Genomic DNA, 57671 nt, shown 5'->3' with positions numbered 1-57671 from the left:
CAAGACCATGTTTTAGTGATTGCAACAGTCATGGTTTTGTTGTCAACGATTTCTACGATTTATCAACCGGTTGTTAATACGTGTGTTCCACTGATTGTCAGCCGAGACCATTTAGTAAGAGCCAATGCCATTATTCAGCAAGTCGCTTCGTTAAGCCAATTTTTAGGTCCTATTTTGGCAGGTCTTTTATACGGCTTTTTTGGGATTACGGGTGTTGTCATCATTAATTTAGTTAGCTTTTTATTCTCTGCGCTCTTAGAGTTATTTTTGGAAATTCCGCATCAACGCCGGGAGGGACAACAATCATTTAAAGCGGCGTTTATGACCGATATGAAGGAAAGTTATCATTATTTGAGACATGAGAATTTAATTGTCTGTCGCATGCTCTTATTTTCTGGATTTTATAACTTATTTTTAGTTCCGGTCTTTAGTGTGGCAACCCCTTACTTGATTAAGGTGACGTTTGCTTTATCGTCTGAGGTTTATGGATGGGCTGAAGGGATGATTGCTCTTGGAATGATTGTCGGAGGATTCATCATTACTTATAGGCCAAACCATTTTCATATTAAACGAGTTTATCAACTTCTATATTTGACCTCTGTTTCGATGATGCTAATGGGTGGAGTTGTTTACCTTTTTCATTTCGGCTTTATTGATGCAGCGACAAGTGTTGTGCTTTTCACCGTTTGTGGAATGATTATTATGGGGGTGCTTGGAATTGCCAACGTGCTAAGCGCGGCTTATTTATATCAGGCTGTTGATGGAGCAATCCTCGGAAAAATTTTAGCCTTTGGTTCGGCGTTTGCGACGTTGTGTATTCCACTTGGACAAATATTATTTGGTGGTCTTTTAGAGGTTTTATCTCAAAAACTTTATTTGTTAATCCTTATGGCCGCGTTCTTTGTTTTTTTAGTGACCTTACTGGTCAGATGGAATGTTCGATTAATTAAAGAAGATGAAAAATCCCAGTCTATTTAAATGGACTGGGATTTATTGTTTATTTTTGTATTGGAGAGGCGTACAGTTAAAGGCTTTTTTAAAGGTTTTAATAAAGTTACTCGGATAAGGGTAGCCGACGTGCTTGGCGATATCAGCAATACTCATCTCCGTGGTGCAAAGAAGGTTGGTTGCAATGGAGAGGCGATGAGTCGTAATAAATTCTCCAATGGTCATGTGGTAATAGTGTTGAAACCCGGCCTTTAATTTTTGGGGATGAAGCATAACAAGTTCGCTTAGTTTTTCAATCGTAGGAGGGGTGGCAAAGTTTTCAATCAGTAAATCATGTGCTCGTTGGATACTCTTTATATCGGTAACTGTTAATTTAAGATAGCGATTCCCGACTTTTACTTTCCCATAATCAATTTGATGGGTAAACGTATTTTCAGGGGAATGTTCAATATTTGTGAAAATAAGCGAAATACATTCGAGAATGGAACTTTCTAGTCTTAGAGGATCAAGTTTGTTTTTTTGCGAAAGGGTCTGCATGTGTTGAATCACGTTCATCACCTCCAGCGGCAGGTAATGATACGTGTAGTTTTCAATAAAAGAGTCGAAGCTAATGGTTGTTTGTAATAGGGGAGCGATGACTTCATTAAAATAAGCTTCGTAAATCGTAATTTCAGCGCCATGAAAATGTTGCCCTTGTTGCCATGTTTGTGTCCCAATTAAGTTTTTTTCGACGACGAAGAAAGAGGACGGTGTGAAGGAGGAGACCGGTTTATTTTCTAATTGAAATTGGGTCGTTCCTTTATAGACGGTTCCAAATCTCATCAGGCGTTGGGGGTTATTAAAGTGAATGGAAAAGGCGTGGGGAATCGTATAATCCGCGATAGCGAAATAATAGTATCCAGGACGTTCATAAATGAAAAGATGTCCTTGGTCTTTCGTGTTTGGATGGTGATAGAGTGAACAGTAACGTTCATTTTTTTTTATAAAATTCAGTTGTTGTAGGAGTGTATGACGGAATTGTTCCGCATTTTGTACGTTAAAATTCATGTTATATCCTCGTATTCGTTCTTCAATTTGTTGGATTTATTATATAATGTTAAGAAACAAAAATCGAGTTTTAATGACATTTTTTTGTTGGAGCAAGCGACGAATTCTTTCGTTTCATCAACGAAATAGTGGCCTTTAAAGATTAGAAAAGGAATTTAGGTTAAAAGTTTGAAATACAAAATAAATATTGTTATAATAGAGGAAAGTACTTTTTTGTGAGGTGAAGTTATGAAAAAGAAAAATGTCATTATTGGATCTGGGATTGCGGCAACGGCAGCGGCGACCGTTGTAGGTGCGGCGACTTGGATTATTGGTGGGATGGTTTATGATGGAACGGTCGGTAAAAAGCCATCCGTAAAGGCGGAAGATATGCCAACTTTTTATGCCGAGCGTGAGGATAAGGTTTTAGACACGCTTAATCGTTATCAGCATGAGACGGTTTTTGTCAAAAGTGAAGTCAATGATTATGACGTAGAAACGCTTCATATCAAATCTAATCAGGAGACATCTGACGCGATGATTGTTGTTCATGGAATTGGGAGTAACTATCATGAAGTGTTGAACGTCGCGTTCAACTATTTAGAAAATGGCTATAATGTGGTCGTTTATCATCAACGAAATACCGGATTAACGGGTGGTGATAATTATACGTTTGGATTATATGAGCGTTTTGACTTAGAGGCGGTTGCGGATTACACGCGCTCACTGTATCAAGATGGGACCATCGGCGTTCATGGATTTTCAATGGGGGCTGCCACGTCAACGATGCAAACTGAATTAAATGAAGAGAGCAAAAATGTTGATTTTTATATTTTAGATGCCCCTTACCATACGATGGAAAGTGCCGTTGAGCTTGGAATTATTGCCGAGGATATTCCGCTTTTACCTGTTGGCTTTGCGAAATGGGCCGGAAATGTCGTGTTAAAGGCAAAAGAAGATTTAACGTATGACGATATCCAACCTGTGAATGCTGTAAAAAATATTACGGTTCCTGTTCTATTGATCCATGGGACGGAAGATAAAGTGACGCCCCCAGAAAGTAGTCAATATATTTACGATGCTATTCCGCATGAGAATAAAGAGTTGTGGTATATTGAAGGACTCGGACACTGTGAGGCAGATAGTAAGATGGAGTCAGAATACTTCCAACATATCTATCAATTTATTGATACTCATGTAAAAAATACGAATGAATAAAAAAAGGCGTTGCGCCTTTTTTTATTTTTTTAAAAATGATTTGAATAAAGTTTGATTTTTTTTCTATAACATAAGGGTGACCGTTACAGAAGGCGAACTAGAATGAAGATGTCTGCGTCAGTTGAGACTATTTTTCGATGCTAGCTAGTTGAACGGCGTGATGACAACGGTCAAGATGGGAGGAAGTTTTAAATAAATGGGTTGAATCTATTTGAGGAACATCCGTGATTTAAAGCCGGAAAAAATTTAAGAAGTAAAACGTCGATGTCAATGAAGGTCTGATGGATAAAACGGAAGGTCATCGAGCGACGTTGTTGAGTGAAAGGTAGAAAACGTTCTATTTCTATCTCATTGAAATTGAGCAAAGGGATGGAGCACCACCGTAGATGACGATTATTTATGTTTTAGGGAGGCTATGCATGAAAGCAATTTTAGAAGTTTTAGAAGTTGTGGTTCAAGTTGTTATTTTTGGTTATCAACTAGAAGATTAATTCATCTTTATGACGATGAGGAAGATATAAGCGATTAAAAGGACACCATTTTATAAATGAGTGTCCTTTTTAAGATGGTTGATTATTTAACTGACGTTTAAGTTCGTTAATTTGTGCCTGTAAGGCATCGATATCGTCATAGAGTGTATCAAAGTCATTTTGTTCGGCCTCATTACGTTCGCGATTGAAAATTTCACTTTTTCTCGCTTGTTGGAAGAGTTGTTGTTCAACCATATTCCCGAGTGTAACCCCGATATCAACGAGTGCTCCCCCTAAAATTTGGAGTTCAAAGACGTTAAATTCAACGCCAACAATAATAGCAATAACAGTAATGACCAAAATATATTCAACGGGATCAAGTGATCCGATAAAAGCGAAAAATTCATTGTTCGTAAAACCATAATTATAGGATTTCGTTTCTTTAGGAGCATATTGAAAGGAAGTTCGTCGGGCAATGGCCGCCGCACTTTGTCCGCTATTTGAGGCAGCATCATTTTGAATGACTATACGACTACTTGAACCGGTTAAAGTTTCTGCATCTGGTGTTTGAAATCGCATGTCAGTCGGATCAAAATCATCTAAAAAGTCCGAATCCGTCTCCTCTGGTTCTGTTAAATGAATAGGCGTATCCTTAATGATAGTCTGAACTTCATCGATTTTCTCAGATAAAAGTTCAATAAATTGGTGGGTGAGTTGTTGTGGAGGCGCCTTTTGTTTAGGAGAGGGAGTGGTCCTATTTTTAGTTTGTTGTTTGTTTTTCATAACAATCTCCTTTTGATGAGTCATGTCACGGTGTCTTAAAAGACAGGGGGCTTCAATGGCAGGCAAGTCATCGGATAAGTGAAGGCGTGTTGTTTTTAAAAGGATAAGTGTCTTTCGAGCCCATCTAAAACTGTGAGATAGTTTTAAACGATGTGAGGTTAGTCACTATCTAATCTAGTATATGTCAAGGGGGGAAAGTTGGGGATAAAAATAGACAACTTTGTTATTTTATGTCGCATTTATACAGAAGAGATTGAATGTTGTTATTAAAAGACCTATAATAGAATAGAGTGTAGTAAAATAAGGTAATTAGGATAATTGTAGTATATGGTTTCCTAAATTAGGGGAAACTTTTATTAGTTACTTTAGAGAAAGTGGGGTACCTGTTTTTTAACAGAATAAAAGATATGAGAGTTGTAGAGATAAATAAATTAACATTTAGTTCTGAATTAGAGTTAGAAGTAGGGGCAACAAATTGGTATTTACAGTTACTTCATTTAGCTTGCGGCTTTTTTGAATACCGCGTGAGTGAACAAATTTGGTATGTGAGTGAAGTCGTTGAGCAATTGTTAGATTTTGATGAAGATTCGAAAGAGAGTCAAAGTTTATATAATAATGAATCGATTAATGAAATTGTTGAAAATTTCTTATTGGATCCGAGTGTGGAGTTAACGCAAGATGTGATGATTCGTCATAAACATAAACCGTGGGAGACGTTGACGATTAAGTGCGAAAAGATTATTCAATCAGAGGGTTCGGTGATTGTCCGCGGATTATTAATCGATTCTTCTGCCAAGAAAAAACACGATTTAATCGATGGCCAACTTCAAAAATTACAGGCGCTTGGGCAGTTAACGAGCGGGGTGAGTCACGATTTTAATAACCAGTTAAATGGAATTTTGGGTTATGTGGCTTTGATGAAGACGATGACAACGGATGAAACGTTATTGCGTTATATGGATGGGATTGAGCGCTCGGTGCGTCATTCAACGGAATTAACGCGTCAGCTGCTTAACTTTTCGCATAAGCCTGAAAATAAACGTATGAATCTTGATTTGGTTCAAATTGTGAAAGATACAGTGAATATGTTAAAGCATACGATTGACCGTCGAATTCGTATCGAATTAAATGTAGAGCCGGAAGATTATTATGTTCTCGGTGATGAATCACAATTAAACAATGCTATTTTAAACTTATGTATTAACGCGCGTGATGCAATTGCTGGACAGGGAGAAATTCGTTTATCTTTAACCCATGATCAGTTGGAAGAGATACCGGGCAATTTGTTAAATACGACGATTACGCCGAATCATTATGCCATTTTAAAAGTTTCGGACACAGGTTCTGGGATTGAAGAAAGCTTACTCCCTAAAATCTTTAAACCGTTCTTTACGACAAAGGATGTCGGTAAAGGAACCGGAATGGGATTAGCGAGTGTTGTTGAAACGTTACGTAATCATAATGGGGCCCTTGAAGTGGATTCCGTGGTCGGTAAGGGGACAACATTTACGTTATATTTACCGATTAACCACGGAATCGAGGAGTTAGTGACTGAAGAATCGGTGTTACATGGAGCTGGAAAGATTTTATTAATTGATGATGAACCATCAAATTTAGAAATTACGGCGGCGCTCCTTGAAGGATTCGGTTATAGTGTGACGGCTTTTTCAAACCCAAAACAGGCGCTTAAACATTACGCCAAGGCCGAAAATACCTATGATTGTATTTTATTAGATGTGATTATGCCAGGAATGAGTGGAACGGAGGCCTTTAAAGCCATTAAGTTAATTAATAGTGAGGCGAAAGTGATTTTATTAACAGGTGTTAGCCAGCGTCAAGAGCTTGATTTCATTTTAAGGCATGGGGTGGATGGATACGTTCCTAAACCTGTTGATCACTATACACTTTCAAATGGAGTTTACCGCGTTTTACAAGCTAAATCGACAGATGTTAAACCAGTAAAACCTGAACAGTTGATTGAGATGTCTACGATGTTAAATATTTCTTATGCCCTTGAGCGAGTCGCAGGAAATACGAGATTATATTTACGCATCGCGCACAATTTTAGAAAGCATTTCTATATGGTGACTGAACAGTTACCTCAGCTCATTGATTCTAATCGAGAAGAGGCTATTCGTATGGTCCATACGATTAAAGGATTAGCGGGTCAAATTGGAGCAGATGAACTGTACGAATATAGTCGTGAATTAGAAATGGAACTGAAAGAGGATGGGGCCTACGAGGAAATTTTAAGTATTTTCATGGAAGAATTTATCGAGGTCATGGATGAGCTTGCTCGTTTAGAATGCCGAAAATAATATTAAAAATGACGATTTGATGTAGAAAAAAGGTAGAAATAACTCGTAAAAATAGAAAATAATAGTGTTCATCTTTTGTTCATAAATGTCATGTGATATAATAACATCAAATTTTAACCGTGAGGTGCCATCATGATTTACTTATTAGCAATTAGTTTATGCTTTCTTATCGCATGCTTTATTACACCGTATGTGATGAAGTTAGCGTATTTTACAGATGCTGTGGACCAACCTAATAAACGGAAGGTTCATAGTCGGGTGATGCCACGAATGGGTGGTCTTGCCATTTATATCGCCTTTTTAGTAGGCTATATGATCTTTAGGGTAAAAGGGTACGCCATCGATCAAGATGAGATTGCCTTTATAGATGCCTATTTTATCGCTTCCTTTTTAATTGTTGTGACGGGAATGTTAGACGATATGTTCGAATTACCAGCTAAACCAAAGGCGTTGGCTCAATTAGTAGCAGCGTTAATCATGGTTTTTTACGGGAATTTTATGATTGATAAAATTTATTTACCGTTTTTACCTGTGATTGATTTAGGCTGGTTCGGGGGAATTATTACTGTTATTTGGATTGTCGGGATTACGAATTCAATTAATTTAATTGACGGGTTAGACGGACTGTCTTCGGGGATATCAGCGATTTCATTTGGAACAATGGCGATTCTTGCTGGATATCAGGGGGAATTATTTGTTGCGATGATGGCCTGCTTACTATTCGGATCGACGCTGGGATTTTTAGTTCATAACTTTCATCCAGCAAAAATCTTTATGGGAGATACCGGATCGTTATTTTTAGGATTTTCGGTTTCGGTTTTATCGCTATTAGGTTACAAAAATGCAGCCTTTGTGTCGTTTATTATCCCAATTATTATGCTATCGGTTCCAATCTTCGATACGATTTGGGCTATTATTCGTCGTATACTAAATGGGCAGTCTCCTTTTGAACCCGATCGTGGTCACGTCCATCACCAATTACTAGATCGAAATCTTGGGCATGTGAAAAGTGTACTCGTTTTATATGGAATTGCTGCTTTGTTTTCATTTACAGCGATTTTATATACCATGGTGTCTAAGTTTTACGGACTAGTTCTATTGGTTATCTCGATGGTTTTAATCGAGTTAATCTTTAATACGACGGGGCTCTTTAGGTTGAAAAAAACAAAGGAGAAACAAGTTCCGGTTAAGGAACAAAAAGAGGATGTTTCAGTAGGGGAAGCGTCTGAGAAGTAAGAGAGGATGAGTGTAAAGTAATGAGAAAACCAATTATTGCAGGAAACTGGAAAATGAATAAAACACGAGATGAATCGTTGCAATTTATTTACGCGGTCAAAGATCGTGTAGCTTCAGCAGATACAGTAGAATCTGTGATTTGTGCACCATTTCCATATTTAAGATGTTTAGTTAAGCGTCAGGGCGCTTCTTTACGTATTGGGGCACAAAATATGCATTTCGAATCAGAAGGTGCTTATACGGGTGAAATCGCGCCACAGATGTTAAGTTCAATTGGTGTTTCTTATGTTGTATTGGGACATAGTGAGCGACGTGAAATGTTTAATGAAACAGATGAGGCAATTAATAAAAAAGTACATGTTTCTTTTTCAAATGGTTTAATTCCAATTATTTGTGTAGGGGAATCATTAGAAGATCGTGAAGCAGGGCAAACAAATCAAATTGTAGAGGCACAAACGGTTAAAGCATTAGAAGGTTTAACAAAAGAGCAAGCTAAACAAGTTGTTATTGCTTATGAACCTATTTGGGCGATTGGAACGGGGCGTACAGCAACGGCAGAACAGGCTAATGAAACGATTGGTTATATCCGTTCAGTGATTGAACGTTTATTTGGATCAGAAGTTTCTGAAGCGGTTCGTATCCAATATGGTGGTTCTGTTAACCCTAACAATATTAAAGAGTTAATGGCACAAGAACATATTGATGGAGCGCTCGTTGGTGGTGCCTCATTAGATCCACAATCATTTTTAGCTTTAGTTAATTATCAATAAAAAAGGGATTCCAACCTTTCGTTGGAATCCTTTTTTTATGATATTTTTTTTGTTTCGATGACATTTGCCTCTTTATTTAATTTTATGATAGCCGTAGTGGAATAGAGTAATCCGCTGTAGGCGATAATAGCATAAATAATCGTTGAAATCCAAGCGACTGGGAATCCATGTTTATCGACAACTATTCCGAAAAGGGTAGATCCTAGACCAAATCCAATCGCGAAAAATATTTGAACCACGCTCAGGATGGTACCAAACTCTCGGTTACCGAATAAAGCACCTGTCATATAGGATGGGCCGATGATATATGAAAACATAGAAATTCCTAAACAAATGGAAAATATAATTCCAAGAAAATTAAAGGTTGGAACAAAAATTAATGAAAGGCCACACGTGACAACAAGGATTCCTGCCAGTATTAGCGATTTTTTAATCCCTAGTTTATCAAATAGGTAACCTCCAGATAAATTACCGAAGATGGAGAAAAATCCAAATAACGAGGCAACTAGGGCTGATCCTAGCGTGAAGGCACCTGTTTTTTCTAATGTTTGAAGGTAAGGAATAAATTCAATGGACATCCCTCCAACGTATAGGCCGATAAAGGTAAAGGAAAGAGCGAATACCCAAAATGATTTTATTTTTTGAACGTCACTGAAGGAGTATCCCCAGTTAGCGTCGTGTATGAGCTGTTTTTTAGGATGAATAAGTGGCGTGTGTTGCAGTTCCTTCTTAGAGCGAGGGAGCCGCATAACAAATAGGGCGATTGGCAACGAAATGATGAGTGCCATGAACCCAAATCGTAGGAAGGCGCCCTTATAACCGATGCTTGGATTAGAAAGCCATTTACTTGCTAACTGCTGGAGAATCATGTTTCCAAGTCCTCCCCCGCAAAATGCAATTCCCATGGCGGTTCCTTTATTTTCGACGAACCAACTATTAATTAGCATTGGGACCCCAATGGCGGAGACGATGGAAACCCCAATTTGAAGGAGGATAGAGAGTGCGTAGTAGACAATAATATTTTTTCCAGCTAGGGACATAGCAGCAAATCCAATCCCAACAAGAAGGCAACCTACTGTATAAAGTCGTTTAATATTAGGATTAGGGCGTGAGTAGAGTTTACCGATAAAGGGGGAGCAGAGTGCTGAGACGAAAGTTCCGAGTGTAAATAAAAACGCAAATTCGGTATAAGTAAACCCTTCTCCAGAGATAACGAAATTCGTAAACGTAGGTAAAATATTAGCTACGAGGGAATAAGGAACGGCTTGGATTAAAAGACACGCTAAAACGATAATCCAGCCATAGAAAAATGTTTTTTTTCTCATAAATCGTACATTCTTTCTTTATAGATTTAGAAAGGTTAGTTAGGTCGTCATTAAATTTGTTAGGGGGAAAATTAATGACGACCTTATTATTCGTTTGTTTTTCACATGAATCAAATAACAATAGTGATTGACTGGTACGTGAATTTTTCGTTTTATCGATAGAGAAGATCAATCTCACCTTTCTATATGACTTAGTATTTTCATATCGTAGAAAATTATATTTTATAATAAGACGGCAATTAAAAGGATGGCAGTTAATATTTGGATTAATCCGATAAATAAACCATATAATGAGACGGCTTTTCCTTGTTTAATTAAATCTTTTACATTAACACGAAGACCAATTGCTGCTAAAGCGATAATTTCAAATTTATTACTTATTTCCTTACACATAACTGAGATATCATCGCTAATAATGTGAGCAGAGAATAAAGCACATGTAATGAAGAAACCAATAACATACCAAGGAATTTTTATTTTCCCTTTTTCAATTTCTTCGACTTCTTCTTCGAGAATCTCTTTATTTGACTTATGTTTTAAATGTCCAAGTCCAAATACGACAACGACTAAAAAGATGATACGAACAATTTTGAAAATTGTAGATAAATCTTTAACGTGCTCATTGACCATTGCTCCACTTGCAACGACTTGACCTACAGATTGTAAGATTCCTCCAATCATTGCAGATGTTTGAGTTGTTTCGTTATTATATAAAATTTGGGAAATTAAAGGAAGTAAGAACATAAGAACAATCCCAGTTACATTGACAATTGTAATGGAAATTCCTTTTTCTTTATCATTGGCTCCGATGACAGGAGCTGTTGCTGCAATGGCTGATGAACCGCATACGGCGTTTCCACTGGCCATCATATATCTAAAATTATCTGAAAACCCTAGTTTTTTTCCAATAAATAAAGCACCTATAACAGTAATCGCCATTTGAAGAACGATAAATAGAACACCTGAAAATCCAATTTCAGAAATGGTAGAAATACTTAAGGTTGCTCCTAATAATACGATTGAATAAGAGAGTAAATCTGTTTCAGAAAACTTATATCCCTTTTGAAATACTTTTTGATTCAGGAATACATTTCCCACAAACATTCCGAGGAAGATAGCGATTGATGCGGCTCCTAACTTTGGAATGAATGTAGCAATAAACATACTAATGAGCGCAACGATGAGGGAAACTAAAAATCCGGGAATAATGTCAATTATATTTTGGATAAATTTTGATTTGTTTTTTTTCATAAAGAGACTCCTTTCGTTTAATCCAGTATAATTGTAACTACCTATTTATTAATTGTTAAATACAAAATTTTTATGAAAAATATAAGAATTAATTATACATACTGTCTTATAGGTATTTCGTTATAAGAACTATATCATTTATGTATTTAACAAATCTGAGAAAAAATTTTATAATAAAAATGTTAAATTTTTGAGAAAATGATGATGAAGAGGATATGACTTTAGAAAGCCATTATCTGACTCATTAGAAACATCTCATAAAGTTGTCTAATTATTGGATTCATTTAAATGTATAAGAATCAGATTAATCACACTTAATCTATAAAAAAACTCATGAATCAAACATGGATGCCTGATCATTATTTTTTAAAATAAAATCTATTATAGTATTGATTTTTATCTTTTTTTCTATGAGAATTTTTTAATAAAATCTCTAATTTTTTACGAATAGAGAAATCATAGATAGGATTGAGAGGGTAGGCCAATAAGTTACTTATTTTTATATCCTTGATAAACAATGAAGAGACGATGAGTATTTTTTAGACGATAAAAAATGTTCTTCTTGAATATTTTTGTCGGTTTTTGTGATTATATTATTAGACACTTTATAGATAAATGTGTCATTAAGTATTTGTTTTCTATTCTATATTTTCATTTGATATAGGAATGATTGAGAAAACTATCTGTTCAAATCATTTTACTTAGTGAATGACTTATTTATAAACAGTACGAGGAGTGAAATAAATGAGAAAATTGTATTTTAACGGAACTATTATCACGGTGAATGAAAATCAGCCGACTGTAGAGGCCGTTTTAATTGAAAATGGAAAAATTATAAAAGTAGGTTCTAAAGACGAAGTGTTTGAGTTAAAGGATAGTGAGACAGAGCTTGTTGATTTAGAAGGAAAAACGATGTTGCCTGGATTTATTGATTCGCATAGTCATATCACGGCAGTCGCTCAAACGTTAATGATTGTTAATTTAAGCGAAGCAAATTCTAAGGAAGAATTTATTTCAATGTTAAAAGAATACGTCAAAAATAATTCCCCTAAAGCTGGTGAATGGGTGATTGGATTCGGTTATGATAATACGAAGTTTGAAAATGAGGAGCACCCTACTAAATTTGATTTAGATACGGTTACAACTGAGGTTCCAATCTTCGTTAGTCATGCTTCAGGTCATATTTCTACAACGAATTCCAAAGCGCTTGAAGCATTGGGGTATGTTGGAACAGACTATGAGGTACCTGAAGGTGGGGTTGTTCGAACAGTCGAAGGATCAAATGAGCCGAATGGAGTCTTAGAAGAAAATGCGTGCTTAGCCCCTGAAAAAAGAAAAATTATTCCTGCCCCATCGATTGAGACGTTATTAAAATGTATTAAAAAAGCACAAGAAATCTATTCTTCGTATGGATTAACGACTGCTCAAGATGCCGGGGTTGATGAAAATCTTCATCAATTATTAAGTTTAGCAGCTCAAAAAAATGAGTTAATAATGGATGTTGTCGGACAAGCAGTTCAGCACGTGACATTAAAATTATTGAAAAATGAGGGAACACCAAAAAGAGAGTATGTTAACCATTATAAATTATTAGGCGGTAAAACATGGTTAGATGGATCGCCACAAGGTAAAACAGCGTGGTTAACTAAACCGTATTATGAAGTTCCTGAAGGAGAATCAAAAGACTATTGTGGTTATGGAACACAAGAAGATAAAGAGGTTACTGATTATTTTAAATCATTAATTGAAAATAATATTCAAGTTAACGTTCACTGTAATGGGGACGCGGCGGCAGATCAATTTATTAGATGTTATAAAAAAGCGTTAGAAGAAACGGGAAGTCAAACGGATTTAAGACCTGTTATGGTTCATGCGCAAACTGTTCGTGAAGATCAGTTGGATGCGATGAAGGAATTAGGAATTATACCAACGTTTTTCTTAGATCATATCTGGTTCTGGGGAGATTATCATTATGATTCTGTCTTCGGTCCGGAGCGAGCTAATCGATTAAGTCCAGCGAAATCGGCTTTAAGAAGAAATATGAACTTTACTTTACATCAAGACTCCCCTGTTAAAATGCCAAATCAAATCTTAGCGATTCATAATGCGGTTAATAGACAAACACAGAGTGGTCGTATCCTAGGAGAAGATCAACGCTTAACGGTGATGGAAGCCATTAAAGCTTTAACCTTAAACGCTGCCTACCAATATTTTGAGGAAGAGACAAAGGGATCGATTGAAGAAGGAAAATTAGCTGACTTTGTCATCTTAGATCGTAATCCATTAGAAGTAGAGTCATCAAAAATCAAAGAAATTAATGTGTTAGAAACGATTAAAGAGGGTAACACAATCTATAAAAAATAATTATTGTGTAACGAGGTGATTACTTATTTTCACCTCGTTTTGTTTCGTTTAGTCGTTAAGGAGAGATAAGAATGAATATTAGAAAATTACATATTTTTTATAAAACAGCGACGTGCTTAAATATGAGCCAAGTGGCCAAAGAAATGTATATTAGTCAACCTTCGATTAGTCAATGCATATCAGAATTAGAGTCAGAAATGGGTATACGATTATTTGATCGAATAGGAAAAAAGCTCTATTTGACTAATGAGGGAAAGATTTTTTATGAATATACGAGACGGTTATTGAATATTTACGAGGAGGCGGTAGATGCAGTTCAATATTCGAAGACGCATCAAGGTAAAATAGTCATCGGGGCCAGTACAACGATAGGGGCCTATATTATGCCGTATGTGATTCACGAATTTAATAAGCGAGAAAAAGACATTAAAATATCGATGATTATTGATAATAAGCATCATATTGAGGAGCTACTTTTAACGAATAAGGTTGATCTCGCCTTTATTGAAGGGAGCATTGGTGCAAAAGAGATTATTTCGAAAGATATCTGGACGGATGAGCTTGTCTTCATTAGTTCAACTGAGCATAATTGGCGCGAAAAGGAGTATTTAGAGGTCGCAGATTTACAGGATAATGTCTTTATTATTCGAGAAAGTGGGAGTGGGACACGAGAGCGGTTTGAGGAATTTTTAGAAAGCCAAGGGATTACTGTCAATTCGACAATTGAATTAAGCCATTTAGAGGCAATCTTAAATTATGTTAAACTGAATATGGGTGTTAGTTGTGTACCTTATATGTCAGTGATTCGAGAGGAACGACTTCACTCGCTAAAAGTGTATAGGCTCAAAGGCCATGAACTTAATCGTTCGTTATTTTGTGCGATTCATCGAGATAAGTATATTTCGGTGCCGATTAAATGCTTCATGGATTTCTGCGAAGAATTTGATATGTTTAACTCTAAATCATGAGTCATTCAAGGCGATATGCCTTTGAAGAGGTGGAAAAATGATTTGTTTTCATAAGACAGATTGTAATATTAAGTGCGACAAATAAAAAAAGCTCATAAATAGAATTCTTTGTTATAGAATGAAGTTACCACACCAAATTCTTAACAAGGAGATCTATTTATGAGTTATAAACATCTTAACACATTTGAGCGTACACGTATAGAAGTTCTTTCAAAACTGGGTTATTCAACGAGACAAATTGCGGGGCAATTAAATCGTCATCATTCAACCATTGCTCGTGAACTAAAACGAAATACTCAAAAGACGTATCAAGCAGAGCTAGCAGATGAATTAGCCGAGCAACGTCGCTTAGTTTGTCATCGTCCAGAGACCAAATCTGAAGAAGTTATTCAAACCATCCAACATTATTTAAAGTTAACCTGGTCGCCTGAACAAATTTCTAATACGGTTTTAAAGGGTGTTATTTCATTCAAAACTATTTATCGTTGGATTTATGACGGAACGATTTTGTTAGGGGATTTAAGCTGTTTAAGGCAAAAGGGAAAACGCCGAAAACCACGAGAAACACGCGGACGATTTAACATTGGGACATCAATTCATCAACGTCCGAAAGAGGTAAAAAAACGTCAGGCATTTGGTCATTGGGAACTTGATACAGTTGTTTCAAGCCGTGGTAAAAGTAAAGGATGTTTAGCTACATTTATTGAACGTCAAACACGATTTTATGTCGCCGTTAAAATCGAAAATCGCTCAGCATCTGAAATGTACCGAGCGATTAGTGAGTTATATGAACATTTTCCTAAAGACACCTTTAAAACTTATACCGTTGATCGAGGAAAAGAGTTTGCTTGTTATTCCAAAGTAGAAGCAGATTTAAAGGTTCCTGTTTACTTCGCTGACGCCTATTCCTCTTGGCAAAGAGGAAGTAATGAAAATGCCAATGGTCTTCTTCGAGAATTCTTTCCGAAGAAGACGGACTTAGCACGAGTTAGTGAGAAAGAGATTGATGAAGCCCTCCTCCTCATTAATCATCGACCACGAAAATGCTTAGGTTGGAAAACTTCATTCGAGCTATTTCATGAGAAACTGTCGCATTTGTATTGACAATTCTTCATAAAAAAAAGACAGCGATTCTTATTGTTTGAATCGTTGTCTTTTTTATAATCGATAAGGGGTCACGAGGTTCTATTTAATGAGAACCACCATTACGAATGACGTTCACGTCACATGTTGCATGTTTAACAATATCAAGAGAGACGCTTCCTAATAAGAAACGGTCTAGTCCAGATTTATTGCTTGCACCGCATACAATTAAATCGACATCGTAACCGGGTGCAATGACTTCAGCAATCGCAAGTCCTGGCGATGAGCTATAAGTCTGAACCACTTCTATTTCTTTAATTCCCTCTTTCGTTGCATCTTCTTTAAATTTATCTAAGACACCATCCATATAATCTGAGAAATCTTGTTTAAAAATATAGGTCGTTGCGAGCATTCCCGTTGGATCGATTGGGGTATAAATAATTGTATTTTTTTTAATATGACAGATTGTTAATTTGGCATTGAACGCACGTGCAGTTTCAACGGCTGATCTAAAAGCGGTTTTTGATTTTTCACTATCATCAACAGCGACTAAAATATTTCGGTACATCATAGATTCCTCCTCATGATCATTCATTTCAATTCAATAATTAATCTCTCACACTAATTACCTTTATATGGTTATGTATTTATTATATGAAAAAACTAGATATTTTATGCTTATTCGTATCGTATTTCCTTTACCTTGAGGCGTTTAGTCTCATTTAATAATAGGCACTAGAGGTGATTAGGGTGGGCATAGACGCTTTATTAAGAGAAATGAGGTTTAGGGCTGCGAAAAAGGGGAGATAAATAGGGGGATCCGGTAGTTAGCATTCTTTTTAGAGGGACGGGGAATAAAAAAATCAGCGTACAGAACGCTGATTTTTTTTGTCTTATAATTTAATGATTTTAACTTCCCCTGGTTGTAAGTGAAGACGTAAATTATGGTTATTGTCAAATTCATGAACTTCACGTTGCCATTCATGAGTTGAGAATAATAATGATCCTGTACACCATGTGTTTCCTGAATTTTTACGTAAATCTTCAATGTGTACTGTTACGTCAATTGGACGATACATATCTGTACTTGCTACAATAATGAAAGTGTTATTGTTGAAGTGACCACGTTTTCCTTCTTCAATGTATCCAAATCCAATGGCAGGATCACCTAAGTTATCAAATCCAAGTGGAACGAAGTTACTTAAGTTTCTAAACGTTGATAAATGGTTTTTACGAATTTGTGAAACAGCTTCTAATGTATCAGGTAATTCCCAACGCATATGATTTAAGTAGTGAATTGCAAATTTATCAAATAACGCTAATTTTCCGAAGTAACGATCGTTGTGCGGTAAAATATATTGTTCATAATCACGGCAATCAAGTCCTGTATTCATTGGCTGAATTTCATAAACCTCTTGCCCTGAGTTAATGAAAGGAACCCCGTTAGGCATAAACATATTCATCACTGTTAACATTTTTGATAGCGTGCGTCCACCTTCGCGAGCAGCTAAACGAGGAGTATCGTGTGTTTCCCCTCCAGCAAATACTGGACATGGTAAGTGTCGTGACTCATACATGAATTTGTGTGTGCGGTGTTCAAATGTACGAGGTTGTTGGTAGAATCCGTATCCGATGATCATGTTATATCCATTATCGCGTGATACTTTTGCATTTTCATCTTGTAATTCTTCAGCGATGAAGCAGAAGTCTGGATCGTTTGTACGCGCATTTTCAATAATGCGATGGATTAATTCAGATGGAAGGGCGTGTCCCATATCGATACGAGCCCCATCGATTCCATAATTTTGTTGATAGAATGGAATAATATTTGATAAAGTTGCCCATAATCCTTCGTTGATAATATTACCTTTATATAAATTTGATTTAATTGTATCGAATAAGATATAAGGAGGAAGATCTTGGCCACCTAAATATTTTTGGCTCTCAACTGGATGATCCATGTACATACGGAAGAAAGTAACATCTGTCCAAGGTGGTTGAACGTCGTTAATATGGTCTGAGAAGGCAGGTGCAACAGTTAAACCAAATTCGCGACTAACGATATCTAAAATAGAAGCTCCTGGTGTTTGACGGTATTCTTCAACGACACGTTCCCATTTTTGAGGATCGATGATGTTTGGTGCGTATGAGAATTTACGAATGTGATTCCATACAGATTGTGATGAATAGACTTGTGGTAAGTATTCAGGTTTTGGCGCAAGTGTATTACCAAGTCCAGGTACATGTGGTGGGTAATATTCATGGAACGTATCGGTATATACCCAGTAGAACCAATCTGGATGTTCTAAAATTAAGTCACTTTCAACCGAATTCGTTCTAGGAATGATGTCAATCATGACTTTCATATCTAAAATATGACATGCTTCAACGAATGCCTGGAATTCTTCTTCTACAGTTAAGTCTGAACCTGTCATATTATCTTTTAAACTTGGGTCGATTTCAAAGAAATTACAAACTCCGTAAGGAGATCCTAATTCACCTTTTTTATCTTTTAATGAAAATTTTGAAATAGGTAACATATAAACCGTATCCACACCCATTTTTTTAAGTAACGGAAGTAAGACTAATGATTTAACAAATGTTCCCGTTTCGTTTAAATCGTATAAGTTATGATTTTCTAAATCACCGCTGCGGTCATGATCCCATGACGTCGATGTACGTACCATCATTGAATAAACAACTGAATCTTTGATCCAGTCTCCCCCTAAATAGCCAGGTTTAGCCTCATATGCTTGATTGATTTGACTAATTGACTGATTATAATTCACGTTTTCCTTTGCTTTTGGTAAGATGTAAGACTCGATTACTTCACTGTAGAAGTTGTATGGATTGACGATAAGCTCTCCCCAACTCGTGCGCACCATTTCTTCCCCTTGATAGTTCCAAGCATTCCATAAATCTGGAACCACGTAATTATAAACGTCATTTTTTTGGTCATGCTTTCTTAATGTATGTAATAATTTTTGTAATTTACTCTCCCTCACTATTTATTCCTCCGTTTCCATAAATGCACATTTATTATATCATCTTTAAGGGGAAAAAAATAGAAAACTCGCATGAAAGAGGCGAGGTTGTAATCGGTTACTGATAGGGAGAGTAATATTTTTTGTTAAAATGAGGAATATTTTTATAAAATGTTGTTTGAATATTAAAGAGGTAGCCTAAACTATAGGAAGTAGCATGAAGAGGTGATAAGATGTTTTATCCGGCTCTAATGATGAATTTTTATCGATTCTATCAGCCTAAAACGAAAGCTTGCTTAATTTTTTATGAAAAGCAAGCGACTCAAATAACAGATCCTAAATTAAAAAAAGAAGCATTAGCCAGTCTCAAACAAAAGGCATTTCATTGTTATGGGGCATCTTTTTATGCCTCCTTAGTCCCACAAAGTAAACAGTCTGATTATTTATGTTTTATGACTGCCTATCAAAGTATTTGCGATTATCTTGATAATCTAGTGGATCAGACTCCTATTATAAACGAAACAAATTTTAGACGATTGCATCAATCGTTATTAGATGTTTTTAAATTGACGCCGCCAAGTCAACATTATTATCAGTATCAAACCCAACAACTCGATTCGGGGTATTTGAATTTACTCGTACGAATTTGTCAAAGATGTTTAAGAACGATTGATAATTATAAAAGATACCAACCTTATTTTTCACGTTTAGCACGACTTTACGTGGATTTACAAGTGTATAAACATTTAAAAGTGAGCGAACGTGAAGAGCGTCTGAAGCAATTAAAAGTTGAAAATGAAAAGTTAGCTGAAGGACTTACTTGGTTTGAATTTGGTGCGGCGTGTGGTTCAACGCTTGGAATTTTTACGATGGTTGCCTATGCGATGAATCAAGAAAAGTATCAGGTGACTCCAGACCGTATTTTTCAGTCCATGTTTCCCGGTGTTCAGCAACTACATATCATGTTAGATTATGTAATTGATTTACCAGAGGATTTAGCGGATGGCGAGCTAAACTTTTTTTCTTATTATAAGAATGACGATGAAGGAATCGATCAAATCCTTGAATTATATCGGCGAGTTCAACGCGAGGTGGAGCATTTACCGGAGAAAGTGTTTCACCAAACGATTAATGATGGATTGTTTGCTCTATATTTAGCAGAAGGGTTGAGGAAAAATCCAATGCTAAGAACATTCGAAAAAAAAATCATGAAAAATTTAGGGTTAAGGGCACGCTTTTTACTTCATCATACAAAGAAATTCGTCCGATCTTAAAAATAGGGGGAGAGGAGCTTTGTCGTCTCTCCCCCCCTGAAACTTGGGCAACGAGAAAACAGTCTCGCGATGAAATAATGTTTTAGTATAGTTACTTGTTTAAGTGGAGCTTTTCTAAAAAATGAAATTGGCAATCGAATGTTTTGGACGATTAGCGGTTTAGATAGGACATAAAAAGGCTCTAGATTCATTATTAATATATAAGGATAAAAAAAAGTTACCTTTCGGTAACCTTTTTTAATGGAGTTTTTCAATGGCAATAATAAACGGGGCCGTTTTTCGATTGGTGAATTGATAGGTGAGCACTTGATACATTTTTGAATCTAATTCATGAAGACGTGACTCCAGATGATTTCGTTCGATTTTTCCTTCTAGGTGCCCGTGGTAAATGACAAGGATGATAATCCCGTTTTTTTTGAGCAATGAGAGGAGATCAGTGACTGCTTTCCATGTCGTTTCCCCGTGGGTAGTGATGGCTTGGTCACTTCCAGGAAGATAACCTAAATTAAAGATTGCAGCACTCACTGGTTGGGTCACATAATTAGACAGGTTTTCATGTCCATCATGAATGAGACTCACTTGAGTGAGGTTGGCAGCCTCTAATTTATGTTGTGTATTGATAATCGCCTCTTTTTGAACATCAAAACTGTAAACATGACCTGTTTCCCCTACAAGTTCCGCTAGGAATAAGGTGTCGTGTCCATTTCCTGCTGTTCCATCAATCGCAACATCACCGGGAGATAGAGCCCGTTCGAGTAAGTGTTTTGAGAAGGGAAGGATACGTTCTAGTGTCTGAGCCATGTTACTTTTCCTCCTTTTTGTAAAGGCGACCTTGGTAAGTATTTCTTTCCTTTAATCGATCGTCGATGGCGTTTAACACTTCCCATTTTTTGAGGCTCCACATCGGACCAATGAGTTCCTCACGAACGGCGTCACCTGTTAGTCGGTGGATAACCATATGAGGAGGAAGAATTTCGAGTTGATCAACGACTAAGTCTACATATTCGTCTTTTTCCATGAGTTTTAGTTTGCCTTTTGTTAGCATTTTGTGCATCGGTGTTCCGTCGATAACATGAAGAAGGTGTATTTTAACCCCTTGTACATCGAGTTGGGCAACTGCTTTGGCAGTTTCGAGCATCATGTCATGTGTTTCATTTGGTAAGCCATTAATGATATGGATGATGACATCAATATTTTTTGCTCGTAGTTTTTGAACTCCTTCAACTAGTGTTTGGTAGTCATGTCCGCGATTAATGAGTTTTCCTGTTTGGTCGTGCATCGTTTGAAGCCCCAGTTCTACCCATAGGTCAACTTTTTTATTCAGCTCTCCTAAATATTCAACGACATCATCTGGGAGGCAGTCTGGGCGTGTTCCGATGGAAAGGGCGACGATGTTATCATCGCATTCTAATACAGCTTCATATTTTTTTCGTAAAACTTCAAGCGGGGCATGAGTATTCGTAAAGGCTTGAAAATAGGCGATATATCCCGCTTCGGGCCATTTTTGATGCATCATTTCTTTTACTTGGTTAAATTGAGTTTTTAAATTGTCTTCCGGATTTCCGGCAAAGTCTCCACTTCCTTTTGTACTACAGAATGTGCATCCTCCATATTTAACTGTTCCATCAATGTTTGGGCATGTAAATCCTGCATTGATCATGACTTTAAATATTTTTTGATGGTATTTTTCACGTAAATGATAATTTAAGGTGTGGTATCGTTTATCAGAGTAACTATATGGAAAGGGATTATTCATCGTTTTTTCCTCCTTTAAATGCTTCGTTTATTTAGTATCTTGTCGATGATATCAAAGATAACAGGTATGCTGAACGATTCAAGCTCTCCGGATCAAGGCGGTCAGTCATTCGTTCTTGAACCGCTTGAATCTCATAAGCGCCGCTTGTTTGAAGCGGGATCTGTTCTCTAAGATTTTGGGTACTTTTCTTTTTAGTTTGGCGTTCCTTCTAATTTTTTAAGCGATTCAAAACTTATTTAGACGTCTATATTTTATCATAGAAAGGGAGGGGCAGGCACGTGATATTGTCTAAGGACGTTTTTTCCAACGGTTTTTTGTAAAAAATCTTGTTTTTTGGGTAATGTTTGATATAATTTTTTCTATAATAACCTTATAGATAGATAGAAACGATGAAAAGGATTAGTAGTAAGACGAGGCTATTAAAGAGAGCGAATGGTTGGTGGAAATTCGTATAGAGTCCCTTATGAACTCACCTTGGAGTTGCAGTTGTGAAAAGAAGTAAGAGCTGCCGCCTGTTTGGCGTTAAAACAATGAAGGGGTAAAAGCTTTTTAAGGTTAGCTTTTGCAACTAAGGTGGTACCGCGTCGATGACGTCCTTAGCTCGTTTTAAGGTACTTTTTTTTATGCTTAAAAAGGGTAACTCGCTTCATCGCTTTGTGTGTAAAAGGACTGCCGATTAAAAAGTGACAGGAATACCCTTAAATGGGTATATAGGAGGTAATGTTATGGCATTCGATCATCAACAGATTGAAAAAAAGTGGCAAAAATATTGGTTAGAAAATAAGACGTTTAAGACATCTGATGATTCTTCAAAACCAAAATATTATGCATTAGATATGTTCCCATACCCATCAGGAGCTGGACTTCATGTCGGGCATCCAGAAGGTTATACGGCAACAGATATTGTTTCACGTATGAAACGTATGCAAGGATATCGTGTCTTACACCCAATGGGATGGGATGCGTTTGGATTACCGGCTGAACAATATGCATTAAATACAGGAAATGACCCACGTGAATTTACGGATATTAATATTAATACGTTCCGTCAACAAATTCAATCGTTAGGATTCTCTTACGATTGGGATAAAGAGTTAAATACGACGGATCCAAAATATTATAAATGGACACAATGGATTTTCACACAACTTTACAACATGGGACTTGCTGAAATTAAGGACATTGAAGTAAACTGGTGTGAAGGATTAGGAACAGTTCTTGCCAATGAGGAAGTTTTAAACGTGAATGGAAAAATGGTTTCAGAGCGTGGAGAACATCCTGTTATTAAAAAACCGATGAAGCAATGGGTGCTTAAAATTACTCACTATGCTGAACGTTTATTAGAAGATTTAGAAGGTCTAGATTGGACGGAAAGCATTAAAGATATGCAACGTAACTGGATTGGAAAAAGTGAAGGGGCATTAATTAATTTCAAGGTAGATGGAACGGATGCTTCATTTGATGTTTTTACAACACGTCCAGATACTGTTTTTGGAATCACTTATGTCGTTTTAGCGCCAGAACATCCACTTGTAAGTGAAATTACAACCCCAGAATATCAAGAAGCTGTTCATGCTTATCAAGAATCATCGAAGGCAAAATCAGATCTTGAACGTACGGAATTAAATAAAGAGAAATCGGGAGTTCCAACAGGTGCCTTTGCGATTCATCCAATAACAGGTGAAAAAGTTCCTGTTTGGATTGGAGATTATGTCCTTGCAAGCTATGGAACAGGTGCGGTAATGGCAGTTCCTGCACATGATGAGCGCGACTATGAATTCGCAAACAAATATGATTTACCAATCAAGCAAGTTATTGAAGGAGACTTATCAGAAGGTGCTTTCACAGGTGATGGAGCTCACATTGAATCTGACTTTATTAATGGGATGAATAATACTGAGGCGAAGACGGCCGTGATTGATTGGTTAGAAGCTCACGACTGTGGATCACGCAAAGTTAACTACAAATTACGTGATTGGTTATTCTCACGTCAACGTTATTGGGGAGAGCCATTCCCAGTTATTTTATGGGAAGACGGAACAATGTCTGTACTCGAGGCGGACCAATTACCACTTGAATTACCAGTAATGGATAATATTAAGCCATCTGGAACAGGGGAATCACCACTTGCTAATGCAACAGAATGGTTAGAAGTTGTTCGTGAAGATGGAGTTAAAGGGCGTCGTGAAACAAATACGATGCCACAATGGGCCGGAAGTTGCTGGTACTACATTGGATATATTTTAAAACAAGGTAACGATTATGTTGGATTAAATACAGAAGAAGCAAAACAATTATTAAAAGAGTGGTTACCAGTTGACCTTTATATCGGTGGGGCAGAACATGCGGTATTACACTTATTATACGCTCGCTTCTGGCACAAAGTTTTATTTGATTTAGGAATCGTTGAGACGAAAGAACCATTCCAACGTTTATTTAACCAAGGAATGATCTTAGGGGAAAACAACGAGAAAATGTCTAAATCAAAAGGAAACGTTGTAAATCCAGACGATATCGTTGAATCACATGGCGCAGACACACTGCGTTTATATGAGATGTTTATGGGACCTCTTGATGCAGCAATCGCTTGGTCAACAGAGGGTCTTGATGGAAGCCGTCGTTTCTTAGATCGCGTATGGCGTTTATTTGTCACACCAGAGCACACATTAACAGAAAAAATCACGGTTGATAACGATGGAAAATTAGATAAAGTTTACCATGAAACGGTTAAAAAAGTGACAGAAGACTATGAAAAATTAAGCTTTAACACGGCGATTGCACAAATGATGATTTTTGTGAATGAGGCGTATAAAGCAACAAGTATTCCACGTGAGTATGTAGAAGGATTTGTTAAATTATTAAATCCAATTGCTCCTCATATGACGGAGGAAATTTGGTCTGTTCTTGGTCATGAAAATACAGTGACTTACGAAGCATGGCCAACTTATGATGAAGCGAAGTTAGTATCTGATACAATCACAATTATCGCTCAAGTTAATGGTAAATTACGTGCACGTATCGATGTTGCGGCGAATATTTCAAAAGAAGAAATGTTAGAATTAGCAATGGCTCATGAAAATGTTCAAAATTTCGTAGCGGGTAAAGAAATTGTTAAAACAATTGCTGTTCCTAAAAAATTAGTGAATATTGTTGTAAAATAAGAAGAAAAGCTCATGGATTTTATCCATGAGCTTTTTTTTACTTCTGCGTTAAGATATATTCGTGAATATAGTGGGCAACTCCACTCTCTTTATTAGATTTTGTGGTCGCATTTGCGACTTCTTTTAGCTTATCAATCGCATTATCCATCGCGACACCTGTTCCAGCATACGTCAGCATCTCAATGTCATTATCACCATCTCCAAAAGCAATAATATCTTTTTGTTCGATGTTGAAATGTTTTGCTAGTTGCTCAATCGCTGTTGCTTTGTTCGTATCTGATTTAAATACTTCAATAATGTTGGCATTATCGCCATCCCAGTTTCGGCAGGTTACGATGTCACCGTAGTTTTCACGAAGGAAAGACATGACCTTCTCGGTACATCCTTCTTTAGCTTCTAATATAAATCCATTTGGATGTTCGTCTAATGTTTCTTTAAATGGACCATATTTAACAGATGTGCATGATTCGATATGGAACCAATCGCGAACACTATCCCCTTGATTTAACACATAGAGATGATCTTTGTATTCGCAGTAGGCATTAACGATAAGATCTTTCAGTTCTGAGTCAAAGAGCGTGATGATGACTTCTGTTGGAATTTGGGCAACGATGTCGGAAAAGTTCTCATTTTCTGGATGATGTATATATGCCCCATTAAAGTTAATAATAGGGGTATCAAGTCCTAATTCTTTATAGAAGTGGACTGACGCACGTGCTGGGCGTCCTGTTGCAATGACGACAATATGTCCCTCTTCTTTAGCTTTCATTAAAGCTTCTTTGGTTTTTGGGTCGAGTGTTTCCCAGTTCTGCAAAGCTGTACCATCTAAGTCTGTGACAATTAATTTTCTAGTTTCCATTGAAACACCTCCATTTAATTATCATATCATAGTTGGTTATGAAGTTAAATAAAGTTATTGAGAGGCTATTAAATCTATTAGTTATGGAGATAATTGTTAGTTTATAAATAAAAACGCTATTATTAAAAATTATTAGCACTCTTATTGACTGAGTGCTAAAACAGGCGTATAATAAAAGTATCATCAGAAATGATGAAGGATTGGAGTGATGATTATGAATATTAATAAAATGACTGAAAAGTTGCAACAGGGGTTAGTTGGTGCACAGTCTCTTGCGTCTTCGTTACATCACCAAGAGATTGATACCCCGCATTTGTTAACGACTTTATTACAAGATCATGACGGATTAGCTGCTCGTGTTTTTACAAAGGCAGGTTATCCTTTAAATAATATATTAGATTCATTGAAGCAAATGTTAGATAAAAAGCCCTCTGTGACAGGTGCCACAGGAGATCCTTACGTATCGGCTGATTTAAATCGAGCGTTATTAAAAGCTGATGATTATGCGCGCGCATGGAAAGATGATTATTTATCGATTGAACATGTGTTGCTCGCGATGCTCGAATCGAAAGATTATCAGATGAAGCAATTAATTAAAGAATATGGAATTAAGGAAAAAGAACTAAAAGAAATTATTTCACAGATTAGGGGGAATTCAAGAGTGATGACACAAAATCCAGAAGCAACTTATGAAGTGTTAGAAAAATATGGACGTGACCTTGTTGAGGATGTTAAGTCAGGTAAAATTGATCCTGTCATCGGGCGTGATGAGGAAATTCGTCGTGCTATTCGAATTTTATCGAGAAAGACTAAAAATAATCCTGTTTTAATCGGTGAACCTGGGGTCGGTAAAACGGCTATCGTTGAGGGATTAGCTTGGCGTATTGTGAGACAGGATGTTCCTGAAAGTTTAAAAGATAAAGTGATTTTTGAGTTAGATTTAGCAGCACTTGTTGCAGGTGCTAAATACCGTGGGGAATTTGAAGAGCGTTTAAAAGCAGTATTAAATGAGGTTAAAAATAGTGATGGACGCATTATTCTATTTATTGATGAGATTCATACGATTGTTGGGGCAGGTCGTACAGATGGTGCAATGGATGCCGGGAATTTGTTAAAACCTTTACTAGCTCGTGGTGAGTTGCATTGTATTGGGGCAACGACGCTAAAAGAATATCGTGAATATATTGAAAAAGACCCTGCGCTTGAACGTCGTTTCCAAAAAGTACAAGTCAATGAACCGACCGTTGAAGACACTGTGTCTATCTTACGTGGATTAAAAGATCGCTTCGAGGTCCACCACCGCGTTAGTATTTCTGACCGAGCTATTGTCGCTGCAGCAACATTATCGGATCGTTATATTACCGATCGTTTCTTACCAGATAAGGCGATTGATTTAATTGATGAGGCATGTGCAACAATTCGTACAGAAATTGACTCATTACCAGAAGAAGTCGATCGTATTAGCCGTCGTGTGACACAACTTGAAATTGAAGAAGCGGCGTTGAAAAAAGAAAAAGATGAGAATAGTAAACAACGTCTTGAAACTTTACAAAAAGAGTTAGCAAATTTAAAAGATGAATTAAAAGTGTTAAAATTACAGTGGGAAAAAGAAAAACAAGCCATCCATGGAGTTGCGGATCTTAAAAAAGAACTCGAAGGAGCACGCCGTGCGTTAGAGGATGCCCAAGCTCGTGGGGAATATGAAAAGGCAGCTGAATTGCAATATGGTAAAATTCCAAGTTTAGAGAAACAGATTGCTGAAGTGGAAACGATGCAACACGACGAGTCTGGAAAAGAAGGACGCTTATTGCGTGAAAATGTAACGGAAGAAGAGATTGCCGAAATTATTTCCCGTTGGACAGGAATTCCAATAGCTAAGCTCGTTCAAGGGGAACGTGAAAAGCTATTAAACTTAAAAGATGAATTAAAACGCCGAGTGATGGGACAAGACGATGCGATTGATTTAGTTGGTGATGCTATTATTCGTGCTCGTGCAGGAATTAAGGATCCACATCGTCCAATTGGTTCGTTCCTATTCTTAGGGCCTACAGGGGTTGGTAAAACTGAAATTGCGAAAGCATTAGCTGAATTTTTATTTGATAGTGAGGAACATATTGTTCGAATTGACATGAGTGAGTATATGGAAAAACATGCAGTTTCACGTTTAGTCGGAGCGCCTCCAGGTTATGTAGGTTATGAAGAAGGTGGACAATTAACGGAAGCTATTCGCCGTAAACCCTACTCAATTGTCTTACTTGATGAAATTGAAAAAGCTCATCCAGATGTCTTTAATATTTTATTACAAATCCTTGATGATGGACGTATCACAGATTCTCAAGGTCGTACGGTGGACTTTAAAAATACAATTATTATTATGACATCAAATATCGGGTCACATATTTTGCTTGAAAACCCTGATTTTGAACAAGCGCAAGAGCAAGTGCTCGAAGTTTTACGCGATTACTTTAAACCAGAGTTATTAAATCGTATTGATGAAATTATTACATTTAATCCATTATCAGAGTCAATTATTTACCAAATCGTTGATAAGTTTATTGCAGGATTAAATCATCGCTTAGAAGAACAACGAATCACAGTTCGATTAACAGATGCTGCTCATGCCTATGTCGCTGAAGCCGGATTTGATTCAGTTTACGGAGCACGTCCATTGAAACGATTTATCCAACGTACGATTGAAACAAAACTAGCTCGTGCCTTAATTGCGGGCGATATTGAGATGGATACAACGGTGATTGTTGATGCCGTTGATGGAAATATCGAGTTGTCTTATGAAAAAAATTAAATAAAAAAAAAAACTCATGTCCCGTTTGGGCATGAGTTTTTTTATACTTTAAAGAATAGCAAATGATAGGATAAAGCTTAAGGCCAGTAGGATGAGTGTTGAACTTAACAGTTGATTGATATCTAGCCACCTTTTAGATTGCTTATACTCATAAAATTCTTCAAAACTATGAAAAATTTTCTCCCCAGTTGCTTCATCGTAATCATTTTTCTTATCTTTGACATCCTTTGTTGTCCAATATTTTGGAAGAAAAAAAAGGACGTATCGTTTTGTTTTTTGCCACGAGTATTGGAACGTATAAAAGGTCCCCTGATCTAAAATCCATTTGAAAGCATAGATACAAAAGAAAAACAAAGAGACGAGAAAAAGTGTATTCGTGAATTGAAGTGCGGAAAATCCTTGTCTCAGTAAAAAGAGAAAGGTGATTCCTATTATCCATAAAATTGATTTGAAAAAGATAGGATACTGTTTTAGCATCATAGATTCCCCCCTTATATTTTCTCTATTATAGCAGAGATAGTCTCTAAAATAAGACTTTGTCATAAAAAATGACTAAATTTATAATAATTCTACGTATTTCAAAGAATCAGAACGGTTTATTACGAACGTTTTTTGTCATAGTCAATAAAAAAAATCAAAAAAAATAATAAAAGCGATTACAGACTAAAATTAGGATTTACAAACTATATTTTGGAAGTTAAAATGTAAATAAGTATCGTGAGCGATACAAAAAATACCAATTATGGTAATAAAAAACGTAAGGGGGAAACAGCGTGAATAAGAAATTAGTAGGAATTTTCGCCGCTGCTTTCTGTGCTTTTGGGCTAGCCGCTTGTTCATCAGGTGATGCAAATCCAGCAGATAGTAACGGAAACCCGAGTGCAGGGGAAGCAAAATCGGGTGGCAAAGTCTTAAAATTATTAGAAACGTCAAACATCAAGAGCTTACTACCTTGGCAGGCTACAGACTCAGTATCATTCTTAATGTTAGGTAACATTTTAGAGGGATTAGTGACATTCGGTGAAAATGGGGAAATCATGCCAGGGGTAGCAAAAAGCTGGGATATCTCAGAAGATGAATTAACGTATACGTTCCATTTAAATGAAGACGCAAAATGGGTAAAAGCGAATGGGGAAGAATATGCACCTGTTACCGCTCACGATTTTGTTTATTCTTGGAATCAATTAATTGACCCTAATACAGGGGCGGAGTATAACTTTATGTTAGAAACTGCCGGAATTGAAGGGGCTGGAGATGCTTTAGGATTAGCATCAAACTTAGTGACTTATAATGCAGATTCAAAAACATTATCGTCATTAAAAGTTTCAGATTATAAAGATACGGATTCTCAAACAGCACAACAACAATATGATGAAGCAAAAGCCGAATTAGAAGAGGGAATTGCTTCTGCTGAAGAGGCGATTAAAGGATTAGGATTTGCCTCTGTTGAGGAAGCAAATCAAAATATGCAACAATTAATGGATGGATTAGGATTTAAAGCAGTTGATGATTATACGTTTGAGGTAAAATTAGAAGCTCCAACACCTTATTTCTTATCATTAATGGCGTTCCCATCATTCTATCCAGTTAATGAAAAATTTGTTAATGAAGTGACAGAAGATAAATTTGGAACAACAGTTGATAATTTCTTATATAACGGTCCTTTCTTATTTACAGAGTGGAAAATTTCAAAAAGCTTCTATTTAACTAAAAACCAATCTTACTGGGATGCTGAAAATGTAGCGTTAGATGGTGTAGATTTTGTTGTCAATGAAAACATCGATAATAATACATGGGTAAGCTTATATACAGACGGTAGTGTAATGGAAGCGAAGCTAAGTGGAACAAACGTAGCCACTTATGGATCACGTCCAGATGCAGTGGCTGAGGGAGATCCAGGCGTATTCTATTTAGAAGTTAACCAAGGAAATGGTGCCGCAACACCAGTAACTAAATTATTAGCTAATGCTAAAGCGCGTAAAGCTCTTAATATGGCGATTGATAAATCATTTATTACAGATGAAGTATTAGCTAATGGATCAATGGTTGCTGATTATTTAGTACCAAAAAACTTTGCATACGGACCTGAAGGAACATCAGTTGAAGGACAAGATTTCCGTACGACATATGAAGGATTTAACACTTATAATAAAGAAGAAGCTAAAAAATTATGGCAAGAAGCCATGGAAGAAACTGGAGTAACAGGACCAGTTGATTTAGAAATTTTAATTCAATCAGCAGATTCAGCAATTAAAATGGGATCAGCGATTCAAAATGATGTGCAAGAAGTTTTAGGAGAATTTGGTGTAACAGTTACGATTTCACCGGTTCCATTCCCAGAAAAATTAGCACGTGTTTCTTCTGGTGACTATCAATTAGCGTTATCAGGATGGAGCCCAGATTATGCTGATCCAATGACTTACTTAGATATGTTCGTCACAGGTGGGGGACATAATAATATTGGATATTCAAATGCTAAATATGATGAGTTAGTTAATTCAGCAAAATCAGGGGATTTAGCAACGGATTATGAAGCACGTTGGAATGCATTAGTTGAAGCGGAACAAATTTTATTAGGTGAAGATCAAGCGTTAATTCCGTTATATCAAAAAGGTGTTGTTAATTTACGTAGTCCGAAGTTAGTAAACTATTGGAAGCAAGCGGTTGGACCTGATTATTTCTATAAATGGGTAGATATTCAAGACTAATTGAGATCATTTATAGTTTTACAAGCATAAGACATTTTGTCGTCTTATGCTTGTTTATCATAAAAATAAGTTGATTAAAATATAGATTTAAAAAATGACAATAGCTCATTATTATTTTTTTAAATCTATTTTTTATTCAGTCAGAATGATGAATAAGAGGGAGAGAGAATACGAAGGGGGAGAATAAGCATGTTTAAGTACATCTTAAAACGGATCGGTTACATGATTATTACACTATTTTTGGTTCTAACAGTAAACTTTTTATTGCTTCAGTTAATTCCGGGGAGCCCATTTGATGGGGAGAAAGTAACCGAGGCACAAAAAATTATCTTAGAACAAAAGTATGGATTAGATGACCCGATTCCAGTTCAATACGTTCGTTATATGAAAGGTGTTGTTCAAGGAGATTTCGGAATTTCGTTTAAACTTCAAAACCAAGAAGTATCGGATCTTGTTTTAACACGTATTCCTTATACGATTAAACCGGGGGCCCTAGCCTTATTAATTGGAGTGGTTGTTGGGATTTTATTCGGAGCTATTGCAGCAATGAAACGAAATTCATGGGCTGACCATACAATTACCATTATTTCGGTACTTGGAGTTTCGATACCATCCTTTGTCCTAGCGGCATTCTTACAATACTTTATTTGTAGTAAACTTGGATGGTTACCACTTCTATATCAACCGATGGATACCGTTCGAGGCGTGTCAGCGATGGACGAATTTAAATCGTTAATTTTACCATCCATTTCATTGGCCGTTCCGGTTATTGCTTCATTAATGCGCTATATGCGATCAGAGTTAATTGAAGTTTTAAATACGGATTATATTTTATTAGCGCGAGCAAAGGGATTAACGAGATCGCAAGTGATTTTCCATCATGCTTTACGTAACGCCCTTATTCCAGTTATTACAGTTGTTGGTCCAATGGTTGTTTCGATTATGACCGGAAGTTTAGTTATTGAACAGTTCTTTGGTGTTCCTGGATTAAGTAAATTAATGTTAAACTCGGTAACCATGAATGATCAATTTTTAACACTTGGGATTGCCTTCTTCTATGCCGTTTTATATGTCGTTGTTATTTTAGTGATTGACTTATTATACGGTGTCATCGATCCTCGAATCCGTTTAACTGGAGGTGCGAAATAATGATTTCTAAAAAATTTGATCCAAGTTTATTCGAATTAGAACCTATGCATCAGGGGCAGAGCGATGAAATTAAAACGGAAAGTTTAACGTTTTGGCAGGATGCGTGGCGTCGTCTAAGAAAAAATAAAGCTGCTTTAATTTCCATGTATGCTATTTTATTATTAGTTATTTGTTCGTTTTTAGCACCGATTGTTGGCCCAAAACATGAAAATGGAGAGGCCGTTAAATACAATCAAACGCCTATTTTAATTGATGAGGAAACAGGAAAACAAATTGAAAAATCGCGATTAAGTTACCTTCCTCCTCGGGTAAAAGGATTAGAAAACCTAGGAATTTTTGATGGAACGAGTATGAAAAAAATGACGGCATTTGATTTGTTCGTCGGAAGTTCACTTCCAGAAGAGGTTAATGCTTTAAATACGCCACTGAAAAAGGCTGAATTCGTGGAGGCGTTAGGCATTAAATATCATCCAAATGATTATGAAATTGTTTCTTGGTCTGGTCAAGGGGAAGAGATGAAGATTACGATTCAATTACGAGGGGCATCTTCAACAGAAGAGGTTCCTGCAAGTGAATTGATGAGTAAGTATTCAACTTATTCAAATTTAGATTCATTTGAATTAGATCAAACAGAACTTGATAATCAAGGGATTCAAATGTTAAAGGTTAAAGTGAATGCCTATGTTCAAAAGAATGTTGAACATTTATATTTCTATTTTGGAACAGATGAATTAGGATTTGATGTATGGACGCGTTTATGGACGGGGGTTCAAGTTTCATTACTTATCGGATTTTTATCATTAATTATTGATTTTACGCTTGGAATTTTATACGGATCGATTGCAGGTTTCTATGGAGGAACAGCTATTGATAACGTCATGATGCGTATTACTGAGATTTTAGGGTCGATTCCAACGACGGTTATTTTAATTATTTTTAGTAGTGTAAAGAAACCATTTATTCAAGGGGTTGAAAGTCTCTTTAATATTCACTTATCCAATGTAGCGGGTGCATTTATTATCTTAATCGTAGCGATGAGTTTAACAGGGTGGATTTCAGTTGCTCGCGTTGTTCGTGCACAATACTTAAAATTAAAAGATCAAGAGTTTGTTATGGCCTCAACAACCTTAGGGGCAAGTAGTTCACGTATTATCTTCAAACACTTATTTCCAAATATTATTGGTCAATTAGTCGTTATGGCGACATTCTCAATTCCATCTGCGATTGCGACTGAGGCCATGTTATCATTTATTGGGCTCGGATTACCAATTCCTATGTCTTCACTGGGGGTATTATTAAGTGACGGAACAAGTAAGATGTTATCTTATGTTTATTTAATGATGATTCCAGCCTTCTTTATGGTTTACTTAATGCTAGCTATTAATTTATTTGCAAATGGTTTACGTGATGCATTAGATCCACGTTTACGCGGAGAGTAGAAAGGGGACGGTGAGAAGATTATGAGGAAAATATTAGACGTGAATAATTTAAATATTACATTCGATACATTCGCAGGTCCTGTTTCTGCGGTTCGTGGTGTGAGCTTTACGTTACATGAAGGGGAAACGTTAGCCATCGTTGGAGAATCAGGATCAGGGAAATCGGTAGCTTCTAAATCAATCATGGGGATTTTAGCTGATAATGGAAGGATCACAGGGGGATCGATTACGTATACGAAAGATAATGGGGAAGATATTGATTTAGCGACTTTATCTGAACATGAGTATCAATCGATTCGCGGAAAAGAAATTGCAATGGTTTTCCAAGATCCAATGACGTCTTTAAATCCAACGATGACAATTGGTCGTCAAATTATGGAACCTATTATAAAACATCAGGGGTGTTCAAAAGTAGAAGCACGCGCCAAAGCGGAGGAACTTATTACGCTCGTTGGAATTAATGAGGCGAAAAAGCGAATGAATCAATATCCTCATCAGTTTTCAGGAGGGATGCGCCAACGAATTGTTATCGCGATTGCATTGGCTTGTAATCCACGTATTTTAATTTGTGATGAGCCAACGACTGCTTTGGATGTAACGATTCAAGCACAAATTTTAGAACTCATTAAGGATTTACAACAAAAAACAAATGTTGCTGTTATTTTTATTACCCATGATTTAGGGGTCGTTGCTAACGTTGCTGATCGCGTGGCCGTTATGTATGCAGGACGTGTTTGTGAGATTGGAACGAGCAATGAAGTCTTCTACAATCCGTGTCATCCTTATACATGGGGATTACTTGCGTCAATGCCTGATTTAGATACAAGTGATGAATTGTTGTATGCTATTCCAGGAACACCACCTAACCTTTTGACACCGCCAAAAGGGGATGCGTTCGCCTTCCGTAGTGAGTATGCATTAAAAATTGATTATGAGGAACAGCCACCAATGTTTAAGGTAAGTGATACACATTATGCAGCCACTTGGTTATTGCATGAGCAAGCTCCAAAGGTGACACCGCCTGCAGCTGTATTACGTCTGAGAGAAAAAGGGGGATATGCTCATGAGTAAGATGAATGAACGTGAGGTTTTACTTGAGGTTAAAAATTTAAAGCAGTATTTTAAAATTAACTCAAATACGGTAGTAAAGGCGATTGATGATATTTCATTTAACATTTACAAGGGTGAGACGTTCGGATTAGTTGGTGAATCAGGATCAGGAAAGTCAACGACAGGACGTAGTATTATTAGACTTTACCAACCAACTGCAGGAGAAGTTTATTTTAAAGGGAAAAATATCGCGACAAAGTTAACGAAAAAAGAAAAGGCCGAAGTTTGCCAAAAAATTCAGATGATTTTTCAGGATCCAATGGCTTGTTTGAATCCACGCATGCGTGTCATCGATATTATTGCCGAGGGAATAGATGTGCATAAACTGGCTAAAAATAAACAAGACCGTGAGGAAAAAGTTTATAAAATTTTAGAGGCTGTTGGTTTAAGTAAGGACCATGCAGGGCGTTATCCGCATGAGTTTTCAGGGGGACAACGTCAACGAATTGGAATTGCCCGTGCGTTAATTACAAATCCTGAATTTATTATCGCAGATGAACCGATTTCGGCTCTTGATGTTTCGATTCAGGCACAGGTCGTTAACTTAATGAACACCTTAAAGAAAGAGTTCGGTTTAACTTATTTATTTATTGCACACGACCTATCGATGGTTAAATATATCTCTGATCGCATCGGAGTTATGCACCTTGGCCGTTTAGTGGAATTAGGAAGTGCGGATGATATTTATGAGCGTGCGATTCATCCTTATACGCGTTCATTACTATCGGCTATCCCATTACCAGATCCTAACTATGAACGTAATCGTAAGCGAATTATTTATGATAAATCAAAGGTAGATTATTATGCCGGAAAATGGACAGAAGTCTCACCAGGACATTTTGTTTTAGGAACAGAAGAAGAGCTTCAGGCCTGGCAAAAAAAGTAAGTAAAAGAGGATGATCGATTTTCAATTTTAGAAAATCAATCATCTTTTTTCTTACATTTGTGAAAAAAAATTTAAAAAGATGTCAAAAAGACTTTTATTTTTTTAATTTCATAGTATAATGATTTCATGAAAAGTAATTTTTTCACAAGTTGTTTTATTATAGGAGAGAGATGCGGAAGGAGTATACGTGTGGTTACATTTTTAGTTTGTTTAAGTATTTTAATTGGTGGGTATTTTATTTATGGAACGTATGTGGATCGAATGGTGGGCGTGAATCCGGATAAGGAAACACCAGCTGTTAAATTACAAGATGATGTCGATTATGTTCCGATGCCGTGGTGGAAAGTTTTCTTAATTCAATTTTTAAATATTGCGGGAACGGGTCCAATCTTTGGAGCCATTTCTGGAGCGTTATTTGGGCCGGTAGCCTTTTTATGGATTACGTTTGGGACGATTTTCGCGGGTGCGGTTCATGATTATTTAAGTGGCGTTATCTCAATGAAACATGATGGAATGTCTGTTTCAGAATTAGTTGGAATTTATTTAGGTGACCACATGAAAATGATTATGCGCGTGTTCTCAGTCATTTTATTAATTTTAGTTGGAACTGTTTTTGTGAGTTCACCAGCAGGGTTATTAGCTTCTATGACGGGTCAAGGATTAGTCTTTTGGACAGTTATTATTATCTTATATTATATTTTAGCTACGATTTTACCGGTTGATAAAATTGTCGGTAAGATTTATCCATTGTTTGGTGCAGCTTTATTATTAATGGCGATTGGTTTATGTGGGGCTATGTTTATTAATCACTTTAATGGAACACGCCCAATGGTTGAAATGACACTTGAAAATTTACATCCTGAAAAGTTATCTGTCTTCCCATTTTTATTTGTGACGATTGCTTGCGGAGCTTTAAGTGGTTTTCATGCGACACAATCTCCGATGATGGCACGTTGTGTTTCGAATGAACGAGAGAGTAAAAAGGTATTTTATGGTGCCATGGTTGTCGAGGGAATTGTGGCTTTAGTCTGGTGTGCCGTTTCATTGTCTTTCTTCGGAGATACAGCTCATTTAAATCAAGCATTGGTTGAATCGGGTGGACAGTCTGGTGTCGTTAACATTATTTCAACAGGATTGTTAGGAAAAGTAGGGGCGGTATTGGCGCTTCTTGGAGTTGTTGCATGTCCGATTACTTCGGGAGATACGGCATTTAGAAGTGCACGTTTAACGATTGCAGATGCCTTTTCTATTAAGCAAGATCATGTGGCTAAACGTTTTTATATCGCCATTCCGTTATTTGTTATTTGTATTATTTTAACGCAATTTGATTTTAATATTATTTGGCGCTATTTTGCGTGGTCAAATCAAACATTAGCGACGATTTGTTTATGGACATCAACCGTTTACTTATTGAAAAATAAACGTAATTATTGGATTACCTTGATTCCAGCCACATTTATGACTTTCATTTGTACATCATACATTCTACAGGCAAAAGAGGGGTTACGCTTAAGTGGAACTTTCTCAAATGGGGTAGGAATTTTAGCAGCTATTATTTTATTTAGCTGGTTTATGCGCCGTGTGATGAAAGGGAAGTTAGAGCAGGAAGTTCCGTGTCAGGCAAAAAACTTATTAGGTGAATAATGATTCTTTGAAGAGGCTGAAACCAATAAAAAGGTGACAGTCTCTTTTTTTCAAAACGGGTCGATATCTTTGCTAAGGGAAAACAAGGAAAAGGTAATTTTATAGGTGTTCTTATTTAAGAGGTTGTATCTCTTGAAAGGGTATTGTACAATAATAGAGATAGCAAAGGGCTATCAATGGAGGGATATGAATGGTTGAAATTTATACATCTCCCAGTTGTTCATCGTGTCGTAAGGCAAAGAAATGGTTAGATGAATACGGGATTAAATATACGGAAAAAAATTTATTTGTGACAAAAATTACACGTGAAAATATTAAACAAATTTTAGAAAAAACTGAAAATGGTTTTGAAGATATTATTTCTACACGTTCAAAGGCGTTTAAGGAAAATAATTTGAATGCGGACGACATGACGATCAATGAATTACTCGATTTTATTGTTGAGAATCCGAGTGTTTTACGCCGTCCTATTATTGTTGATAAGCACCGCTTACAAGTGGGGTATAATGATGAAGAAATTCGATGCTTTTTACCGCGCGAATTAAGAAATGTGATTTATTGTAATAATTGTGATAATTGTAATTGTTCATATGTTGGTGCATTAGAGCGTGCGCTAAAAGATAATTTTATTGAAAAGGCATCAATGAGATAAACTCTCTGTTATAAGGTAACTCCGGGTATTAGATTCAATAGCTAATGCTCGGAGTTTTTTTAGTTTAAGTTCTATTTCATAGGGGGACTGCATACAGTGTACTAAGTGATTTTAACAGTACAAACAACTAGGATGGTTGATGAGGTAGTTGTTTTTTATTATGTCATAAAATAGATGTCGTGGGAGGGGCGTGCAAAATGATTAATGTGAACGAAATTTTACACCGATTAATAGCCGAATTCAAAACGCTTGAAGAGGTGACAGGGATTACTATGTCAGGTTCTAAGTTTTCTAATTATCAAGATGAATTATCAGATATCAATATTGTTATTTATTTTACTCAACCCATCGCGAAAGAGAAACGTCGTCAAATTCTTGTGAAATTTTCGGAGTCTATGGAATTGGATTGTCCGGGGGAAGTAAACATTGATCATTGTTCGTTACGAGATTTCGCTGTTGAACTAGATCTTTGTTATCTTGAGATGAGCACCGTCGAAAAAAAACTCATGGATGCGATTGATGAAACCATGATTACTCGGTATACGTCGACGCAGATTGCCTATTTTGTACATAATTCGAATATATTATTTGACCGTGATCAACAGTTGGCTAAGTTGAAAGAGGAATATACGTCTCATTATTCAGACCAAATGAGACAACGAATTGTGAGCATTCAGTACCCGCTGTTAAAGCAAAGTCATAAATCTTACTATATTCGATTTGAGCGAGCTTTAGAGCATCGTGATCGTATTCATCTTTCAAATTTATTAAATGGTTATTTAAAATGCTATTTAGAAATCATTTTTGCTCTTAATCGTCAATATTATCCGACTGAAAACCGGATTATCCAGATAACAGAAGAAATATGTCGAGTCTTACCAAAGTTAATGAAGGAGCATATTGAATTATTATTTGTTCACGCCGCACGTTATGATAAGCAGTTGCTTAGCGTTATCGATTTGATGGTGCAACAATTAACGGAACTTTTGCAACAAGAAGGTCTTTTATAAAAGGAAATCACCTCAGTTTAGCGTATAGTAAACTGAGGTGATGATGAAATGTTACGAGCAAGGCAAAATGATGTGTTAATTGATTTAACAAAAATTTCATCCCAACAACTCCCACATTTAAAGTTGACTAAGCATTTTTCTTGTCCCTACTGTGGGGCTCCTGTCATTTTAAGACAAGGATCGAAGCGCCGTGCGCATTTCGCTCATCAGACGCCATGCCGTTTCGGTGAACACGAGTCTGAAAGTGAAGCCCACTTGATGAGTAAGGAAATTCTTAGGGAATGGTTAATTGATTGTGGGGCGAAAAAAGTGGAAGTGGAATATCGTCTTCCATCGGGAAATCGAATTGCCGATCTTTATTTCGAGTGGGATGGAAAGGCTTATGCGTTTGAAATTCAAAAGAGTATGATGTCCCCTGAGGTCTTCCAACAACGAATATCCGATTATCGCCATGCGCGGGTTGAAGTGATTTGGATTTTTATTGGTGAGTTGAACCGATTAAAAACGACTTATCGCGTTAACCGAGTGATGAGGTTACAAAAAGAGCAGCCCTTAATTCATTTAAATTGGCGGGAACGAAAGGTTACGATTTTTAACCAGATTGTTTGGATGAACCAACGAGAAATTGAGGCGATAAGGAAGACTTTTTCATTAGATCAATTAACGATTCAACAGGTGGTAGAAGATGATCAGTTACGTGTTAATCGCCGGTTAGAGGATTGGTTAGCCCTTAAAAAAGATTTCCGCTGTCATAAGTTTGCCGCTTATCAACGAAAAGAGTATGCCCTTTTAAGGTTGTGTGCTCCATTTTTAATTAATCTATCTTTATTACCTTCGGTGATTGGGTGGCCCATTGAGGGTGCCGTTTATACAAAACCATTATTTATTTGGCAGGCCTATGTTGTTTTATGCATCATGAGTGAGTATAAGGAGCAAGATGTTTTTACTTTATCTGACATTCAAAAAAAATTAAAAGGACTTTATCGACTGAAGGAGGGCCCTCATTGTCTTGTTGGACTTAAATGTTATTTAGACCTATTAGTTCACTTTGGAATGCTTAAGTCTCAATTTGGGTATTTTGAATATGTTAAACGGCCACGTCTATACGCACAATTAGATCCTTATTTAATTGAGGATGCTCAGTTAGGGGAGCGCTGGAAACAAATAAAAGACTTTTCTTAAATGAGTTTTCTAGTTGGATGCGTGATTAAATCCTTACAGAATATAGGATTTAAAGTTAGAAAGTTGATAGAAAAAAACTAGCTTGTTTAAGCTAGTTTTATAGTTAGATATATAATTGACTCGGTAGGGTCTTGAGGTTACCCATTTCGAGGGCGGATAGAAAAAAACTAGCTTGTTTAAGCTCAGTTCACGGTTTATTTCATGGCCTCCATCGCCCGTTTGATTTTATTTTGAGCGGGACGACGTTCAATGTGATACTCTTCTAAAAATGTTTCAAATTGTTTTTGTCCTTCTTCAAAGTTTGAGACTTCATATTCGACTTCAAAGTCAATGATTTCACCGTAAAAACTTTTATCGAGGACAAGGGTTCCATTGTGATAAGGAATTTCTGCGCGTTTAGTTGCAAGATCTGTGATAACTTGTAGGTGGTCCACATCAATGCCTAGTGTGAGTAGACTATCTAAAACAGGCCCTTTGACTAAGACATGGTCATATTTGAATGCCTTGTACTCAGATTTGGAAATGATTTGATTGGTTTCGAGAAGACCTACGTCTTGCTTTGTTTTTAATGTCAGCTCATAAGTATTGTTTTTGACACGAATTCTAAGGGCTGCTCCTTTTTGTTTAAGATCGTGGGACTTTGTATCGAAATAGACATTTTTTTGTAACCAAATTTGCTCTTCTTGGATATTGAACGTTTGAATTAATCGGTCATATTCCGTTTCCGTTAGCATATTTTTAAATTCAATTTCTAGATTTGTCGCCATAAAGCATCTCACCTCTATTTAATTATGACTCAAAGACATGATATAATCAATGAGTGTTTAATATATTTTAAAAATAAAGTGAGACATAATGAAAACGAAATTAACGTCAAAAGTAGAGGTGAATTTAATGGATTGGTTAAGTTTTTTTGAGCCGTATGAATTAGCCTTGCAGGAGTTGAAAATCAATTTAAGGGGAATTCGCCAGCAATATAAAACGAAGGGGCTTCATTCGCCTATTGAATTTGTTGATGGCCGTATTAAAACGATTGCGAGTATTTTAGATAAATTAGATCGAATGGGGCTTACGATTCATGAAATTGGTCGTGTATATGATATCGCTGGGATTCGAATTAATTGTCAATTTGTTGAAGATATTTATATGGTGGTGGAGTTACTTAAAAAGCGTCAAGATTTAGAAATTGTTGAAACACGCGACTATATTTCGATGCAACGGGAAAGTGGATATCGCTCGTACCATATTCATGCCTACTATCATTTAGAAACGATTGATGGGATGAAAAAGGTCATGGTTGAGTTTCAAATTAGGACGCTTGCGATGAATTTTTGGGCAAGTATTGAACACTCTTTAAATTATAAATATGAGGGTCAAATTCCTAAAGGGATTAAAGATCGACTAAAACAAGCAGCTGAAGCTGCCGCATGGTTAGATGGACAAATGTCAGAAATTCGAGATGAAATAGCGGAAGCACAAAAAACATTTGAAAAACGACAGTCCGATGAATATCGAGTGATTGAACCAGCCACAAATTTGGTCACTTTAAATGAAGATTACCTCATTAAGAAACATAAGGGAGATTAATATGAAAGTAGCAATCTACGCGAATGATCGTGAAGTTTCAGAGCAAGTTAAACAACAGCTCATTGAAAAGTTATTGGAGAGGAACATTCAAATAGATCATGGAAATCCAGATATTGTTTTAACGATTGGTGGCGATGGAACGGTATTGCATGCCGTTCATTATTATATGAATCAAATTGAGCAGATTAAGTTTATTGGTATTCATACGGGACATTTAGGATACTATACGGATTGGTTACCGGGTGAGTTAGATGAATTGGTTGACTTTTTACAAGAGGATCATCAGAGTGTTTGTCAATATCCGCTCTTGTCAATCGTGTTATGTGAGTGTGAACGAACGAATCATGAAGTTTGTCATCAATTATATGCTTTTAATGAGATGACGCTTTTAAATGCTTCTCGAACGCAACATTTAAACGTGACGATTGATGACTTGTTTTTTGAGTCTTTTCGTGGAACAGGCGTTTGTCTCTCGACGCCAACCGGAAGCACGGCCTATAATAAATCATTAGGTGGGGCACTCGTTTACCCAACACTACGAGCGTTTCAGATGACTGAGATTGCCTCGATTAATAATAATGTGTTTAGAACGATCGGGTCTCCATTAATTATTCCAGAAGAGCAGACGGTTACTCTACAATCGGAAAATTTTCAGGATGTAACGATTACTCGGGATCATTTGTATGAATCATATAAAAATATCCAGAAAATTCGGGTCACCTTATCTTCTCGTTCCGTCACCTTCCTTAAACGACGAGAGGGATTATTTTGGAATCGAGTAAAGCAGCATTTTTTATAGGAGTATAACGATGAGTCTAATTTTAACTTTTCATATTAATGAGGAAGCAGCGGGAATGTCATTGCTTCAATATTTAAAACAACAGCGAATTTCTAAAAAGGCGATTGTAGCGACTAAACATCGAGGTGGGCAACTCCTCGTTAATGGGAGTGTACAAAACGTCCGCTATCAGTTAAGTTTAAATGATCAGCTAACTGTTATCTTTCCAAAGGAATCAAGAAGTGAAGGATTAACACCATATGAGTATCCATTAGATATTCTATACGAGGATGATTATTTGCTCGTTATTAATAAACCCGCGGGATTGCCGACCATTCCTTCTATTAGGTATCCTCATCAAACATTAGCGAATGCTTTAGTCCATTATTATAATAGGCGGGGACTTGATTCGACCCTTCACTTTGTGAATCGATTAGATAAGGATACATCGGGATTATTAGTCGTTGCAAAATATCGCCACATTCATCATTTAATGACCGATGAGATTAAACATATGAAACGCAAATACTATACGTTAGTTAAGGGCGATTTATCTGGAACTGGAACGATTAACGCTCCTATTGCAAGGTTACAGGAAGGAAATGTAAAGCGTGGAGTCGTTTTAGACGGAGATGACGCTGTGACGCATTATCGTGTCCTTGAAAAATTTTCGGAAAACACGCTCGTCGAATGTACGCTCGAGACGGGACGAACGCATCAAATTCGTGTTCATCTGTCACATTTAGGTCACCCCTTAGTGGGAGATACACTGTATGATGAACAAGCGATTGTTTTAAGTGAGGGACATTTATTACATAGTTACTTTGTTGGATTTATCCACCCTATTACAAAGGAGCTTCAAACGTTTCAAACGCCCATTCCTAAGCGATTTTATTTGTAACTGAGGTGCGTATTCACACGTTGCGACACTTGTTTAGGCAGGAATCTTGATGTTGTGTAGGGTCATTATTTAACTATTAATCTTGACTTAGATATTAAAAAGGTGAGCCATTGAGCTCACTTTTTTAATATCGATAACGCATATTGCTGTACCCACCGGCAATACTGATGACATGGTAGCCGCTTGACTCGAGCATCATACAGGCACGGTAACTTTCACCGCCATGCTCACAAATTAAGTAGTAGGTGGTGGTACGATTTAGGTAACGTTCGGGGTACATGACGAGTGTTTGATAAGGGATATTAACGGCCGTATTAAGATGATAACCCGCAAATTGATAAGGTTCACGAATGTCAATGATGATGGGTTGGGGCTTTGTGCTCATCAATTGATTCAGTTGGGAAATAGAAATACTTTTAGGCATAATAAACCTCCTCGTATAAAGATCGTAAATCATTTTTTATTTTAAACGACAATAAGTTTACCGTGCTAAAGATAAAGAATGATATACTTAATATATACTATGATAAAGCAGGAAGGATGCGTATAAATTTATGGTGAAATAGGGGGCAAAGAGGGATTTGTGAAGGATGAATGCGTAATATTGGGGGAGTAAAGGTGGCGCAATTAAAGTTGAAAAATGTTTGTAAATGTTATAAGGGGGGGCGGAATTCGGTCATCAGTCAGTTTAATTTAGAGGTGTTGGACGGGGAGTTTATCGTTTTGGTGGGACCATCGGGATGTGGAAAATCAACGTTGTTGCGAATGATAGCAGGGCTTGAAGAGGTTTCCTCAGGAGAGATTTATGTGGATGGAATGTTGGTGAATGAGGTTTCGCCGAAAGATAGAAACATCGCGATGGTTTTTCAGTCCTATGCATTATATCCGCATTTTACAGTTTATGATAATATGGCGTTTGGTTTAAAGTCGCAACAGTTATCGAAGAGGGAAATAGATCGTCGGGTTAAAGAGGCTGCTGCTGTTTTAGGGCTTGAAGCTTATTTAACGTGTAAACCTGGAGGATTGTCTGGGGGACAACAGCAACGCGTGGCTTTAGGGCGAGCGATGGTAAGAGAGGCGAAATTATTATTAATGGATGAACCGTTATCTAATTTAGATGCTCCGTTACGCGGGGCCATGCGTTTAGAGATTATGCGATTACACAAGCGGTTAGGAACGACAACCCTTTATGTCACCCATGATCAACTAGAGGCTATGACTATGGCCTCACGTATTATTGTGATGAATGAGAGGGGGATACAACAAGTCGCCTCTCCGAAGGAGTTATATGAATCTCCTCTAAATATGTTTGTAGGCGGGTTTATCGGATCTTATGCGATGAATTTTCTGCGGGGGAATGTCGTAGGGGATACGTTTGTTATTGATGATTTTTCATTGCGCATTCCAAAGGGGAAGGTTACCTTATTGAAAAAAAGGGGTTATTTAGAACGGCCGATTGTCTTGGGAATTCGACCGGAGGACATTTATGCTGACCCTATCGTTCTAGATACATATCAAGAGGCCAAATATCAGGCAACGATTGAAATGATGGAATTACTTGGTCATGAAGTTATTATAACAACAACCGTTAAATCGCAGTCAGTCGTGGCAGTGATAGATTCCCGCTTTTTAGTGGCAGGTAATCTTCAGTTAGAGTTGGCCTTTGATATGAATAAATGTCATTTTTTTGATCCAGAAACAGAGGAGAGCATTCGATAAAATAAAAAAGCAGTTGGATAAAAAGTCCAACTGCTTTTTTTGAAAAAGAAATTTTTAGGAGCATGATAAAAGGCTCTATTCACTTTTAGTAGACTCACGTTCGATGAGTTCGACTGGAAGTGTCATGTGAAGCTGGTTAATCGGTTCATTATTAATGAGTTTAAATAAGGTTTCGGCGGCCATTTCCCCCATTTCTGTAATGGGTTGTGCAATCGTTGAAATCGTCGGATCAGTATACTCACAAATACTAATGTTGTCATACCCGATGATTTTAATATCTTCAGGAACTCGACGTCCTAATTTTTTTAAACAACGGATACAGTTCGCAGCCATTAAGTCACTTGCTGAAAAAATTCCATCGATTTCTGGATTTTGCTTTAAAAATTCTTGAATATCCGTTTGAGTGGTATCAGAGGTAAACTCAAGTTCAAGGCTTTGAACTTGGATGTCCGAATGTTTTTTAAGTGTTTGTAAAAAACCTTCCGATCGATCGTTAGCAGGAGTTAACGTATGAGGCCCTCTTAATTGAATAATGTTTTTACAATTAGCCTCAATGAGGCGATTAGCAGCTAGAATGCCTCCCATGTAATTATCGGCGGTAACCGAAGGAATTTCGGTGCTGATCATGCGATCTAGTCCCACGATGGGAATATCTAAGTTAATATATGATGCAATGTCGGGTGAGTTTGAACATAGAATGAGACCATCTATTTTATTCGTAGAGAAAATTTGAAGATACTCTTTCTCGCGCTCTAGACTTTCCCTTGATGTACATAGCATCGTTTTATAACCATGCTGTAAGATAACTTGTTCAATCCCAGCAATCATGTCATTAAAAAATTCATTTTTTAAATCTGGGATAATGATACCGATGATTTTTGATGATTTTCGATAAAGCGATCGGGCTATTTCATTTGGAACATAATTTAAATCTTTAATAGCCTTTAAAACTAATTCTTTTGTATGCTCATTCACGTAACCTTTATTATTTATAACTCGTGAGACCGTTGCTACGGAAACGTTAGCGTGTCTCGCGACGTCTTTAATATTCGCCAAAATTCCTCACCTCTAAATCCCAATTATTTGTAATATATATATAACTATTATTATAAAAGACATTTATTAGAAATGTCAACGTATATCAAATATTGGTAATAAATGAGGGGGGCAGATACACGGATAGGTTGGATAGAGTGTTGAAGTGTCGAAATGATGGTTGATTATGCGTGAGTGGGGGAGAAAGATGAGAAGTGTAATTTGTACAATAATCGTTTTTATTTTCGATGAATAGTCAGATTAGTGAGTGAGTCGATACAGGGTGGGATTTAATGAAATTATTTATTTAGTCCTTTTATAGAACTTAGTTCAAGTGGTAGAAAGGGATGAATATGTATATATTAAAGCAAGAATAAAAGCGGGGTGTTGGTGAGTGTCAAGGCGCATGAGACGAAGAAAAAGAAGTGGGAAAAGGAAATCTAACTTTTTAAAGAAATGGAAACGACGGTTAATCGGTATTGGCGTAATCGGAGGCCTAGTTTACGGGGCTTATTTTGTGTATCATAATGTGTATGCAATTGTAGTTGATTATGCGTCCGTCCAAACCGTGAACCTCGCGAGTTTGATTATCAAGGAGGCAGTTGGAAATAGCGAACTGGTATCTTTTGATATTGATGATGTCATTCGCTTTAATGAGAATAAAGAGGGGTATGTGAGCCAGGTTTATATTAACACGCCGAAATTGAATCAATTACTCGTTTCTACCTCTCAGGAAGTTGAGGAAAAATTGCTTTTGGTTGAAAGTGGCGATCTGAGTGAATTAGGATTAGATAGTATATATGGTGGACCATATGAGGACGGTGTATTGCTTACTGTCCCACTTACGGCTGCTTTAAATTTATCTTTATTGCATGAGTATGGCCCTAGGTTCCCGGTTTCTGCGACCGTTATGGGAAACGCACAAACTGATATTAAGACGAATGTTAAACCTTATGGAATTAATAGTGCGATGCTTGAAATCTTATTGACAGTTAGTGTCCGTTTGAAAGTTGGGTTACCACTTAAGTCAGAGGAAACGGTTGTGAATGTATCAACACCGCTTGTCATTAAAATGATTTCGGGTGAAATTCCGGAGTATTATTATATAGGAAGTAGCAGTAGTACGACACCGCTTAGTCCTTTTACAAATGAAGCGGGTGAAACGGGGGCAAAGAAACCAAGTGCTTCTCCTGATCAAAGTGTGAAGGACGGAATGGAAAATATCCTATTGCATTAGAAATTTATCGAACAACGGATGTGGTTTCCATGGATAGAATAAAAAAGGGGTTGCTTTAAAAGAGATGTAAAACGTCAGATAAATGTTTAGCTGCTTGCTTTTTAGTTATTAATACTGAATCTAGATTGATATCTCGCTGTTTTAATCGTAAAGAGCTGTTTTAATCGTAAAGAATAGTGATTTTTTATAGTTTGTGATAAAATAGTGTCAATATAGACGAAGTAAAGGGGTGATACGTGATGAGTCGCTACCGTTATCGATTAGTGAAAACTCATCTGATAGAGTTTGATGAAACATTGTTTAATCAAAAGCTAACGGAAATACTTGAGAAGTACGATTATATTGTTGGTGACTTTTCTGGGGGACAGTTGCGCTTGAAAGGATTTTATTCTAATGATCGTAAAAATGTGCCATTGGACTCAAAATGTGAAACGATTCCCGAGTATCTAGCCGAGTATTGTGCGTATGGATGTCCTTATTATATAGTAGAAAAAATTGTTGCAAAGCAATACTCTAATGACTGGTCAACATCAAAGAAATAGCGAGGAAGAAATATGTATAAAGGATATTTGATTGATTTAGATGGAACTGCGTATCACGGAACACGAGTAATTAATGAGACATTGTCTTTTGTAAAAAAATTAAATGCACAAGGTATTCCGTATTTATTTTTAACGAATAATAGCACGAAAACACCTGAAATGGTGGCTGGCCTTTTAAAAGAAATTGGGTATCCAGTAACAGAAGAGCAAGTGTATACGCCCTCTTTAGCGACGGCCCAATATATTTACGATGAAAACCCACAGGCGAAAGTTTTTATGATTGGTGAGGTTGGTTTAGAAAAGGCACTGCTTGAAAAGGGGTTGACGATTACAGATGATCAACCGGATTATGTTGTTATTGGGTTAGATCGGGAAATTAATTACGAAAAGTTAAGTTTAGCCTGCTTAGCTATCCGCAACGGTGCGACGTTTATTTCAACGAATGGTGATATTGCCATCCCTACAGAACGTGGATTGTTACCGGGGAATGGGGCATTGACGTCAGTTCTTACGGTAGCGACGGGTGTTAATCCAATTTTTATTGGGAAACCTGAACGTATTATTATGGAAAAGGCACTTGAGTTAATTGGATTAGACGCTCTTGAGGTAGCGATGATTGGCGATAATTATTTTACGGATATTTTGGCGGGAATTCATGCGGGAATGCCAACGATTTATATTGAAGGTGGTGTCTCAACAAGGGATGAAGTCATGAATTATGATACGCCTCCGACTCACATTTTAAAAGATTTAACGGAATGGTCGATTTAAAACAATAAAATAAAAGCCCTCGATGGGCTTTTTATTTTATTCTTGTTCTTGGTAAAAGTACGTTCCACAACAGACTTTCGTACAGGATCCTTTTTCAATAAGGTGTCCATTTTCATCCCATTTTAGCTGAAGGTCAGCCCCTCTGCAGTGGACCGTTACCCAATCGTAAGGTTTAACAAGACGCCGAGCGACCGCACTTGCAATAGCAGCTGCCGCATTTGTTCCACATGAAGAAGTAAATCCCAGACCGCGTTCGTACGTCGTGAGAAGAACTTCGCTAGGGTGAATAATCGTTAAAACCCCTATATTGACATCATTTTGACTCGACAGATATTTCATTTCATCTTGAAAATATTCGTGATCATCATCTGTATAAATAATAAAGTGAGGATTTCCAATGGAAATCGTATCTGCTTCCCAATTTTCAGATGAGGTTGAAATTTCTTCGCAAAACTCACTGATTGGGCTATTCAGTGTAAGGGGGGTTGACAGATTGTTTAAAGGATAAGGGATTCCTAAATCAACCGATATTATCGAGTGATCCAAACTCAGTGTGGCAAGAGTGGTGCGTGTTTCAATTGTAATTGAAGGCTCGGTAAACCGTCCAATCTCCGCTAGATGATATCCGATGAGTTTTAGTCCGTTAGCACACGTATTGGCTAATGACCCATCTTTATTATAAAAAATGGCTTTCGCATCTGCCTGATCTGAGGGAAGCAAGATAATGAGTCCATCGGCACTAATTCCAGTTTCTTCATGGGTCATTTTTTGGGCTAAATGGGTATAATCTAAAGGGAGAACGGGGTGTTCAAGGTAATTTAAGATAATGTAACAGGTGCTAGCTGTTGTTAGCTTCGTAAAAAAGATAGGTTGCAAATCAATTCCTCCTTATGTATATCTGTTTACTTTTTAGATAGGACGTTTTATAATCTAATTAATGACTGGTGAGGTGATATCGATGAATGAAACAGAAAAACAGATTGTTGAGATTTTAGAAAAGTTAAGACCGTATCTCCAACGTGATGGTGGAGACGTAGAGTATGTAAAGTTTGAAGATGGGATCGTTTATGTTCAGATGTTAGGTGCTTGTGTGGGATGTGCTTCTATGGATTCTACTTTAAAAGATGGGATTGAACAGATCTTATTAGAAGAAGTCCCAGGTGTTATCGGTGTTGAGAATGTTGATGAATATTTAATGTAAAAAAAAAAGAGGTCCTTTACTAGGTATATTCAAGTGGGATCTCTTTTTTTACTCTTTTCTTTAATTTTTCGATAATGCCTCCGCTTTGACCCATTCTGGAATACGTAGTTCAATTAACGTACTTTGATAGATTTCATACGGCAGTTGGTACAGGAGTTTGGCATAGGAAAGTGCTTGCTCATAGATTAGGGGGATATCGATATCTTCCCCTTCTCTTAAGTTAAATAGAGCATCATAAAAGTGCGTTGGAAAGAAGAGTCGGGCATATAGAAGTTTCCATTCCTCATTTGTTAATGGATTAACCCTGTTAATAATTTGGACAAAGGTTCTTACCTGAACGAGGTCTTGATTAGCGAGATAAAGGTGACGGATATACTCACAGTAGCATCTAGCTTTATTATCTAGCGTTAGCAATTTAGGACAGAAACATTCAACTTTATATGTCGTTGGAGTAAGACGCATATGGCATAATGAAACTGGATATTTTATATCTGAAAGTTCATTAATAAATGTATAAGCCTGCTCATTTAGATGAATATAATAAGTAGCTAGGTCGAAGAATAGGAGACGATTCTCAGCAGATAATTGTTCAATTAAGACGTTTAGCTGTTCTTCATGTAATCGATTTTTTCCTGTCCAACGTTCCTTTAATTCGGGTGCAAGTTCATACGGTTCTGGATAAATCGTAGGAATTTGTAACGTGCGAATATCAATATATTCATGTAAAATGACGCTCGATTGTAGGACGTAATAATGCTCTCCTTCAAATAAAACGGTTGTTGTATTGTCCTTAGATAATAGAATACGTTGATAGTTATTATATTGTAAAAGTTGTAAAAGGTGGAAAAAAATTGTGTTCTTCTCCTTTCCAACTGATATAATATAAATGTAGTGGTCACCTAATTTCGTATAGTAGATATCGTTTAATTGTTCTAAATGGTCAATTTGGAGTTGATAATACCAATTAATTAGCTCCTTCATTCGGATCATCCTCAAATTTAAAATACTTTCTACTCTATATCTATGCGTAAGTGACAGGTAAATATGATAATTGAAGGGATGAATTTATATGGAACGAAAAGAATTAGAAGAATTAGTTATTCGTAAAATTAATGATAGAGGGGTAACGCTTGAACAAATTGCAGAATTAACCTATTTTTTACAATCAAGTTATTATGAGGGGTTAACGCTTGATATTTGTTTAGAAAATGTGCGTTCTGTGTTAAAGAAACGTGAGGTTCAAAATGCAGTTTTAACAGGGATAAGACTGGATGAATTAGCAGAAATGAACATGTTAGGGGATCCATTACAACAGATGGTTGATCATGACTATTCTTTATATGGAATTGATGAGGTCTTAGCTTTTTCGATTTTAAACGTTTATGGATCGATTGGTTTTACTAATTATGGATATATAGATAAATTAAAACCTGGTATTTTAGGCGAAATTGATAGAAGTGGTAAAAAAGATGGGTGTTGTCAAACGTTTATGGATGATTTAGTGGGCGCGATTGCTGCCGCGGCAGCGAGTCGCATCGCCCATCGCCGTCAGCAATAATATGAACTAAAAGGAGATCGTTTTATGTGGTTAAACTATGCTTTAGAGTGCGCTATTTTAGCGAATATTTTAGCACAGGTGATTAAGGTACCTCTTCACTTGCTCATGAAAAGGCAATGGCAACCGATGCTCATTTTTTCAACTGGAGGAATGCCAAGCTCACATTCTGCTTTTGTTGCAGCACTCACGACGGCCGTTGCCGTTTTAGATGGTTTTCATTCAACCACATTTGCTATCTCTTTTTGTTTAGCTTCGGTTGTCATATATGATGCAATGGGGATTAGACGCCATGCGGGAGAGCATGCTAAGCTACTAAATCATTTAATTGATGATTTAGTTAATAGCGGCAATGTGTTGTTTTTTCAGGATAAAACTTATCAAACAAAGCTAAAAGAATTACTTGGCCATGAACCATTAGAAACACTGGCTGGTACGTTATTTGGAATAGCGATTGCTTTAATTTATGGATGGTGTTTACACCTCATCTAGGGCTAGAAAATAATTTTTTAATGTATAAACATTGTTTGTATTGAAAGTTTTAGATATACTAATAATAAATGGAAACAGTTTGGGTTATTTTAACAAAGACGAGGTGGATCTGATGAAAAATGAAATTTATGATTTAACAATTATTGGCGGAGGCCCCGTAGGAATTTACGGAGCATTTTACGCGGGAATGCACGGAATGAGAACGAAGATTATTGATGCATTACCAGAGCTTGGGGGGCAACTTGCAGCACTCTATCCAGAAAAATATATCTATGACTTACCAGGGCACCCAAAAATTAAAGCGGGGGAAATGGTTGAACAATTAAAGGTGCAAATGAATCAGTTTACAGATCGTATTGATGTCGTCACAAATACGAATGTGAAGACGGTTGAAAAGTTAGAAGATGGAACCTTTAAAATTTGTACGGATCAAGAATGTCATTATTCACGTTCTATTGTTATTACCGCCGGAAATGGAGCCTTTACACCTCGAAAGTTAGATGTTGGAGGTGCTGAACAGTTTACTAATATCCACTATTTTGTATCGACAATGGAGACATTTAAAGGAAAAGATGTTGTTATTTTTGGTGGGGGAGACTCAGCAGTTGACTGGGCGTTAATGCTTGATGGTGTTGCTAAAAGTGTGTCTATTGTTCATCGACGTAATGAATTTAGAGCACATGCGTCTAGCGTTGAAAGGTTAAAACAAGCGAATGTTACTTGTTTAACTCCATACATTGCTAAAGATGTGATGGGACAGGGCGATCGTGCGAATCAAGTAGAGCTGATTAATGTAGATACAGAGGAAACAAAAATCCTTTCGGTAGATGAAATTATTGTTTTATACGGATTTATCTCATCGTTAGGGCCAATTAAGAATTGGGATATTGAATTAGAAAAAAATGCGTTGCGTGTAGATATCACTCAACAGACGAGTGTAAGTGGTATTTTTGCAGCAGGAGATGCTTGTACCTTTGATGGGAAAATTAAAATGATTACGACTGGATTTGGTGAGGTTGTTGTAGCCATTAATGCTGCAATCGCGTATGCTTATCCGGATAAGGTGCATCGCCATAAACATAGTTCGGCGATGATGAAATAATAATTGTTTAGGAAGTCTTGGGACTGTGGTCCAAGGCTTCTTTTTTATTGTTAACGATAAGGCGGCTTAGCGTAATAATCGAAAACCTAAACGGGTGGGGCGTTGTTCCTAATGAAGAATTAAAATTTTATAAAGTTAAAAAAAATTCATAATTGCGATTATATGGGAAAAATTTATATGATATAATGAGAATGTATGTATGAACTGAGGTGTAAATAATGAAAATCAAAGAAGGGAGTATCGTACGAGGAAAGGTCACAGGTATTCAACCTTATGGAGCGTTTGTCCAGTTGAGTGATGAGTGCCAGGGGCTTATTCACATTTCAGAATTATCTGATGGATATGTCAAGGATATACGTGATTTTGTGAATATCGGTCAGTATATTGATGTAAAAATTCTTAAGTTTGACTCTGACAACCGACAAGCACGGTTAACTTTAAAAGGAATTTCCAATTATAGTGGCCGAAATAATCGTATGAAGGCCTCTAATTTTGAGACTTCGAATGGATTTGCACCGCTTGCCCAACACTTACCCATTTGGATTCGAGATTCACTCGATAAAATAGCAAGGGTTAACAAGGAGGACTAGAAAATGGGAAAATTCCTATCATTTAATTATGAGAACGCAGCGTCTTTTGTTGCACAACATGAACTAGATTATGCAACTGAATTAGTGAATGTACTTCATAAACGAATTCATGAGCAAACTGGAGCAGGTAATGACTTTTTAGGATGGGTTGACTTACCTGAATCTTACGATAAAGATGAATTTGCTCGTATTCAAAAAGCAGCTGCTAAAATTCAATCTGATTCAGACGTTTTATTAGTTATCGGAATCGGAGGATCTTACCTTGGAGCTCGCGCAGCAATTGAGGCATTAAATAACCACTTTTATAACTTACAAGATAAGACAACACGTAAAGCACCACAAATTATTTTTGTTGGGCATCATATTTCTTCGACATATGTTCAAGAATTAGTTGAATATTTAGTGGATAAAACATTCTCAATTAACGTTATCTCAAAATCAGGGACAACAACTGAGCCAGCAATTGCTTTCCGTGTGTTTAAAAAATTATTAATTGAAAAAGTAGGACGTGAAGAAGCAAATAAACGTATTTATGCAACAACTGATGCACAAAAAGGAGCTTTAAAAACATTAGCAACAAGTGAAGGATATGAATCATTTATCGTTCCAGATAATGTTGGTGGACGTTTCTCAGTATTAACAGCGGTAGGTTTATTACCGATTGCCGTTAGTGGAATTAATATTGAGGAAATGATGAGAGGGGCAAACGATGCTCGTCAAGAATATGCTAACCCTAACTTAGCAGAAAATGAAGCTTATCAATATGCTGTTATCCGTAATGCGTTATACTCAAAAGGTAAAACGATTGAAATGTTAATTAACTACGAACCAGCGTTACTTTACTTTAATGAATGGTGGAAACAATTATTTGGAGAATCTGAGGGTAAAGACCAAAAAGGAATTTTCCCAGCTTCAGCTTCATTCTCAACAGATTTACATTCAATGGGACAGTTTATTCAAGAAGGTCGTCGTGACTTATTCGAAACTGTTATTAATGTTGTAAAACCAACTCGTGAAGTGGTATTAGAGGCCGAAGAAACTGATTTAGACGGATTAAATTATTTAGCTGGTCAAACCATTGACTTCGTTAATAAAAAGGCATTCCAAGGAACGTTATTAGCACACGTTGATGGAGGAGTACCAAATCTTATTATCGATGTTCCTGAATTATCAGCATATAGCTTTGGATATTTAGTTTACTTCTTTGAAAAAGCATGTGCAATGAGTGGTTATATTTTAGGAGTAAATCCATTTAATCAACCAGGTGTAGAGGCCTACAAGAAAAATATGTTTGCTTTACTTGGAAAACCAGGTAATGAAGCATTAAAAGCAGAGTTAGAAGCACGTTTAAAATAACGTCATATTAACGATTTTAAGACTTTCTCGTCAGTTAGCGGGAAAGTCTTTTTTTCATCATTTAAAGGGCGTCAGAGATAAAAAATAACGATTTGTCACCCTTTTGCCACTAAGTTTGGGAGTACATCTTAAAAAGGTAGAGGATTCTTGATATGAGTTATTAAGGGATTATCAGGCGATATTGCATATAGAATGAAGTCATAGATTAATTAATTGTGTCATATATTAATTGAAAAAAGACAAAAGGTGAAAAGAGTAGTAAAATAAAAATATAACTTAACACCTGTTCCTTTTAGAGGGAACCTAGTCCTGTCTTAACTAAGCGGGGAAGAAAGAAAAGATGTTTTAGGAAGGAGAGGGAAGGATGACGGAGGTAAGTCAATTATCGAAAAAGGATTTAATAAGTAATCTTTGGATGACGGATGAATTAATGAGTCAAATGAGATATTTTGAACAAGAACGCGCAGAAAAGAAAAAAACATTGGTATTAACAATTGAGAGTACACAAAAGGAGTATATTGCTTCGGTAAAAGAAAAGTATTATGGGAGTGAGGATTTTAAGGCGCATCAAAAGTATGAGGAATTATGTCTTAATTTAAAAGATTTTAGGGAGGTAGCTCTGTTACTAGATTTAATTATTGGGGTCCTTATTTCTTATTTGCTTTTTATGATCGGTGTAAAGTTTTTATCGGTGGTTCTTTCGTTTGTTGTTATTGTGTTATTGATTTATTTATTTTATTATGTGGGGGTTAAATATTATTTAAAACAAAAAAAACCTCTTTCAATCCCAACTCTAGAAGCTGTGATAGACGAGGCGAAAGAGAGCTATGATTATCAACATATTGAACATTCCTTGTTGGCCAATCATTTACGAGAAGAAATTCATGAAATAGATCAAAAAATTTCTCAATTAGAAAGCGAACTCGTTGAGAAGACAGTTTTACCTGAAAAGTATCGACATCGTTCAAAAGATGTGATTTGGTATTTAGAGAATCTTGTTGCGGATAATCTAAAAGAGGCGTTATCCGCGTTGATTGAAGATGATCATAGAAAACAAATGAAGCAAATGATTGATAATCAAAATCATGAGATTAGACATTTAAAGGAGATAAGTCATCAATTAATAGAAAATCACCAACGATTAATCGAAAGACTGGAAACACAGCAACAACGAATTGAGGAATTAGAAGGTAAGAAAAAATAATGATAAACCCCTTTTGTGTGGAAAAGACAGGAGGGGTTTTTATTTTATGAGGAGATTTAGTTGTTTAGCGTAGCCTAATTTTTGAAGGGGGTGGTTTAATGTGTTTTGAAAAGATAAATGGGATGTTTTATAAGATAGATTAATGTCTAATCACGGTTTTTCTAAAAGTGGGGGGAAATTCACCTTTTTTGAAAAATAGTGAATACTTTTAATCAAATCTTTTTATAAACTTCATACGATAATAACAAGCATAGATAAAGAAGGGAAGAGATGAAGTGAGAGAATATTTTGACTCAATTAAGCGAAGGGACCCTGCTGCGCGAAATATTTTTCAGATTATTTTATTATATCCTGGGGTTCAAGCTATTTTCTGGTATCGCATAGCTCACTTTTTATATCAACATCATTTCAAGCTGTTAGCTGAGATGATGATGTTTATTGTTAGATGTGTTTTGAATATTGAGATTCATCCGGCTGCTACCATCGGTAAACGTTTATTTATCGACCATGGCACTGGTGTTGTGATAGGGGCAACGAGTGTGATTGGGGATGATGTAACAATGTATCACGGGGTTACTCTCGGGGGAGTTGGACGTGGGGACTCGAGTGGGAAGCGACATCCGACCGTTGAAGATGGGGTTACAATTGGTGCAGGTGCAAAGGTTCTTGGGAATATTACCCTAGGACAAGGCTGCATGATAGGAGCAAATGCCGTTGTGTTAAAGGATGTGCCTCCAAGAAAAACGTCGGTTGGTGTTCCTAGTGCAGTGAAAAAGTAATTAATTTGCGAATTTTAGAGCTTTTATTATATTTGGTATTGGTCCTTCATAAGCTTGTAAAAAAAGAATCGCAAAGGTGATGAGGATGAAGAAAACAATAAGTATAATGTTATTAGTAATCGTGTTGTTTTTAAGCTTTATTCCAGTTATACTAGGAAAGTATCAAGATAAGTGGAATAATAAATCGTCAGTGACGGTAGTTTTAGATGCGGGACATGGTGGAAAAGATGGTGGGGCCTCATCAGCAGGTGGTGTCATTGAAAAGGAGATTGTTCTATCTATTACGAAAAAAGTAGAGGATTATTTAAAGCTTCAAGGTGTTAATGTAGTACTGACACGAGATGGAGATTATGATCTAGCTTCTAAAGAGGCTAAGAAAAGAAAAGTGGAGGATTTAAGTAAACGTGTGCAAATTATGAATAGTCAAGAAAATGGAATTGTTGTT

Annotated in this window: 51 protein-coding genes and 1 other annotated feature (2 of these 52 running past the window's edge); of the genes, 36 read left to right on the top strand and 15 right to left on the bottom strand. The window is 36.7% G+C overall.

Annotation, left to right across the window (positions count from 1 at the left end; translation table 11 throughout):
• Nucleotides 1-978 carry the 3' portion of an MFS transporter gene (locus AACH31_RS08900; protein ID WP_161832120.1) on the top strand. Its footprint begins 291 nt before the window's first position, so 978 of the gene's 1269 nt are visible here — the last part of the coding sequence; its start codon lies beyond the left edge, outside the window; its stop codon occupies nt 976-978.
• A 12-nt stretch (nt 979-990) separates the two neighbouring features.
• Here the strand turns inward: AACH31_RS08900 and AACH31_RS08895 are convergent, their stop codons facing one another.
• On the bottom strand, nt 991-1995 hold the full coding sequence (locus AACH31_RS08895; protein ID WP_161832121.1) for a helix-turn-helix transcriptional regulator: 1005 nt from the start codon (nt 1993-1995) through the stop codon (nt 991-993).
• Nucleotides 1996-2223: 228 nt separating this feature from the next.
• Between AACH31_RS08895 and AACH31_RS08890 the strand changes: the two genes are divergently transcribed.
• Entirely contained in the window at nt 2224-3192 is a 969-nt protein-coding gene (locus AACH31_RS08890) for an alpha/beta hydrolase (RefSeq protein ID WP_161832122.1), read from the top strand.
• A 560-nt stretch (nt 3193-3752) separates the two neighbouring features.
• Here AACH31_RS08890 and AACH31_RS08885 read toward each other — a convergent pair.
• Nucleotides 3753-4445 (bottom strand): hypothetical protein, encoded by a 693-nt coding sequence (locus AACH31_RS08885; RefSeq protein ID WP_161832815.1) that lies wholly within the window; start codon nt 4443-4445, stop codon nt 3753-3755.
• Nucleotides 4446-4852: 407 nt separating this feature from the next.
• On the opposite strand from AACH31_RS08885, the gene AACH31_RS08880 reads away from it, so the two are divergent.
• From AACH31_RS08880 to tpiA, 3 genes are all read left to right on the top strand, one after another.
• Nucleotides 4853-6763: a response regulator gene (locus tag AACH31_RS08880; RefSeq protein ID WP_161832814.1), complete on the top strand. Its 1911-nt coding sequence runs from the start codon at nt 4853-4855 to the stop codon at nt 6761-6763.
• Between the two features lie 132 nt (nt 6764-6895).
• Nucleotides 6896-7999 carry an MraY family glycosyltransferase gene (locus tag AACH31_RS08875; protein ID WP_161832813.1) on the top strand — a complete coding sequence of 368 codons (1104 nt, stop codon included), beginning with the start codon at nt 6896-6898 and terminating at the stop codon, nt 7997-7999.
• A 20-nt stretch (nt 8000-8019) separates the two neighbouring features.
• A complete protein-coding gene (tpiA, locus tag AACH31_RS08870; RefSeq protein WP_161832812.1) occupies nt 8020-8769 on the top strand; it encodes a triose-phosphate isomerase in 750 nt (249 codons plus the stop codon).
• 35 nt (nt 8770-8804) lie between these two features.
• Here the strand turns inward: tpiA and AACH31_RS08865 are convergent, their stop codons facing one another.
• Entirely contained in the window at nt 8805-10094 is a 1290-nt protein-coding gene (locus AACH31_RS08865; protein WP_161832811.1) for a conjugated bile salt MFS transporter, read from the bottom strand.
• 222 nt (nt 10095-10316) lie between these two features.
• Entirely contained in the window at nt 10317-11345 is a 1029-nt protein-coding gene (locus AACH31_RS08860) for a YeiH family protein (protein ID WP_161832810.1), read from the bottom strand.
• Between the two features lie 744 nt (nt 11346-12089).
• Here AACH31_RS08860 and AACH31_RS08855 point away from each other — a divergent pair.
• The 3 genes from AACH31_RS08855 to AACH31_RS08845 all read left to right on the top strand — a co-directional run bounded on the left by AACH31_RS08855 (nt 12090) and on the right by AACH31_RS08845 (nt 15781).
• Entirely contained in the window at nt 12090-13709 is a 1620-nt protein-coding gene (locus tag AACH31_RS08855; protein WP_161832809.1) for an amidohydrolase, read from the top strand.
• 71 nt (nt 13710-13780) lie between these two features.
• Nucleotides 13781-14677 (top strand): LysR family transcriptional regulator, encoded by an 897-nt coding sequence (locus AACH31_RS08850; RefSeq protein ID WP_161832808.1) that lies wholly within the window; start codon nt 13781-13783, stop codon nt 14675-14677.
• Nucleotides 14678-14836: 159 nt separating this feature from the next.
• Entirely contained in the window at nt 14837-15781 is a 945-nt protein-coding gene (locus AACH31_RS08845) for an IS30 family transposase (RefSeq protein ID WP_338617403.1), read from the top strand.
• Nucleotides 15782-15866: 85 nt separating this feature from the next.
• Here the strand turns inward: AACH31_RS08845 and AACH31_RS08840 are convergent, their stop codons facing one another.
• Complete coding sequence (locus AACH31_RS08840) at nt 15867-16328, bottom strand: universal stress protein (protein WP_161832173.1); 462 nt, start codon at nt 16326-16328, stop codon at nt 15867-15869.
• A 325-nt stretch (nt 16329-16653) separates the two neighbouring features.
• On the bottom strand, nt 16654-18765 hold the full coding sequence (locus AACH31_RS08835) for an alpha-amylase family glycosyl hydrolase (protein WP_262950290.1): 2112 nt from the start codon (nt 18763-18765) through the stop codon (nt 16654-16656).
• Between the two features lie 212 nt (nt 18766-18977).
• On the opposite strand from AACH31_RS08835, the gene AACH31_RS08830 reads away from it, so the two are divergent.
• Nucleotides 18978-20018: a DUF2600 family protein gene (locus tag AACH31_RS08830; protein ID WP_161832172.1), complete on the top strand. Its 1041-nt coding sequence runs from the start codon at nt 18978-18980 to the stop codon at nt 20016-20018.
• Nucleotides 20019-20255: 237 nt separating this feature from the next.
• On the opposite strand, the gene AACH31_RS08825 is transcribed toward AACH31_RS08830, so the two are convergent.
• Together AACH31_RS08825 and AACH31_RS08820 are read right to left on the bottom strand one after the other, a co-directional pair.
• Complete coding sequence (locus AACH31_RS08825) at nt 20256-20819, bottom strand: class I SAM-dependent methyltransferase (RefSeq protein WP_161832171.1); 564 nt, start codon at nt 20817-20819, stop codon at nt 20256-20258.
• Nucleotide 20820: 1 nt separating this feature from the next.
• Nucleotides 20821-21774: a TIGR01212 family radical SAM protein gene (locus AACH31_RS08820; protein WP_161832170.1), complete on the bottom strand. Its 954-nt coding sequence runs from the start codon at nt 21772-21774 to the stop codon at nt 20821-20823.
• A 380-nt stretch (nt 21775-22154) separates the two neighbouring features.
• Nucleotides 22155-22375 (top strand) — a binding site (T-box leader).
• A gap of 124 nt (nt 22376-22499) precedes the next feature.
• Here AACH31_RS08820 and leuS point away from each other — a divergent pair.
• Nucleotides 22500-24935: a leucine--tRNA ligase gene (leuS, locus tag AACH31_RS08815; RefSeq protein ID WP_161832169.1), complete on the top strand. Its 2436-nt coding sequence runs from the start codon at nt 22500-22502 to the stop codon at nt 24933-24935.
• A gap of 37 nt (nt 24936-24972) precedes the next feature.
• Here leuS and AACH31_RS08810 read toward each other — a convergent pair whose 3' ends face one another.
• Nucleotides 24973-25794 carry a Cof-type HAD-IIB family hydrolase gene (locus AACH31_RS08810; protein ID WP_161832168.1) on the bottom strand — a complete coding sequence of 274 codons (822 nt, stop codon included), beginning with the start codon at nt 25792-25794 and terminating at the stop codon, nt 24973-24975.
• Nucleotides 25795-26008: 214 nt separating this feature from the next.
• Here AACH31_RS08810 and clpB point away from each other — a divergent pair, with 214 nt between their 5' ends.
• Nucleotides 26009-28597: an ATP-dependent chaperone ClpB gene (clpB, locus tag AACH31_RS08805; RefSeq protein ID WP_161832167.1), complete on the top strand. Its 2589-nt coding sequence runs from the start codon at nt 26009-26011 to the stop codon at nt 28595-28597.
• A 48-nt stretch (nt 28598-28645) separates the two neighbouring features.
• Here the strand turns inward: clpB and AACH31_RS08800 are convergent, their stop codons facing one another.
• Nucleotides 28646-29074 (bottom strand): DUF3899 domain-containing protein, encoded by a 429-nt coding sequence (locus AACH31_RS08800; RefSeq protein WP_161832166.1) that lies wholly within the window; start codon nt 29072-29074, stop codon nt 28646-28648.
• A 296-nt stretch (nt 29075-29370) separates the two neighbouring features.
• On the opposite strand from AACH31_RS08800, the gene AACH31_RS08795 reads away from it, so the two are divergent.
• The 9 genes from AACH31_RS08795 to AACH31_RS08755 all read left to right on the top strand — a co-directional run bounded on the left by AACH31_RS08795 (nt 29371) and on the right by AACH31_RS08755 (nt 40377).
• The gene (locus tag AACH31_RS08795; RefSeq protein WP_161832165.1) at nt 29371-31305 is read left to right on the top strand and encodes a peptide ABC transporter substrate-binding protein; all 1935 of its coding nucleotides are present in this window, start codon (nt 29371-29373) and stop codon (nt 31303-31305) included.
• 189 nt (nt 31306-31494) lie between these two features.
• Complete coding sequence (locus AACH31_RS08790) at nt 31495-32454, top strand: ABC transporter permease (protein WP_161832164.1); 960 nt, start codon at nt 31495-31497, stop codon at nt 32452-32454.
• The gene (locus AACH31_RS08785) at nt 32454-33893 is read left to right on the top strand and encodes an ABC transporter permease (RefSeq protein WP_161832163.1); all 1440 of its coding nucleotides are present in this window, start codon (nt 32454-32456) and stop codon (nt 33891-33893) included. Before AACH31_RS08790 ends, AACH31_RS08785 begins: the two co-directional genes overlap by 1 nt.
• A 21-nt stretch (nt 33894-33914) precedes the next feature.
• On the top strand, nt 33915-34964 hold the full coding sequence (locus tag AACH31_RS08780; RefSeq protein ID WP_161832162.1) for an ABC transporter ATP-binding protein: 1050 nt from the start codon (nt 33915-33917) through the stop codon (nt 34962-34964).
• Nucleotide 34965: 1 nt separating this feature from the next.
• On the top strand, nt 34966-35889 hold the full coding sequence (locus AACH31_RS08775) for an ABC transporter ATP-binding protein (RefSeq protein ID WP_161832175.1): 924 nt from the start codon (nt 34966-34968) through the stop codon (nt 35887-35889).
• Between the two features lie 189 nt (nt 35890-36078).
• A complete protein-coding gene (locus AACH31_RS08770) occupies nt 36079-37533 on the top strand; it encodes a carbon starvation CstA family protein (RefSeq protein ID WP_161832161.1) in 1455 nt (484 codons plus the stop codon).
• Nucleotides 37534-37723: 190 nt separating this feature from the next.
• Nucleotides 37724-38185: a Spx/MgsR family RNA polymerase-binding regulatory protein gene (locus tag AACH31_RS08765; protein ID WP_161832160.1), complete on the top strand. Its 462-nt coding sequence runs from the start codon at nt 37724-37726 to the stop codon at nt 38183-38185.
• Between the two features lie 197 nt (nt 38186-38382).
• Nucleotides 38383-39195 carry a DUF4037 domain-containing protein gene (locus tag AACH31_RS08760; protein ID WP_161832159.1) on the top strand — a complete coding sequence of 271 codons (813 nt, stop codon included), beginning with the start codon at nt 38383-38385 and terminating at the stop codon, nt 39193-39195.
• A 48-nt stretch (nt 39196-39243) separates the two neighbouring features.
• The gene (locus AACH31_RS08755) at nt 39244-40377 is read left to right on the top strand and encodes a competence protein CoiA (protein ID WP_161832158.1); all 1134 of its coding nucleotides are present in this window, start codon (nt 39244-39246) and stop codon (nt 40375-40377) included.
• Nucleotides 40378-40571: 194 nt separating this feature from the next.
• Here AACH31_RS08755 and AACH31_RS08750 read toward each other — a convergent pair whose 3' ends face one another.
• Nucleotides 40572-41144 (bottom strand): CYTH domain-containing protein, encoded by a 573-nt coding sequence (locus AACH31_RS08750; protein WP_161832157.1) that lies wholly within the window; start codon nt 41142-41144, stop codon nt 40572-40574.
• A gap of 88 nt (nt 41145-41232) precedes the next feature.
• Between AACH31_RS08750 and AACH31_RS08745 the strand changes: the two genes are divergently transcribed.
• From AACH31_RS08745 to AACH31_RS08735, 3 genes are read left to right on the top strand one after another with little or no spacing between them, the layout of a single operon-like run.
• Entirely contained in the window at nt 41233-41964 is a 732-nt protein-coding gene (locus AACH31_RS08745; RefSeq protein WP_237658943.1) for a GTP pyrophosphokinase, read from the top strand.
• A gap of 1 nt (nt 41965) precedes the next feature.
• Entirely contained in the window at nt 41966-42763 is a 798-nt protein-coding gene (locus tag AACH31_RS08740) for an NAD kinase (protein WP_161832156.1), read from the top strand.
• Nucleotides 42764-42773: 10 nt separating this feature from the next.
• Entirely contained in the window at nt 42774-43643 is an 870-nt protein-coding gene (locus AACH31_RS08735; protein ID WP_338617393.1) for an RluA family pseudouridine synthase, read from the top strand.
• A 124-nt stretch (nt 43644-43767) separates the two neighbouring features.
• On the opposite strand, the gene AACH31_RS08730 is transcribed toward AACH31_RS08735, so the two are convergent.
• Nucleotides 43768-44067: a rhodanese-like domain-containing protein gene (locus tag AACH31_RS08730; RefSeq protein WP_161832154.1), complete on the bottom strand. Its 300-nt coding sequence runs from the start codon at nt 44065-44067 to the stop codon at nt 43768-43770.
• Nucleotides 44068-44261: 194 nt separating this feature from the next.
• On the opposite strand from AACH31_RS08730, the gene AACH31_RS08725 reads away from it, so the two are divergent.
• Nucleotides 44262-45362, top strand: coding sequence for an ABC transporter ATP-binding protein (locus AACH31_RS08725; protein ID WP_262953818.1), 1101 nt, complete (start codon nt 44262-44264; stop codon nt 45360-45362).
• 75 nt (nt 45363-45437) lie between these two features.
• On the opposite strand, the gene AACH31_RS08720 is transcribed toward AACH31_RS08725, so the two are convergent.
• On the bottom strand, nt 45438-46418 hold the full coding sequence (locus tag AACH31_RS08720) for a LacI family DNA-binding transcriptional regulator (RefSeq protein ID WP_161832152.1): 981 nt from the start codon (nt 46416-46418) through the stop codon (nt 45438-45440).
• Between the two features lie 385 nt (nt 46419-46803).
• Between AACH31_RS08720 and yunB the strand changes: the two genes are divergently transcribed.
• The 3 genes from yunB to AACH31_RS08705 all read left to right on the top strand — a co-directional run bounded on the left by yunB (nt 46804) and on the right by AACH31_RS08705 (nt 48947).
• Nucleotides 46804-47634 (top strand): sporulation protein YunB, encoded by an 831-nt coding sequence (gene yunB / locus AACH31_RS08715; protein ID WP_161832151.1) that lies wholly within the window; start codon nt 46804-46806, stop codon nt 47632-47634.
• A 239-nt stretch (nt 47635-47873) separates the two neighbouring features.
• On the top strand, nt 47874-48176 hold the full coding sequence (locus tag AACH31_RS08710) for a YutD family protein (RefSeq protein ID WP_161832150.1): 303 nt from the start codon (nt 47874-47876) through the stop codon (nt 48174-48176).
• A 12-nt stretch (nt 48177-48188) separates the two neighbouring features.
• Complete coding sequence (locus tag AACH31_RS08705) at nt 48189-48947, top strand: TIGR01457 family HAD-type hydrolase (protein ID WP_161832149.1); 759 nt, start codon at nt 48189-48191, stop codon at nt 48945-48947.
• Nucleotides 48948-48983: 36 nt separating this feature from the next.
• Here the strand turns inward: AACH31_RS08705 and dapF are convergent, their stop codons facing one another.
• Entirely contained in the window at nt 48984-49823 is an 840-nt protein-coding gene (dapF, locus tag AACH31_RS08700) for a diaminopimelate epimerase (RefSeq protein ID WP_262950279.1), read from the bottom strand.
• An 82-nt stretch (nt 49824-49905) separates the two neighbouring features.
• On the opposite strand from dapF, the gene AACH31_RS08695 reads away from it, so the two are divergent.
• Nucleotides 49906-50148 carry a NifU family protein gene (locus AACH31_RS08695; protein ID WP_161832872.1) on the top strand — a complete coding sequence of 81 codons (243 nt, stop codon included), beginning with the start codon at nt 49906-49908 and terminating at the stop codon, nt 50146-50148.
• A 60-nt stretch (nt 50149-50208) separates the two neighbouring features.
• Here the strand turns inward: AACH31_RS08695 and AACH31_RS08690 are convergent, their stop codons facing one another.
• Complete coding sequence (locus tag AACH31_RS08690) at nt 50209-51129, bottom strand: hypothetical protein (RefSeq protein ID WP_161832873.1); 921 nt, start codon at nt 51127-51129, stop codon at nt 50209-50211.
• An 88-nt stretch (nt 51130-51217) separates the two neighbouring features.
• Between AACH31_RS08690 and AACH31_RS08685 the strand changes: the two genes are divergently transcribed.
• From AACH31_RS08685 to cwlD, 8 genes are all read left to right on the top strand, one after another.
• Nucleotides 51218-51706, top strand: a complete 489-nt coding sequence (locus AACH31_RS08685) for a phosphatidylglycerophosphatase A family protein (protein ID WP_161832874.1) — start codon at nt 51218-51220, stop codon at nt 51704-51706.
• Between the two features lie 24 nt (nt 51707-51730).
• A complete protein-coding gene (locus tag AACH31_RS08680) occupies nt 51731-52195 on the top strand; it encodes a divergent PAP2 family protein (RefSeq protein WP_161832875.1) in 465 nt (154 codons plus the stop codon).
• Between the two features lie 112 nt (nt 52196-52307).
• Nucleotides 52308-53297, top strand: coding sequence for an NAD(P)/FAD-dependent oxidoreductase (locus tag AACH31_RS08675; RefSeq protein WP_161832876.1), 990 nt, complete (start codon nt 52308-52310; stop codon nt 53295-53297).
• A gap of 218 nt (nt 53298-53515) precedes the next feature.
• Nucleotides 53516-53887, top strand: a complete 372-nt coding sequence (locus tag AACH31_RS08670) for a CvfD/Ygs/GSP13 family RNA-binding post-transcriptional regulator (RefSeq protein WP_161832877.1) — start codon at nt 53516-53518, stop codon at nt 53885-53887.
• Nucleotides 53888-53890: 3 nt separating this feature from the next.
• On the top strand, nt 53891-55243 hold the full coding sequence (locus AACH31_RS08665) for a glucose-6-phosphate isomerase (RefSeq protein WP_161832878.1): 1353 nt from the start codon (nt 53891-53893) through the stop codon (nt 55241-55243).
• 364 nt (nt 55244-55607) lie between these two features.
• Nucleotides 55608-56447 (top strand): hypothetical protein, encoded by an 840-nt coding sequence (locus tag AACH31_RS08660; protein WP_161832879.1) that lies wholly within the window; start codon nt 55608-55610, stop codon nt 56445-56447.
• A 275-nt stretch (nt 56448-56722) separates the two neighbouring features.
• Complete coding sequence (cysE, locus tag AACH31_RS08655; RefSeq protein WP_161832880.1) at nt 56723-57226, top strand: serine O-acetyltransferase; 504 nt, start codon at nt 56723-56725, stop codon at nt 57224-57226.
• Between the two features lie 85 nt (nt 57227-57311).
• Nucleotides 57312-57671, top strand: the 5' portion of a protein-coding gene (cwlD, locus tag AACH31_RS08650) for an N-acetylmuramoyl-L-alanine amidase CwlD (protein WP_161832881.1). 333 nt of this gene lie beyond the right edge of the window; only the first 360 of its 693 coding nucleotides appear in the window; the start codon lies at nt 57312-57314; its stop codon lies off the right edge, out of view.

It is taken from the genome of Turicibacter faecis (assembly GCF_037076425.1).
Classification (GTDB): domain Bacteria; phylum Bacillota_I; class Bacilli_A; order MOL361; family Turicibacteraceae; genus Turicibacter; species Turicibacter faecis.
This window is presented reverse-complemented; position numbering and strand designations above follow the sequence as displayed.

Coding starts and splice junctions, on each gene's coding strand:
- AACH31_RS08895 (WP_161832121.1), bottom strand. CDS start 1,995: ATGAATTTTAACGTACAAAATGCGGAACAATTCCGTCATACACTCCTA.
- AACH31_RS08890 (WP_161832122.1), top strand. CDS start 2,224: ATGAAAAAGAAAAATGTCATTATTGGATCTGGGATTGCGGCAACGGCA.
- AACH31_RS08885 (WP_161832815.1), bottom strand. CDS start 4,445: ATGAAAAACAAACAACAAACTAAAAATAGGACCACTCCCTCTCCTAAA.
- AACH31_RS08880 (WP_161832814.1), top strand. CDS start 4,853: ATGAGAGTTGTAGAGATAAATAAATTAACATTTAGTTCTGAATTAGAG.
- AACH31_RS08875 (WP_161832813.1), top strand. CDS start 6,896: ATGATTTACTTATTAGCAATTAGTTTATGCTTTCTTATCGCATGCTTT.
- tpiA (WP_161832812.1), top strand. CDS start 8,020: ATGAGAAAACCAATTATTGCAGGAAACTGGAAAATGAATAAAACACGA.
- AACH31_RS08865 (WP_161832811.1), bottom strand. CDS start 10,094: ATGAGAAAAAAAACATTTTTCTATGGCTGGATTATCGTTTTAGCGTGT.
- AACH31_RS08860 (WP_161832810.1), bottom strand. CDS start 11,345: ATGAAAAAAAACAAATCAAAATTTATCCAAAATATAATTGACATTATT.
- AACH31_RS08855 (WP_161832809.1), top strand. CDS start 12,090: ATGAGAAAATTGTATTTTAACGGAACTATTATCACGGTGAATGAAAAT.
- AACH31_RS08850 (WP_161832808.1), top strand. CDS start 13,781: ATGAATATTAGAAAATTACATATTTTTTATAAAACAGCGACGTGCTTA.
- AACH31_RS08845 (WP_338617403.1), top strand. CDS start 14,837: ATGAGTTATAAACATCTTAACACATTTGAGCGTACACGTATAGAAGTT.
- AACH31_RS08840 (WP_161832173.1), bottom strand. CDS start 16,328: ATGTACCGAAATATTTTAGTCGCTGTTGATGATAGTGAAAAATCAAAA.
- AACH31_RS08830 (WP_161832172.1), top strand. CDS start 18,978: ATGTTTTATCCGGCTCTAATGATGAATTTTTATCGATTCTATCAGCCT.
- AACH31_RS08825 (WP_161832171.1), bottom strand. CDS start 20,819: ATGGCTCAGACACTAGAACGTATCCTTCCCTTCTCAAAACACTTACTC.
- AACH31_RS08820 (WP_161832170.1), bottom strand. CDS start 21,774: ATGAATAATCCCTTTCCATATAGTTACTCTGATAAACGATACCACACC.
- leuS (WP_161832169.1), top strand. CDS start 22,500: ATGGCATTCGATCATCAACAGATTGAAAAAAAGTGGCAAAAATATTGG.
- AACH31_RS08810 (WP_161832168.1), bottom strand. CDS start 25,794: ATGGAAACTAGAAAATTAATTGTCACAGACTTAGATGGTACAGCTTTG.
- clpB (WP_161832167.1), top strand. CDS start 26,009: ATGAATATTAATAAAATGACTGAAAAGTTGCAACAGGGGTTAGTTGGT.
- AACH31_RS08800 (WP_161832166.1), bottom strand. CDS start 29,074: ATGCTAAAACAGTATCCTATCTTTTTCAAATCAATTTTATGGATAATA.
- AACH31_RS08790 (WP_161832164.1), top strand. CDS start 31,495: ATGTTTAAGTACATCTTAAAACGGATCGGTTACATGATTATTACACTA.
- AACH31_RS08785 (WP_161832163.1), top strand. CDS start 32,454: ATGATTTCTAAAAAATTTGATCCAAGTTTATTCGAATTAGAACCTATG.
- AACH31_RS08780 (WP_161832162.1), top strand. CDS start 33,915: ATGAGGAAAATATTAGACGTGAATAATTTAAATATTACATTCGATACA.
- AACH31_RS08775 (WP_161832175.1), top strand. CDS start 34,966: ATGAATGAACGTGAGGTTTTACTTGAGGTTAAAAATTTAAAGCAGTAT.
- AACH31_RS08765 (WP_161832160.1), top strand. CDS start 37,724: ATGGTTGAAATTTATACATCTCCCAGTTGTTCATCGTGTCGTAAGGCA.
- AACH31_RS08760 (WP_161832159.1), top strand. CDS start 38,383: ATGATTAATGTGAACGAAATTTTACACCGATTAATAGCCGAATTCAAA.
- AACH31_RS08755 (WP_161832158.1), top strand. CDS start 39,244: ATGTTACGAGCAAGGCAAAATGATGTGTTAATTGATTTAACAAAAATT.
- AACH31_RS08750 (WP_161832157.1), bottom strand. CDS start 41,144: ATGGCGACAAATCTAGAAATTGAATTTAAAAATATGCTAACGGAAACG.
- AACH31_RS08745 (WP_237658943.1), top strand. CDS start 41,233: ATGAAAACGAAATTAACGTCAAAAGTAGAGGTGAATTTAATGGATTGG.
- AACH31_RS08740 (WP_161832156.1), top strand. CDS start 41,966: ATGAAAGTAGCAATCTACGCGAATGATCGTGAAGTTTCAGAGCAAGTT.
- AACH31_RS08735 (WP_338617393.1), top strand. CDS start 42,774: ATGAGTCTAATTTTAACTTTTCATATTAATGAGGAAGCAGCGGGAATG.
- AACH31_RS08730 (WP_161832154.1), bottom strand. CDS start 44,067: ATGCCTAAAAGTATTTCTATTTCCCAACTGAATCAATTGATGAGCACA.
- yunB (WP_161832151.1), top strand. CDS start 46,804: ATGAGACGAAGAAAAAGAAGTGGGAAAAGGAAATCTAACTTTTTAAAG.
- AACH31_RS08710 (WP_161832150.1), top strand. CDS start 47,874: ATGAGTCGCTACCGTTATCGATTAGTGAAAACTCATCTGATAGAGTTT.
- AACH31_RS08705 (WP_161832149.1), top strand. CDS start 48,189: ATGTATAAAGGATATTTGATTGATTTAGATGGAACTGCGTATCACGGA.
- AACH31_RS08695 (WP_161832872.1), top strand. CDS start 49,906: ATGAATGAAACAGAAAAACAGATTGTTGAGATTTTAGAAAAGTTAAGA.
- AACH31_RS08690 (WP_161832873.1), bottom strand. CDS start 51,129: ATGAAGGAGCTAATTAATTGGTATTATCAACTCCAAATTGACCATTTA.
- AACH31_RS08685 (WP_161832874.1), top strand. CDS start 51,218: ATGGAACGAAAAGAATTAGAAGAATTAGTTATTCGTAAAATTAATGAT.
- AACH31_RS08680 (WP_161832875.1), top strand. CDS start 51,731: ATGTGGTTAAACTATGCTTTAGAGTGCGCTATTTTAGCGAATATTTTA.
- AACH31_RS08675 (WP_161832876.1), top strand. CDS start 52,308: ATGAAAAATGAAATTTATGATTTAACAATTATTGGCGGAGGCCCCGTA.
- AACH31_RS08670 (WP_161832877.1), top strand. CDS start 53,516: ATGAAAATCAAAGAAGGGAGTATCGTACGAGGAAAGGTCACAGGTATT.
- AACH31_RS08665 (WP_161832878.1), top strand. CDS start 53,891: ATGGGAAAATTCCTATCATTTAATTATGAGAACGCAGCGTCTTTTGTT.
- AACH31_RS08660 (WP_161832879.1), top strand. CDS start 55,608: ATGACGGAGGTAAGTCAATTATCGAAAAAGGATTTAATAAGTAATCTT.